The organism is Stackebrandtia soli, assembly GCF_965137155.1.
Classification (GTDB): Bacteria; Actinomycetota; Actinomycetes; order Mycobacteriales; family Micromonosporaceae; genus Stackebrandtia; species Stackebrandtia soli.
This window is the reverse complement of record NZ_CBCRZX010000007.1, coordinates 1-57,121: the sequence shown is the minus strand read 5'-3', so window position 1 is coordinate 57,121 and position 57,121 is coordinate 1. Positions and strand designations below refer to the sequence as shown.

Annotated in this window: 53 protein-coding genes and 1 tRNA gene (1 of these 54 cut by a window edge); 27 read left to right on the top strand and 27 right to left on the bottom strand. The window is 65.7% G+C overall.

Translation table 11 applies throughout. The annotated features are described in order from the left end of the window. Together ACM9NP_RS06560 and ACM9NP_RS06555 are read right to left on the bottom strand one after the other, a co-directional pair. Window positions 1–1,223, bottom strand: the 5' portion of a protein-coding gene (locus ACM9NP_RS06560; protein WP_415645696.1) for a sugar ABC transporter ATP-binding protein. Its footprint begins 280 nt before the window's first position; only the first 1,223 of its 1,503 coding nucleotides appear in the window; it begins with the start codon at window positions 1,221–1,223; the stop codon falls past the left edge of the window. Then, window positions 1,220–2,305, bottom strand: a complete 1,086-nt coding sequence (locus ACM9NP_RS06555) for a Gfo/Idh/MocA family protein (RefSeq protein WP_415645695.1) — start codon at window positions 2,303–2,305, stop codon at window positions 1,220–1,222. Before ACM9NP_RS06555 ends, ACM9NP_RS06560 begins: the two co-directional genes overlap by 4 nt. Before the next feature lie 180 nt (window positions 2,306–2,485). Here ACM9NP_RS06555 and ACM9NP_RS06550 point away from each other — a divergent pair, with 180 nt between their 5' ends. Beyond that, the gene (locus ACM9NP_RS06550; RefSeq protein ID WP_415645694.1) at window positions 2,486–3,676 is read left to right on the top strand and encodes an ROK family transcriptional regulator; all 1,191 of its coding nucleotides are present in this window, start codon (window positions 2,486–2,488) and stop codon (window positions 3,674–3,676) included. A 79-nt stretch (window positions 3,677–3,755) separates the two neighbouring features. Beyond that, window positions 3,756–5,522 (top strand): beta-N-acetylhexosaminidase, encoded by a 1,767-nt coding sequence (locus ACM9NP_RS06545; protein ID WP_415645693.1) that lies wholly within the window; start codon window positions 3,756–3,758, stop codon window positions 5,520–5,522. Window positions 5,523–5,685: 163 nt separating this feature from the next. Here ACM9NP_RS06545 and ACM9NP_RS06540 read toward each other — a convergent pair whose 3' ends face one another. After that, a complete protein-coding gene (locus ACM9NP_RS06540) occupies window positions 5,686–6,444 on the bottom strand; it encodes a class I SAM-dependent methyltransferase (RefSeq protein ID WP_415645692.1) in 759 nt (252 codons plus the stop codon). A 298-nt stretch (window positions 6,445–6,742) separates the two neighbouring features. On the opposite strand from ACM9NP_RS06540, the gene ACM9NP_RS06535 reads away from it, so the two are divergent. After that, on the top strand, window positions 6,743–7,342 hold the full coding sequence (locus tag ACM9NP_RS06535) for a C39 family peptidase (RefSeq protein WP_415645691.1): 600 nt from the start codon (window positions 6,743–6,745) through the stop codon (window positions 7,340–7,342). Between the two features lie 361 nt (window positions 7,343–7,703). On the opposite strand, the gene ACM9NP_RS06530 is transcribed toward ACM9NP_RS06535, so the two are convergent. Further along, window positions 7,704–8,165 (bottom strand): mycothiol transferase, encoded by a 462-nt coding sequence (locus ACM9NP_RS06530; RefSeq protein ID WP_415645690.1) that lies wholly within the window; start codon window positions 8,163–8,165, stop codon window positions 7,704–7,706. Window positions 8,166–8,530: 365 nt separating this feature from the next. Here ACM9NP_RS06530 and ACM9NP_RS06525 point away from each other — a divergent pair, with 365 nt between their 5' ends. Together ACM9NP_RS06525 and ACM9NP_RS06520 are read left to right on the top strand one after the other, a co-directional pair. Beyond that, complete coding sequence (locus tag ACM9NP_RS06525) at window positions 8,531–9,766, top strand: NAD(P)/FAD-dependent oxidoreductase (protein WP_415645689.1); 1,236 nt, start codon at window positions 8,531–8,533, stop codon at window positions 9,764–9,766. A 227-nt stretch (window positions 9,767–9,993) separates the two neighbouring features. Then, window positions 9,994–10,416: a hypothetical protein gene (locus ACM9NP_RS06520; RefSeq protein ID WP_415645688.1), complete on the top strand. Its 423-nt coding sequence runs from the start codon at window positions 9,994–9,996 to the stop codon at window positions 10,414–10,416. 108 nt (window positions 10,417–10,524) lie between these two features. Here ACM9NP_RS06520 and ACM9NP_RS06515 read toward each other — a convergent pair whose 3' ends face one another. Beyond that, window positions 10,525–11,175: a S1 family peptidase gene (locus tag ACM9NP_RS06515; RefSeq protein ID WP_415645687.1), complete on the bottom strand. Its 651-nt coding sequence runs from the start codon at window positions 11,173–11,175 to the stop codon at window positions 10,525–10,527. Between the two features lie 310 nt (window positions 11,176–11,485). On the opposite strand from ACM9NP_RS06515, the gene ACM9NP_RS06510 reads away from it, so the two are divergent. Further along, the gene (locus ACM9NP_RS06510) at window positions 11,486–11,761 is read left to right on the top strand and encodes a DUF2277 domain-containing protein (protein WP_415645686.1); all 276 of its coding nucleotides are present in this window, start codon (window positions 11,486–11,488) and stop codon (window positions 11,759–11,761) included. 4 nt (window positions 11,762–11,765) lie between these two features. Here ACM9NP_RS06510 and ACM9NP_RS06505 read toward each other — a convergent pair whose 3' ends face one another. Further along, window positions 11,766–12,551, bottom strand: coding sequence for a hypothetical protein (locus tag ACM9NP_RS06505; RefSeq protein ID WP_415645685.1), 786 nt, complete (start codon window positions 12,549–12,551; stop codon window positions 11,766–11,768). A 333-nt stretch (window positions 12,552–12,884) separates the two neighbouring features. Beyond that, window positions 12,885–13,766 (bottom strand): DUF4349 domain-containing protein, encoded by an 882-nt coding sequence (locus tag ACM9NP_RS06500; RefSeq protein WP_415645684.1) that lies wholly within the window; start codon window positions 13,764–13,766, stop codon window positions 12,885–12,887. 203 nt (window positions 13,767–13,969) lie between these two features. Between ACM9NP_RS06500 and ACM9NP_RS06495 the strand changes: the two genes are divergently transcribed. Both ACM9NP_RS06495 and ACM9NP_RS06490 read left to right on the top strand, forming a co-directional pair. Then, window positions 13,970–17,581 carry an nSTAND1 domain-containing NTPase gene (locus ACM9NP_RS06495; protein ID WP_415645683.1) on the top strand — a complete coding sequence of 1,204 codons (3,612 nt, stop codon included), beginning with the start codon at window positions 13,970–13,972 and terminating at the stop codon, window positions 17,579–17,581. Window positions 17,582–17,659: 78 nt separating this feature from the next. Further along, on the top strand, window positions 17,660–18,838 hold the full coding sequence (locus ACM9NP_RS06490; protein ID WP_415645682.1) for an MFS transporter: 1,179 nt from the start codon (window positions 17,660–17,662) through the stop codon (window positions 18,836–18,838). A gap of 569 nt (window positions 18,839–19,407) precedes the next feature. Here ACM9NP_RS06490 and ACM9NP_RS06485 read toward each other — a convergent pair. The 5 genes from ACM9NP_RS06485 to ACM9NP_RS06465 form a co-directional block, all read right to left on the bottom strand. Next, window positions 19,408–19,833, bottom strand: coding sequence for a YbaB/EbfC family nucleoid-associated protein (locus ACM9NP_RS06485; RefSeq protein ID WP_415645681.1), 426 nt, complete (start codon window positions 19,831–19,833; stop codon window positions 19,408–19,410). Between the two features lie 122 nt (window positions 19,834–19,955). Then, the gene (locus ACM9NP_RS06480) at window positions 19,956–21,329 is read right to left on the bottom strand and encodes an MFS transporter (RefSeq protein ID WP_415645680.1); all 1,374 of its coding nucleotides are present in this window, start codon (window positions 21,327–21,329) and stop codon (window positions 19,956–19,958) included. A 75-nt stretch (window positions 21,330–21,404) separates the two neighbouring features. After that, on the bottom strand, window positions 21,405–21,968 hold the full coding sequence (locus ACM9NP_RS06475) for an SMI1/KNR4 family protein (protein WP_415645679.1): 564 nt from the start codon (window positions 21,966–21,968) through the stop codon (window positions 21,405–21,407). After that, on the bottom strand, window positions 21,940–23,637 hold the full coding sequence (locus tag ACM9NP_RS06470) for a DNA/RNA non-specific endonuclease (protein ID WP_415645678.1): 1,698 nt from the start codon (window positions 23,635–23,637) through the stop codon (window positions 21,940–21,942). The genes ACM9NP_RS06475 and ACM9NP_RS06470 overlap by 29 nt, the downstream gene beginning before the upstream one ends. Before the next feature lie 201 nt (window positions 23,638–23,838). Then, complete coding sequence (locus ACM9NP_RS06465) at window positions 23,839–24,306, bottom strand: MarR family winged helix-turn-helix transcriptional regulator (RefSeq protein ID WP_415645677.1); 468 nt, start codon at window positions 24,304–24,306, stop codon at window positions 23,839–23,841. A gap of 94 nt (window positions 24,307–24,400) precedes the next feature. Here ACM9NP_RS06465 and ACM9NP_RS06460 point away from each other — a divergent pair, with 94 nt between their 5' ends. Beyond that, window positions 24,401–24,955: a YceI family protein gene (locus tag ACM9NP_RS06460; protein WP_415645676.1), complete on the top strand. Its 555-nt coding sequence runs from the start codon at window positions 24,401–24,403 to the stop codon at window positions 24,953–24,955. 197 nt (window positions 24,956–25,152) lie between these two features. On the opposite strand, the gene ACM9NP_RS06455 is transcribed toward ACM9NP_RS06460, so the two are convergent. From ACM9NP_RS06455 to ACM9NP_RS06440, 4 genes are all read right to left on the bottom strand, one after another. Then, window positions 25,153–25,317: a hypothetical protein gene (locus ACM9NP_RS06455; protein ID WP_415645675.1), complete on the bottom strand. Its 165-nt coding sequence runs from the start codon at window positions 25,315–25,317 to the stop codon at window positions 25,153–25,155. 503 nt (window positions 25,318–25,820) lie between these two features. Then, window positions 25,821–26,285 carry an SAM-dependent methyltransferase gene (locus tag ACM9NP_RS06450; RefSeq protein ID WP_415645674.1) on the bottom strand — a complete coding sequence of 155 codons (465 nt, stop codon included), beginning with the start codon at window positions 26,283–26,285 and terminating at the stop codon, window positions 25,821–25,823. Between the two features lie 40 nt (window positions 26,286–26,325). Next, window positions 26,326–26,697: a DoxX family protein gene (locus ACM9NP_RS06445; RefSeq protein WP_415645673.1), complete on the bottom strand. Its 372-nt coding sequence runs from the start codon at window positions 26,695–26,697 to the stop codon at window positions 26,326–26,328. A 167-nt stretch (window positions 26,698–26,864) separates the two neighbouring features. Beyond that, a complete protein-coding gene (locus tag ACM9NP_RS06440) occupies window positions 26,865–27,497 on the bottom strand; it encodes a TetR/AcrR family transcriptional regulator (protein WP_415645672.1) in 633 nt (210 codons plus the stop codon). 67 nt (window positions 27,498–27,564) lie between these two features. Between ACM9NP_RS06440 and ACM9NP_RS06435 the strand changes: the two genes are divergently transcribed. Then, window positions 27,565–27,855 carry a hypothetical protein gene (locus tag ACM9NP_RS06435; RefSeq protein ID WP_415645671.1) on the top strand — a complete coding sequence of 97 codons (291 nt, stop codon included), beginning with the start codon at window positions 27,565–27,567 and terminating at the stop codon, window positions 27,853–27,855. Between the two features lie 154 nt (window positions 27,856–28,009). After that, window positions 28,010–28,738 (top strand): hypothetical protein, encoded by a 729-nt coding sequence (locus ACM9NP_RS06430; RefSeq protein WP_415645670.1) that lies wholly within the window; start codon window positions 28,010–28,012, stop codon window positions 28,736–28,738. Window positions 28,739–28,908: 170 nt separating this feature from the next. Here ACM9NP_RS06430 and ACM9NP_RS06425 read toward each other — a convergent pair whose 3' ends face one another. Continuing rightward, window positions 28,909–29,664: an AAA family ATPase gene (locus tag ACM9NP_RS06425; protein ID WP_415645669.1), complete on the bottom strand. Its 756-nt coding sequence runs from the start codon at window positions 29,662–29,664 to the stop codon at window positions 28,909–28,911. A 225-nt stretch (window positions 29,665–29,889) separates the two neighbouring features. Here ACM9NP_RS06425 and ACM9NP_RS06420 point away from each other — a divergent pair, with 225 nt between their 5' ends. From ACM9NP_RS06420 to ACM9NP_RS06410, 3 genes are all read left to right on the top strand, one after another. Beyond that, the gene (locus ACM9NP_RS06420) at window positions 29,890–30,150 is read left to right on the top strand and encodes a hypothetical protein (protein WP_415645667.1); all 261 of its coding nucleotides are present in this window, start codon (window positions 29,890–29,892) and stop codon (window positions 30,148–30,150) included. 153 nt (window positions 30,151–30,303) lie between these two features. Next, window positions 30,304–32,514: an Hsp70 family protein gene (locus ACM9NP_RS06415; protein WP_415645666.1), complete on the top strand. Its 2,211-nt coding sequence runs from the start codon at window positions 30,304–30,306 to the stop codon at window positions 32,512–32,514. Window positions 32,515–32,636: 122 nt separating this feature from the next. After that, a complete protein-coding gene (locus tag ACM9NP_RS06410; RefSeq protein WP_415645665.1) occupies window positions 32,637–33,029 on the top strand; it encodes a hypothetical protein in 393 nt (130 codons plus the stop codon). A gap of 7 nt (window positions 33,030–33,036) precedes the next feature. Here ACM9NP_RS06410 and ACM9NP_RS06405 read toward each other — a convergent pair whose 3' ends face one another. Then, window positions 33,037–33,183 carry a hypothetical protein gene (locus tag ACM9NP_RS06405; RefSeq protein WP_415645664.1) on the bottom strand — a complete coding sequence of 49 codons (147 nt, stop codon included), beginning with the start codon at window positions 33,181–33,183 and terminating at the stop codon, window positions 33,037–33,039. 161 nt (window positions 33,184–33,344) lie between these two features. On the opposite strand from ACM9NP_RS06405, the gene ACM9NP_RS06400 reads away from it, so the two are divergent. After that, window positions 33,345–33,866, top strand: coding sequence for a hypothetical protein (locus ACM9NP_RS06400; RefSeq protein WP_415645663.1), 522 nt, complete (start codon window positions 33,345–33,347; stop codon window positions 33,864–33,866). A 137-nt stretch (window positions 33,867–34,003) separates the two neighbouring features. Here the strand turns inward: ACM9NP_RS06400 and ACM9NP_RS06395 are convergent, their stop codons facing one another. Next, window positions 34,004–34,660 (bottom strand): maleylpyruvate isomerase N-terminal domain-containing protein, encoded by a 657-nt coding sequence (locus ACM9NP_RS06395; RefSeq protein WP_415645662.1) that lies wholly within the window; start codon window positions 34,658–34,660, stop codon window positions 34,004–34,006. Window positions 34,661–34,875: 215 nt separating this feature from the next. Then, complete coding sequence (locus ACM9NP_RS06390; protein ID WP_415645661.1) at window positions 34,876–35,466, bottom strand: hypothetical protein; 591 nt, start codon at window positions 35,464–35,466, stop codon at window positions 34,876–34,878. 222 nt (window positions 35,467–35,688) lie between these two features. On the opposite strand from ACM9NP_RS06390, the gene ACM9NP_RS06385 reads away from it, so the two are divergent. The 4 genes from ACM9NP_RS06385 (at window position 35,689) to ACM9NP_RS06370 (ending at window position 38,250) form a co-directional block, all read left to right on the top strand. Continuing rightward, entirely contained in the window at window positions 35,689–36,186 is a 498-nt protein-coding gene (locus tag ACM9NP_RS06385; protein WP_415645660.1) for a DUF4265 domain-containing protein, read from the top strand. Window positions 36,187–36,269: 83 nt separating this feature from the next. Beyond that, window positions 36,270–36,656, top strand: a complete 387-nt coding sequence (locus ACM9NP_RS06380) for a VOC family protein (protein WP_415645659.1) — start codon at window positions 36,270–36,272, stop codon at window positions 36,654–36,656. A 524-nt stretch (window positions 36,657–37,180) separates the two neighbouring features. Continuing rightward, complete coding sequence (locus tag ACM9NP_RS06375) at window positions 37,181–37,825, top strand: DNA alkylation repair protein (RefSeq protein WP_415645785.1); 645 nt, start codon at window positions 37,181–37,183, stop codon at window positions 37,823–37,825. A gap of 302 nt (window positions 37,826–38,127) precedes the next feature. Beyond that, a complete protein-coding gene (locus ACM9NP_RS06370) occupies window positions 38,128–38,250 on the top strand; it encodes a hypothetical protein (RefSeq protein WP_415645658.1) in 123 nt (40 codons plus the stop codon). 366 nt (window positions 38,251–38,616) lie between these two features. Here ACM9NP_RS06370 and ACM9NP_RS06365 read toward each other — a convergent pair whose 3' ends face one another. The 5 genes from ACM9NP_RS06365 to ACM9NP_RS06345 form a co-directional block, all read right to left on the bottom strand. After that, the gene (locus ACM9NP_RS06365; protein WP_415645657.1) at window positions 38,617–38,997 is read right to left on the bottom strand and encodes a hypothetical protein; all 381 of its coding nucleotides are present in this window, start codon (window positions 38,995–38,997) and stop codon (window positions 38,617–38,619) included. A gap of 315 nt (window positions 38,998–39,312) precedes the next feature. Further along, window positions 39,313–40,920 carry a peptidoglycan-binding protein gene (locus ACM9NP_RS06360; RefSeq protein ID WP_415645656.1) on the bottom strand — a complete coding sequence of 536 codons (1,608 nt, stop codon included), beginning with the start codon at window positions 40,918–40,920 and terminating at the stop codon, window positions 39,313–39,315. A gap of 259 nt (window positions 40,921–41,179) precedes the next feature. Further along, window positions 41,180–42,109: a nuclease-related domain-containing protein gene (locus tag ACM9NP_RS06355; protein ID WP_415645655.1), complete on the bottom strand. Its 930-nt coding sequence runs from the start codon at window positions 42,107–42,109 to the stop codon at window positions 41,180–41,182. 648 nt (window positions 42,110–42,757) lie between these two features. Further along, window positions 42,758–44,014, bottom strand: coding sequence for a hypothetical protein (locus ACM9NP_RS06350; protein ID WP_415645654.1), 1,257 nt, complete (start codon window positions 44,012–44,014; stop codon window positions 42,758–42,760). A 570-nt stretch (window positions 44,015–44,584) separates the two neighbouring features. Continuing rightward, window positions 44,585–44,670 (bottom strand) — tRNA-Leu (locus tag ACM9NP_RS06345). Between the two features lie 244 nt (window positions 44,671–44,914). On the opposite strand from ACM9NP_RS06345, the gene trxA reads away from it, so the two are divergent. The 3 genes from trxA (at window position 44,915) to ACM9NP_RS06330 (ending at window position 47,153) form a co-directional block, all read left to right on the top strand. Then, complete coding sequence (trxA, locus tag ACM9NP_RS06340) at window positions 44,915–45,280, top strand: thioredoxin (protein WP_415645653.1); 366 nt, start codon at window positions 44,915–44,917, stop codon at window positions 45,278–45,280. 181 nt (window positions 45,281–45,461) lie between these two features. Next, window positions 45,462–45,944, top strand: coding sequence for a cation:proton antiporter regulatory subunit (locus ACM9NP_RS06335; RefSeq protein WP_415645652.1), 483 nt, complete (start codon window positions 45,462–45,464; stop codon window positions 45,942–45,944). Between the two features lie 24 nt (window positions 45,945–45,968). Beyond that, the gene (locus ACM9NP_RS06330; RefSeq protein ID WP_415645651.1) at window positions 45,969–47,153 is read left to right on the top strand and encodes a cation:proton antiporter; all 1,185 of its coding nucleotides are present in this window, start codon (window positions 45,969–45,971) and stop codon (window positions 47,151–47,153) included. A gap of 46 nt (window positions 47,154–47,199) precedes the next feature. Here the strand turns inward: ACM9NP_RS06330 and ACM9NP_RS06325 are convergent, their stop codons facing one another. Together ACM9NP_RS06325 and ACM9NP_RS06320 are read right to left on the bottom strand one after the other, a co-directional pair. Next, a complete protein-coding gene (locus ACM9NP_RS06325) occupies window positions 47,200–47,499 on the bottom strand; it encodes a ribbon-helix-helix protein, CopG family (RefSeq protein ID WP_415645650.1) in 300 nt (99 codons plus the stop codon). Then, window positions 47,496–47,774 (bottom strand): hypothetical protein, encoded by a 279-nt coding sequence (locus tag ACM9NP_RS06320; protein WP_415645649.1) that lies wholly within the window; start codon window positions 47,772–47,774, stop codon window positions 47,496–47,498. Before ACM9NP_RS06320 ends, ACM9NP_RS06325 begins: the two co-directional genes overlap by 4 nt. Before the next feature lie 816 nt (window positions 47,775–48,590). On the opposite strand from ACM9NP_RS06320, the gene ACM9NP_RS06315 reads away from it, so the two are divergent. The 5 genes from ACM9NP_RS06315 to ACM9NP_RS06295 all read left to right on the top strand — a co-directional run bounded on the left by ACM9NP_RS06315 (window position 48,591) and on the right by ACM9NP_RS06295 (window position 57,009). Next, the gene (locus tag ACM9NP_RS06315) at window positions 48,591–49,475 is read left to right on the top strand and encodes a hypothetical protein (RefSeq protein WP_415645648.1); all 885 of its coding nucleotides are present in this window, start codon (window positions 48,591–48,593) and stop codon (window positions 49,473–49,475) included. A 1,894-nt stretch (window positions 49,476–51,369) separates the two neighbouring features. Next, window positions 51,370–52,608 (top strand): ATP-binding protein, encoded by a 1,239-nt coding sequence (locus tag ACM9NP_RS06310; protein ID WP_415645784.1) that lies wholly within the window; start codon window positions 51,370–51,372, stop codon window positions 52,606–52,608. 8 nt (window positions 52,609–52,616) lie between these two features. Beyond that, entirely contained in the window at window positions 52,617–54,311 is a 1,695-nt protein-coding gene (locus ACM9NP_RS06305) for an AIPR family protein (RefSeq protein ID WP_415645647.1), read from the top strand. Between the two features lie 66 nt (window positions 54,312–54,377). After that, window positions 54,378–55,031 carry a hypothetical protein gene (locus tag ACM9NP_RS06300; protein ID WP_415645646.1) on the top strand — a complete coding sequence of 218 codons (654 nt, stop codon included), beginning with the start codon at window positions 54,378–54,380 and terminating at the stop codon, window positions 55,029–55,031. 502 nt (window positions 55,032–55,533) lie between these two features. Beyond that, a complete protein-coding gene (locus ACM9NP_RS06295; protein WP_415645645.1) occupies window positions 55,534–57,009 on the top strand; it encodes a hypothetical protein in 1,476 nt (491 codons plus the stop codon). Window positions 57,010–57,121: the final 112 nt, after the last annotated feature.

Below are 57,121 nucleotides of genomic sequence, written 5' to 3'. Positions count from 1 at the left end.
AGCCATTTCGCGAGGACGACCTTCTGCTGGTTGCCGCCGGACAGCAGCCGGACGGCCTGGTCGGGGCCACGCGAGACGAGATGCAGTTGCGCGAGAGTCTCGGTGATGCCGCCGAGGGCGTGGCGTGATCGGCGCGGAGTCACGGCGTCGAGGACGAGCCGGGCGTTCGCGGAGATCGATTGATGCAGGGCCAAACCCTCGGCCTTGCGGTCCTCGCTGACGAGCGCGACACCGGCGCGGATCGCCTTGCGAGGCGAGGTGGCGGAGACGGGTCGGTCGTCGATGGTGATCGTGCCCCGGCGGAACGGCGCGATCCCGAACAGCGCGTGCGCGATCTCGGTGCGACCGCTGCCTTGCAGGCCGGCCAGCCCGACGATCTCGCCCCGTCGGACGGTCAGGTCGATCCCGTCGAGTTGGTCGTTGCCGCCGCCACGGATCGCCAGCCGGACCGGCGCGTCCTCATCGACGGGCGTCGGCTCCCCGAACAGCGTGTCGAGGGTGCGTCCGACCATGCTGCGCACGAGCCCGTCGGCGTCGGTGTCCTCGATTCCGGCAGTGCTGACGAGCCTCCCGTCCTTGAGGACGGTGACCGTGTCGCACAGGTCGAAGATCTCCTTGAGCCGGTGCGACACGTAGAGAATCGTCAGACCGCGATCGCGGAGCCGCTCGATGAGCCGGTAGAGCAGCGCGACCTCGTGCTCGGCGAGCGCCGCCGTCGGTTCGTCCATGCTGACGATGCGCGCGTTGAGCGACACCGCCTTGGCGATCTCGACGACCTGTTGCTGCGCCACCGACAGGTCGCGTACGAAGGTGTTGGGATGTATGCCGGTGACACCCAGGTCGGCGAGGAGCTCGCCCGTGCGAGCTCGCATCGCGGCCCGGTCGACGAAGCCGTACCGGCGCGGTTCGCGTCCAAGGTGGATGTTCTCGGCGACGGTGCGGTCGGGCAGGAGGTTGAACTCCTGGAACACCGTCGCGATGCCCGCGCGCTGCGCGTCGAGGGGGTGCCGGAAGGTCGTGGCCGCGCCGTCGAGTTCGATCGTCCCCCCGTCGGACGTGTGGACGCCCGCCAGGATCTTCATCAAGGTCGACTTGCCCGCGCCGTTCTCACCGACGAGCGCGTGCACGCTGCCGGCCTCGATGTCGAGGTCGATGCCATGCAGGACTTGGTTTCCGACGAAGGTCTTGTCGATGCCGCGAAGCCGTAGCAGGGGAGTGGTCATGCCGGAACCTCCACCCAGGAGCGTCGGTGCGCGGAGTCGAGGACGGCCTCCGCGATCGTGGCGGCGCGCAGTCCGTCGCGGAACCGGGGCAGTCCGTCCGGCGCGCCAGAGGTGATCGCGGCGCGGGTGTCGGCGACGAAGGCGTCGAAGCAGTCCTGGTAGCCCTGCGGGTGCCCCGCCGGCAGCCGGGTCATTCGGGCCGCGTCGTCGCTGAGCGTCGCCGGATCGCGGACGAGCACACTGGACCGTTCCCGGTCGCCGAGCCACAGCGTCTCCGGTTGTTCCTGGTCGAAGGAGAGCGTCTCGCGGGTACCGGAGATCTCCAGGAGCAGCCGGTTCTTCCGGCCCGCCGACACCTGACTGATGACGGTGCTGCCGACGATTCCCCCAGCCGTCGCGAACTGCATCGTCACGACGTCCTCCGTGGTGACGTCGACGCCACCGCGCTCCGGGTTGATCGTCGCCAGCTGCGCCGACAGGGACGTGATGCGGTCGCCGGAGACGAACTCCATCAGGTCGCACCAGTGGGAACCGATGTCGGCGAAGGCCCTCGTTCGTCCTCCGAAGCGTGGGTCGACGCGCCAGTTGTCGTCATCGGGGCGCAGCAGCCAGTCCTGGAGGTAACTGCCATGGGCGAGGCTGAGTCGTCCGACGGAACCGGAGGCGACGCGGTGTCGCGCCTCGCGGACCATCGGATGGAAGCGGTAGACGAAGGGGACGGTCGCGACGAGGTCGGCGGCTTCGGCCCGTTCGGTCAGCGCTGTCGCCGTCGCGACATCGGTCGCGAGCGGTTTCTCGCATACGACGTGCTTTCCGGCGGCGAGTGCCTGCGCCGCCATCGGGGCGTGCAGGTGGTTCGGAGTGCAGATGTGGACGACGTTGACGTCGTCGCAGGCGAGCAGCGCGTCGAAGTCCGCGAAGGCGCGGTCGGCGGCGAACGGGCCGACGTGGGCGCTCGCCGAACTCGCGCTCGATCCGGCGACGCCGATGACGCGGCCGCCCGAGGACTGGATCGCGCGTGCGTGAACCCGCCCCATGAAGCCGGTGCCGACGACTCCCGCGCGATAGTCGTCAGTGGACACGGCAACCGTCCGTTCAGGACTTATGAGGGGGTGGGGGTGCTCAGGGGCTGCCATGTCGATGAGGCTAACGAGACTTATGCCGAGTGTCAAGCAAAAGTTGCCGGGATGAAAATTGTTAGTTGCAAGTCGTGAAATCTAAGCACCCTATGATTCACTAGACGCGTGACAAAACACCCGGTGATGACGCCCGTATCCTCCGCAACCGCGCCTGCCGCGGCGACCGGCGCGGGCACCCTCCTCCAGCTCCTTCGCGACGGAACACCCCGCACCCGATCCGAGCTCGCCACCGTCACCGGCCTCGCCCGCTCCACAGTCACCCAACGCGTCGACGCCTTGCTCCGCAGCGGATTCATCGCACCGACCGGTGAGGCCGCCTCCACCGGTGGCCGTCCTCCGACCACCTTCGCCTTCGACGCCGACGCGCGCGTCGTCCTCGGCGCCGACCTCGGAGCCACCCACGCTCGCGTCGCCGTCACCAACCTCGCGGGGACCGTCCTCGCCGAGAGCAGAGACGACCTCGACATCGCCCTCGGCCCCACGGCCGTCCTCGACTGGGTCATCGACCGGGGCCACGAACTCCTCGCCGAAGCCGGCCACGGGACCGCCGCGCTGCTCGGCGTCGGTGTCGGGCTGCCCGGCCCCGTCGAGCATTCAACCGGCCGAGCCGTCAACCCGCCGATCATGCCCGGTTGGGACGGCTTCGACGTGCCCGGCTACGTCACGAGCCGCTTCGCGGGCCCCGTCCTCGTCGACAACGACGTCAACATCATGGCCCTCGGCGAATACACCGGCCATTGGAACGCCGCCGACGACCTGCTGTTCGTCAAGGCCGCCACCGGAATCGGCTGCGGCCTCGTGCTGGGACGAAACGTCTACAGGGGAGCGCAGGGTGCCGCCGGCGACATGGGACACATCCGTGTTCGCGACGACGGCGCCCCCTGCCGCTGCGGCAACACCGGCTGTCTCGAAGCCGTCGCCAGCGGCGCCGCCATCGCCGCGTCACTATCCGAACAGGACATTCCCGCCGTCGGAGCCGCCGACGTCGTCGAACACGCCCGCGCCGGGAACCTCGTGGCGCTGCGCCTGATCCGCCAGGCCGGACGCGACATCGGCGAAGTCCTCGCCGCCGCCGTCAACCTGTTCAACCCGTCCGTCATCGTCATCGGAGGCGCCCTCGCCTCCGCCGGCGACCACCTCCTCGCGGGTGTCCGCGAAGTCGTGTATCAGCGCTCCCTTCCGTTGGCGACACAGCATCTGCGCATCGTCCAATCGCAGACCGGAGAACGTGCGGGCGTCGTCGGAGCCGGGGCGATGGTCGTCAACCACGCCCTGCAGGCCGACCGGGTCGACGCGATGCTCGCCGCCCAATGACGGTTCACGCGCCCACATCCTGAAACAACCCCGCCGGGAGTCTTGGCCAGACCGTGTCGCGGCACTAGGGTGACCTCGCATGACCCCCGATCTCATCCTCCTTCCGCACCCTCGGCAGTTGACCTACGGCGGGGACGGACCCGCCGCCGACACCCCCGTGTCCTGTGTGGTCGACGATGAACTTCCGGAACAGGGCTTCGAACTCGACCTCGGTGCCACCGTCACCCTTCGGCATCGCGACCCCGCCGGACTGCGCTACGGCCTCGCGCTCCTGGACCAGATCCGCGCACAGTCGACGGAACGCCTGCCCGGCCTCAACATCCGCGACTGGCCGGACTTCGGCATCCGGGGCTACATGCTCGACATCAGCCGAGGCCGCGTCCCCGCTCGCGCCACACTGGAGCGTCTCGTCGACGTCCTCGCGCTCGTTCGCGTCAACCAGCTCCAGCTCTACACCGAACACACCTTCGCCTACACCGACCACGAGAGGGTGTGGCGGGAGGCGTCACCTCTGACCGCCGCCGACATCGCCTGGCTCGACGCCGAATGCGCCGCGCGCGGCATCGAGTTGGTGGCCAACCAGAACAGCTTCGGCCACATGGAGCACTGGTTGAAGCACCCCGAATATCGTGACCGCGCCGAAAGCCCCGACGGCTTCGAACTGTTCGGCGCGCACCGGAACGCCTCCACATTGGCCGCCACCGAGGACAACGCGGAGTTCGCCCTAGGTCTCCTCGACGAACTGCTGGGCCACTTCACCAGCCGCACCGTCAACATCGGCTGCGACGAGCCGTGGGAGTTCGGCAAGGGCGCCAGCGCGGCGGCCGTCGCCGAACGCGGGCGCGGAGCCGTATACGTCGAACACCTCAATCGGCTGATCCGTCCCCTGCTCGCTAAGGGACTCGACGTTCAATTCTGGGGCGACATCATCGCCCACTACCCCGAACTCGTCCCGCAGTTGCCGGACGGCGCGACCGCCGTGGCGTGGACGTACGAGGCGCCGCGCGATCCCTCCGATCCGATGCCCTGGCCGGAGACGAACCTCGACGCGTTCCGCGCGGCGGGGCTGAATCCCGACGACCTCACCGCCGGATTCACCCGCACCGCGCAGGCGTTCATCGAGGCGGGTTACCCGTTCTGGGTCGCTCCCGGAACGTCCACCTGGTTGTCCCTTGTGGGGCGTATCGACAACGCGCGGGCGAACCTGCGCGACGCCGCCCAGGTCGGCGCGGCCAGCGGCGCGACGGGCTATCTCATCACCGACTGGGGCGACCACGGCCACCTGCAACCTCCGTCGGTGAGCGTCCCCGCGGTGGCCTACGGTGCCGCCGTCGCGTGGTGTCTCGACACGAACGCGGAGCTTCCGCTGGCGCGCGCCGTCGACGCCCACGTCTTCGGGGATTCGTCCGGGCGACTCGGCGCGACCCTCGAGAAGATCGGAACCGCCTGGGGCCGAACGGGACTGCACGCGTTCAACGCGAGCCCGTTGCAGCAGGCGCTGACCGGAGCCGGGCTCAGCGTCTTCGGCGACATCGACACCGATGGCGTCCGAGCGGTCGTCGCCGACCTCGACGACGCGCTGGTCGTTCTCGACGGGCTCGATCTGACCGCTCCCGACGGCGACGCCGTCATCGCCGAACTGCGCGCGGCGATCCGACTCGCCCGGCATGGAGCCCTTCGACTGCTCGTCCGCGCCGATGAGTCCGCAGCGGACTCCGCAGCCTTGCGAGCGGACCTGGCGGAGTCGATCGACCTGCACTCCGACGCGTGGGACGCGCGTTCCCGCAGCGGAGGCAAGGAGATCGGGATGAGCGCGCTCGCCGCGACGCTCGCCGAGTACGCGTGACGGGGAGCCGGGGTGCGTAGTCGTGGCGCGCCCCGGCTCGCTCCAGATCTGTGCGAGCCGCGAGCCAGGGTGGTCGAGATCCACCCGCGATCTCCCGCGTCGGCGAATCGACGGCCGGGCCGTGAACACAGTGTCGCCCCGGTCGTTCCGCCACGAGGTGGGTCTAGGCCATCGCCTCGAACGTCCACATGGAATCGTCGCGGTGCGGTGGTCGGGCCTCATAGCCGCCGAAGGCCGTCACATCCCGGAATCCGGCCTCCCGCAGGAGGCCCGCGAACTCGGCCAAACCGAAGCACTGCAAGGCGAACAGCTGCAACTCGGTCGTCACCAGGCTGCCGTTCTGCCACAGCTCGTAGCGCTGCCAGCGGGTGACCCGTTGCGTGACGGCGTTGTAGTCGACGTGCCACGTTTGCAAGGTCAGCAGATCCTCGCCACGCCACCAGTGCCGAATCGGACCCGTCTCCGTCGACACGTCCAACGGCGGCACGTCCACCAGCAATCGCCCGCCTGGGCGAAGACTGCGTCGCATGTGCCGCAACGCTTTCACCGTCGCGCCCCAACCCGACAGGAGCATGATCGAACCGGTCGGAATGACGATCGCGTCATACGCGGCCTCGGCGACATGCGTCTCCATGTCGCCCGAGGTGAGCTCCGGCGTCAGGTTCCGCTCGGCGCAGTTGCGTTGACACACCCGCAGCATGTGCGGCGAGGCGTCGAAACCACGCATGTCGAAACCGGCCTCCAGCAAGGGAATCAGGAATCGGCCCGTGCCGACGGCCGGCTCCAGTATCGGGCCCGTGACGTCGGCCAGGCGATCCCCGTAGAACTCGATGTCGCCGAAGGAGAACCCCACGGGCTTGTCCAGTTCGTAGACCGCCGTCGCCAGCTCGCCGTAACGCCAGCTCTCCGCCGATTCGCTCACGGACCGTCCTTCCTGCTCGAGTGCGCCACAGCAGATTACGTCGAACGGCTCGCGAGCGCGAGCCCCGAACGGACACTGATCGATGAAATCACTCCATCACTCCTTGTGTTTGGCGCGTGGGGAAGCCGAGTCGTGCGCCGCGTGTCGGGGCCGGTGAGTCGTCTCGGCTCATCCTTTCCGTTCTTGCTGTCGGGCCGTTCGGGTCCTTGCCGTGCCTACTGACCTGCGGTTGGATGGTTCCGGTCGCCTACGGTGATCGCCACGACACCCCGATAACTCAACCGTCAACGGAGCCGTCATGCCCTCCCGCCGCCTGCGTGAGTACGTCACCGCTGCCGTCTGCGTCGCCGCCACAGTCAGCGGATTCCTTGCCGTCGGCTCCGTGCGCGCGTCGAGCCAACCGGACCCCGGCACCGTCGAACACGTCCTCGACTACGACTATCAGGTGCAGGAAACCGGATACTGGTGTGCTGCGGCAGCCGCCCGGATCGCGCTCAGCGCGCGTGGAATCGAAGTACCCCAAGCCGAACTCGCGGAGTTCATGGGCGTCACCCCCGACATCGGACTGCCCTACATCGAGAACCTGGAACGGGCGCTCGACACGTACACCGGCGACGGCTACTACGAGGTGAAGTACGCGGCGAACCACCCGGACCTGCGAGAGCGTCTACTGTGGGATGTCCGCTACAACATCGACCGCGGTCACGCCGTCGTCATCAACGTCATCCGCATCGGCGGCGCCTACTTCCCGGGCGGTCACTACGCGACGATCGTCGGCTACCGCGACGGCGGGTCCGAATACCTCGTGGCCGACCCCGCCAACGCCGACCGCGCCCACGCGTGGATCCCGGCCGCCGAGATCTCCAACGGCATCAAGTTGTACCGCTTCGTCGCTTAGGGCGTCTCGTTGTCCCGGGCCCGCGAGGCGAGTGGCCGGGCGTCACTCGGCAGGACCGACGGTGTTCGACGCCATTGCAATGCTGGAGCAGGTTGCGGGGGTATCGACAACGTGGCCGATGGCGTTGGCGCCTCAGTCGAGCTGCCGGGTAACGAGACAACCCTTCTATGGCGAGTGTTCTTGTTCGTATCTCAACGGTTCCCCGGGCATTCGCGAGAGCGAAAGTGTTCGGCGAGTACCGGTGTCGGGTATCCCTCCGACGAGTTGAACCTGGATGGGACCAGCGCCGGCCGGGGTCGGCGGAAAACGCGTCCTCGCGTCGCGCTTGCCGCAGCGTCCGGCCGTCGGAGCGCCGCGTCGATCACCCCAGCTGGGCCGTCGTGTTCGCCCCATCGATCGATTCGCGGACGATATCGGCATGACCACTGTGGTGGGCCGTTTCGCGCAGAAGGCGGATCAGCACCCCACGCACCGTGATGTGCTGGACCTCGTCGGGAGCCCACGGCACCTCGGGCAATCGGACCCGCCGAGCGAGATCCGACTCTTCGGAGACCGCCGCGTCCGTAGCCGCCGTCGCCGACCGATAGGCCTCGATCAGCTCGGCCGCCGTAGTGTCCTTCGGCCTTTCATGCTGCTCCATGTCCCACATGCCGTCCGGAGTGGAACCGTCGCCGCACACCATGATGTGCGTCCACACGCGCTCGGCCGGAGTGAGGTGACGCAGGATGCCGCCGAGCGTCAGGGAACTCGCCGAGGCCGCTCGGCCGACCGTGTCGTCGTCGATGCCCCGCATCGTGATGAGGAAGTCGTCCGCTGTTCTCACAGGGCGGTCGACAACTCATCGCGTTCATCATTCATCGTCATCCGGCGGACGATAGCCGGAGGCTCGACCGCGCCGTTCGAGCATCCGGCGGGTCGGAAGTCCGGTGGTGTCGCCACCTTCTCGGTGTTGACGCACGTCGGTCGAGGGCGCTCGTCCCTTCCCGCGCCGAAAGCGTTGCGGGCAGGGATATCCAGGCGTACCTTTCGCCCTGGCGGGCCCCATCGCGGGGCCCGAGTTTCCCCGAAGAGCGCGACACGCCGAGTCGTGATTCCCCCAAGACGGCGTCGAGCGCCGATCGGTCGACCATCCTGGAGTGGCCTGTACCAGGGAGGCCACGTGAACACGCACGCCGAGGAGTCGTAGCCATGAGTGAGCAGTCCTTCGTCATCATCGGGGGTGGCTTCGCCGCCGCCAAAGCCGCCGAGACACTGCGCGCGGAAGATTTCACCGGGCGCGTCACCATCATCGGCGCCGAAACGCACACGCCCTACGAACGCCCGCCGCTGTCGAAGGGCTACCTGCTCGGCAAGGACCAGCTCGACGTCGTCTATCCGCACGACGACGCCTGGTATCGCGCGCACGACGTGGGGCTGCGGCTCGGCCACGCCGTCGAACGGCTCGACCCGTCTAGCCATCAACTGACGTTGTCCGGCGGCGACACCCTGAGCTTCGACAAGGCCCTGCTCGTCACGGGTTCGCGGCCCCGACATCTCGACCTGCCGGGCACCGATCTAGACGGTGTCCTCTACCTCCGCACGATCGACGACTCCGAACGGCTGCGTTCGGTTCTCGGCGACGGTGTCCAAGTCGTCGTCATCGGCGCCGGTTGGATCGGGCTCGAGGTCGCGGCGGCGGCCCGGTCGTACGGTGCGACCGTCACCATCGTCGAACCGCAGGAGGTGCCGCTGTCGAACGTGATGGGCAGCCGGATGGGCGACTACTTCGCGGCATTGCACCGGGAGAACGGCGTCGAGTTGCGGCTCGGTACCACCGTCGACCACCTCGATGGAGAGGACGGCCGCGTCACCGGCGTCGTCACCGGCGACGGCGCCACGATCCCGGCCTCGGTCGTCATCGTCGGCGTTGGCGTCGTGCCGAACGTCGAACTCGCGGAGCGGGCCGGGCTCAAGGTCGACAACGGCGTCGTCACCGACGAATGGCTGCGCACCAGCCATCCCGACATCTACGCGGCGGGGGACGTGGCGCGCAGCTTCCGGCCGTTCTACGGAAGCCATGTTCGCGTCGAGCACTGGGGAAACGCGCTGGAGACGGGGCCTGCGGCGGCTCGCAACATGCTCGGGCGTCAGGTTCCCTTCGAACAGATCCCGTACTTCTTTACCGACCAGTACGACCTGGGGATGGAGTACGTCGGGTGGTTCCCGCCAGGTGGGTTCCACAAGGTGGTCATTCGCGGCGCCGTCGAGGAGAAGAAGTTCCACGCCTTCTGGCTCGACCACGATCGCGTCGTCGCGGGAATGCACGTGAACCTGTGGGACGAGGGCATCGACCCGGTTCGCGACCTGATCCGCGGTCGAGCGATCGTGTCGCCCGTCAAACTCGCCGACCCGGGGATCCCGCTGGCGGAGGCGACCGCCGACTAGGGTCCGTCCTGTGAACCTTTGTGGATTATCGGAGCCAGATCATGGTGGCGGCGATGGTGAGGCCGGCTTGGTAGAGCGTGCGCGTTCGGCGTCCGCCCGACTGTCGAGTAGCGATGGTCATACCCCGGCTGAGCATCGAGTTGCCAAGCGGCGCAATGGCTGTGGCTGGTAACGGCCGTCCAAGAACTCGCTCGACCACTGCTTGTATCGCCCGCTAGGTTGTGCGCATGACGAACGGTGATACCGGTTTGCGGGCCTTTCGCGTGGGAACGATTCGTGCCCAATTGCGCGTGCTGCGGTTGTGGGATGACCTTGAAGGCATGATCGAGGGCCCGGCTCGGCTGCATCGGCGGTTCCGGCTCATGCAGTTCGACGCACGGCTGGCAGAAACTTCAGGGCTATATGTGCACAACCTGGATGAGATCCGAGCCGACGCCGCAGGGGAAATCGACACCTGGCTGCCCCGCGGGCGGGCTCAGGCCCGGCTGACCGCCAACTGGCGGCCCGAAGGGACGACCGAAAACGGCCAGACCAGCCTGTCCGTGGAGTGGTTTCAACAGCCCGCCGAGGATCCGTTCACCCGTCTGGCCGAGATCGTGGCCCCGCTGGATTGGGTCTCCCTGGCCAAGTTCGAGCCTGACGAGGCCTGAATCGTGTCCGGTGTGGATCAACGGACAACCCCTGGTCGATCCCTCGAACGTCAACCTACTGCGGGTGCTCGGGTTCGATATGGATGGTCGCGGGTCCCGTCGCGATGCTCAGGACGTGATGAGACTCAGTCCCGGCGCCTCCGAGAGGACGCGGCTCAGCGGATAGAAGTAGCTCGCGCCACCCGACGAACAGGAGCCTGATCCACCGATACCGATGCCCTGCGCCTGTGTTGCCGACATGTAGACCGCCCCCACGTCGCCGGGCTCCACGCACACGTTCGTCCGGGTGACGCCATTGATAGTCCCCTGTGGAAATGAGATCGTGACGTTCTTGGCCTGGATCACGCCGCAATGCCAACCGCTGGTGGAACCCGATCGGCACACGGAAGCACCCACCGGAGCCTCGGCACCGCCCTCGATCGGCGAGCCGTCGGCGAGTTCGCCCGCCGCGCTCCACCCGTCGTCCAAGTCCACCCACAGCCATGTCGGACTCGCGGCCACGGCCGCGACGACGCCGACGCGCACCGACGGATAGAGGTATGCCACGTCTCCCACCTCGCCGCAGCCCCGGAACGCGAGAAAGCCGTCGCCCAATGTGGCGTGTCGGACGGAGAAGCCGGTCACGCACTGACCGCCCGAATCGGTGTGGAATGCCATTCCGGCGCGGATCACCTGCTCGGCTTCGGCCGCCGCGCTCGTGGAGACTCCCCACAGGATCGACAGGCTCGCCAACAGGACCACCATCGCGCGGTGCACCATGACGTCTCTCCATTTCGGGCATTGAATGGGTTCGTCATATCGAAGGATATCGATTGTCGCGGTGGTCGGCTCGGGCAGTCATTCACTGAACGATCCCGTGAGCTCCTCGGACGGCGCGACGCGTCCCGAGACGCGTTCCGAGTGAGACGGTCGTCATGCGCGGGAGGAGACGCGAGACTCCCGACGTCCAGCCGCGTCGAGGATCACGAACGTGGAAGCGACGACGAACTCATTGACCCCATCGGCCCCGGTACACCCCGTGAGCATCGCGATTCTGGCGAACGTCGTACCTCGGACCTACCGTGGAGTCATGTGTCGAAACATCAAACGCCTGTACAACCTCGAACCGACCGCGAGCCCTGAGGAGATCCGTGGCGCAGCGGTGCAGTACGTCCGCAAGGTGTCCGGGTCGACGAAGCCGTCGGCCGTGAATCAGGACGCGTTCGACGCCGCCGTCGACGCGGTCGCCGACGCCACCGCGACCCTGTTGGAGTCGCTGCGCACCTCCGCGCCCGCTCGCACGCGTGAGCAGGAAGCCGAGCAGGCGCGCAAACGCGCCGAACGGCGCCTCGCCGCGCAATCCTGATCGCCTAGCGTCCCCGGTCCGCGCGCAGGCAGTCGGCGAGGATCGTGCGCAGCGCCGTCGCCGCCTCGCGCTGTTGCGGCGTCAACCATCGACCTTCGCCGAACAGGTGCAACGCGGCCGTGGCGGCGTGCCGGGGAATCGTGATCTGTTCCGCCTGGTCGGTACGGACCCGGCCGACGTGACGAGGGTGCGCCCGCCGGACCTCGGACCGACGCTTAACCGGAATGGTGTCCACCTTCCTGCGCGCCGACGGATTCGGGGCCGCGGTGAAGTACGCCCGCAGACTGTCCACGACCGTGCGCTCCCGGTTCCCCGTGAGCAGTGACGTCCATGATGTACATTCGCTGAGCTGCCCGGACCGCGCGCAGCACACGATGTCCCCGAACAGCACCGCGTTGACCACGTGCATCCGCACCGCGTCGATGTCTCGGCGCTCCGCGAGACTCGCCTGAGAGAGGGTCTTCGCGCACAACGCCGACAGGAAGCGGTCGAAGCCATGCGGCGCACCCACCGCGTTCGTCAGGATGTCGATCGTGGACTCGACGCCCTGAGCGAGCGGATCGAGGCCCGCCACGAGCGCGATGAAGCGAAGCGTCCACGCGTCCCCGTCGACGGGGACGGTTATGTCCGCCATCGCCTTCTCCGCGGCGGGAATCATCGGACAGCCCGCTATCGCGTCGACCGTCCACTGTCGGGGGCGCGATGAATCGGGTGAATTCGTCGGGAATGGACGATCGTCGACCGGTTCATCGAAGGCGCGAAGTTCGGTGGTGGATCCGATGCGGGACATAAGGTCAAGGATGCCTCAGTACAGCACGCTAATCATTGCCGCCCGTTGCGTAGCGGCGGTGAGGCGCTCGATGCCGAACCGTGATCGTCCGCCACGGTCACGCGACAGGGAAAGCTGAGAGTCCGCTGTAAACATTGGACACGGTTCACTGGAATCGTTGTGCCTCAGACGTTCTCGACGAACCGTACCGAAAGGACACCTTTCGGGCGACCTCATTTCCGGCAACCGCCAGGGCGCGGTGGCTCGATCACGAACGATCCGAGGTCACGAACGAGTGAGGGTGGCGCCGGACCGAGTCCGGACACCACCCTCACGATCGCTCGTCGCGAGCCGTCACCACTGCGGGTTCTTCGGCTCGACGGGCGGAGGCGCGACCGTCGCCACGACCGGACGACCGGCCCGTCGACGCCGCAGGTACCACCACAGGCCGAGCACTGGAACGCTCAACACGATCAGGAACGGCAACAGTATTCCGACGACGGTCAGCAGGGTCTTGCCGACCGTCAGGAACGCGGCCCAACCGGACGCCAAGCCCTCCCCGAAACCGTCGGGCCCGTCCGACACCGGCTCGGGCGCGGTCGTCGACGAGATCGTCACGGTGATCGTCGAGTACGACACTGCGTCCGCCATCGCGCGTTTCGCCGCCTGCAACGCCGCCAACTCCGACTCGCGAATGGTCAGTTGCTCCTCGATCGAAACGATCTCGTCGAGCGTCGTCGTGTCGTCCATGAGTTCCCGAACGCGATCGACGCTGACCTGCTTCGATTCGATGGCGGTGTCGATGTCCGCCGTGGCCTGGGTGACGTCCTCGGTCTCGATCGACCGGGACACCTCTTCGCCTAGTTCCGCGAGACGTTCCAGAGCGTCCGAGAAGGACTCCGCCGGGATCCGCAGCGTCACGGTCGCGTATGTGCCCCGTTCATCGCTCCGACGATTGTCGTTGGCGACGAATCCTTCCACGCCCTCGATCGCCGCGATCGCCTCGTCCGCCCTCGCGAACGGATCATCGGCGCGCAACGCCAACGATCCCGTGTAGATCACGGCATGCTCGGCGGTGAAACCGACCGGCTCGCCGCGTTCGTCCGTCGCACTGTCCCCGGGCTCGTTCTCGACCTGAGCCGGTGCCGACGCGTCGTTCGAGCCGCCGGCCGAGCACCCCCCGAGCAGGACCGCCGCGAAGCCCACCACCCACAATGTCGTCCGTCGTCGCGTCATCGTTGTCACCTCTTTCCGCGAGCGCCATCGGATGCGACATCGCACCCATGCCCACCATCACCTGCCCCGCTACCGAACCCATAGCGGAACCGCATCCTTTCCATCACGCCTGCCACCACCCACAACGCCTCCACCACCCCGACATCCCCTGTGTCCGTTAATATCCGAATACGGGTGTCACCACTGCGGAGGGAAATCGCACCGTGCATCAACCGAAACACGCGCCCTTCGATCTCATATCGCTCATGCTCGGTCTCTATCTCGGCGTACTGGGCAATCTCGTCACGGGTGACCCCGATGACTGGTGGACACCGTTCCAGTGGATTCCGGACGTCGCCGGATACCTCTTCTGGTCCAGCGTTCTAGTCATTGCGGGCATGTGGGGTTGGCGATGGTCGCGGACCCGTCGCATCCGGCATTGGCGTTCCGACCTCAGTCCGTACGCTGGTCTTCAGCCGTACGATGCAGATCGGACGCAGGTCTTCTTCGGTCGGGACGGGGAGATCGCCGAGATACTGAAAGGCCTCCGGCACCAGCGGGGATCACGGGCCGGCCAGGTGATCTCGATCGTCGGTCCGTCCGGGAGTGGGAAGTCCTCACTTCTGCGAGCGGGCGTACTGCCCCGGTTGGCACCTACGCAGTGGTCGATCGTTGCGCCATTTCGGCCCGGTGGCGACCCCTTTCGTAACCTCGCCTGGGGGTTGTCCTCCACGATGGATGGAACGGCGGTGGACCCGCATCGGCTCAATCAACAGGCACGGATTCTTCGTCAGGAAGGGAATCGCGCCCGAGCCGAGAGTGGCTACCGTCCCGAGAATTTCGCAGCGAGCCTGCGCGTGGCACGGGGCAACGCGTCCAGAATTCTGCTCCCGATCGACCAGTGCGAGGAGCTCATCACTCGCTCGACGGTGGAGGAGCGCGACTCCTTTCTCGCTCTTCTGAAGGCGGCCGTGTCGACCTTGCCCGAGGTGTCCGTCGTTCTCACCGTGCGCACGGAGTACCGTGACGCGTTCGGCGCAACCGCGTGGCCGGAGCTGCTCGAGCGCCCGTTTCCTGTGACTTCCCTGGGGCCTCGGCAGCTCCGAGAGGCGATCACCCGACCTGCCGAGGCCGCTGGCCTGACCTTCGACACCGGTTTGGTCGACGTCATTGTCGCGGATTCGACGATGCCGGGCGCGCTTCCACTACTAAGCCACCTGCTAGAAGCCGTCTCGGCCGGTCGTCGGCACATCACCAACGCCGACTATGACCGGGTTGGCCGGGTTGCCGGTGCCATCACAAAGGACGCAGATCGCAGCTACGACGAGCTCCGCGACGTTCATGGAACCGACACCGTGGACGCCGTGCTGCTCGACTTCCTTGCGTGGAGTGGTGACACCGCGGTCATTCGCGAAGTTGAACGGACATCATTGTCCGATGTGGCGGCGGAGATCGTCGCCGTTCTTCAGGACACGCGGCTGGTCTCCGTCCGCCGCGACGGTGTCACCTGCGCCCTCGCTCACGACGCATTGTTGACGCAGTGGAGTGCACTGGCTCGGCTGATAGCCGAACATCGAGACGATCTGATGGCCCGACAACGGATCGAGGATCGCGCCGCCGCGTGGACGGCTGAAGGCCGACCCTCCGACGATGTCCTGACGGGTCGATCGCTCGTGAAGGCGCTCGCGCTGTCCTCCTCCCTCTCCTCCGAGGTGGTGGAGTTCATCGCCGAATCGAGACGCGTGGCGGCGGACGAGGCGATGCGTGGTGCAGAACGGGCCGCCGACTTCGCCCGACAGCATCGGTTCAGCAGCCCCGGGCTCGCGGTCGCGCTGGCCCGAGCCGCCGTCGAACAAGCCCCAACTAGCCAGTTGGCGCAGTTGACGCTGTGGGGCTTGACCACCGAGCCGACAATCGACCGTTTCGCATTGGGGCACACTGGAAAGGTCACGTCGATCATCTGGCTTGACGACGAGCGGTTCCGAACCGCCAGCGTCGATGGCTCGATCTGCACCTGGGATTCGAACGGGAAGCTCATCGGCTTCACGACCATTCCGGGTGTGGAAAAGGGCGAGTCACTCCTATCCGCGGACGGCAGTCGAATCGCCACTGTGTACAGGGACCGCGTCGTTCTCAGGCACGTGGAATCTGGCGTTGACTATGCGACGGGGAGATGGTCGGCTCGAGTGAGTGACTTGGCGTGGGCACCTGATGGTGAGCGTATGGCGGATGTTGCGGGGCGGGGTGTACGGATCCTCGACGGGCCCCGCGAGGATTTCGGCATCCCATTGGACAAGCCCGCGAGTGGGGTGTGGTGGTCGCTCGATGCGCGACACCTCGCCTTGGTTTCTGGGGATGCCGTTGTGATCATGAGGGTCTCCGATGGTTGCGAACTTGCGAAGCTTCCTCTGGTCGGTCTGGTCTGGTGTGTGGCCTGGTCCAGTGACGATCGTTGCGCCCTGGTCGTCGCACCGATGAACTCATTTGGCACCCAAGAGATACTCGTCTGGGACTGGCGCCACGACGGGTCGCTCGATCGATGGTCGGTCCCGCGTACCCGCTCTCTAGTTTGGTCTCGTGATGGTCGTCAGTTGTACGGCGTGGTTTCTGACGACCAAGCGCAGGGGCGGCTTAGCGGAGTCACCAGCTGGGAGGTTGAGTCAGGGCTCGAATCTGGCTACTGGGAGGGCGATTACGGAATGGGGGACCTGTCACTCTCTCCAAACGGCGCGCGATTGGCTGTTGTCGACAGCGTCGTGGTGAATGTGTTGGATTGTGAGCGCCTCCGTCCGTTGATTCGAACCTTGAACGCACCGACCCGAATGTGTTTGTCTCCCGACCGGACACGTCTAGCGGTGAGCGCGTCGAGAGAAGGACGTCTCCGAGTTCACGGCCCAACGGTGGACGACGGTCGTTTGGAGAAGTATCCGAATCTGACGGGTCAACCCGTATGGTCGCCGAACGGCGCCTTTATGGCATCTGAACACTTCGACAGAGACGAGCGGCGGTCATGGATAGTCATTCATAACGCGACGACATTGAGGACACACGCGATCTTTAATGGGAATGCCGACACGATCGGTGGCATCGTCTGGTCTCCGGACAGTTCCGCGCTCGCCGTGACCATTCGGTCATCCGATTCGGAGCGGAAACGCGAGGTGGTCGTCTGTTCCGTCGCCAACGGAAAGACGAGAGTTGTGATGGATAAGCCAGCTTCGACCACAGGTCCGCTGGTCTGGTCACCAGACGGTTCGCACCTTGCTTCAGCAATTGCTGGCGGGGCCATGTGTCTGTGGACTTCGGCAGCCGGAGAACTCGTTCGAACCGTGGAACTCGGGATCCATACCGACCGGCACTCGCGGGCCGCGTCGATAGTCGGGTGGTCCCCGGATGGCGACAGGATTGCCGTCGTTATTGCTGGCACGGTCCTTCTTGTGGATGCGACGACGTGGGAGGCCACCGTACGTTTCACCGAACATAGTGGAGATGTTCAGCGGCTCTGCTGGTCGCCTGATTCGCGGCGCGTCGCCAGTATCGGCTACGACAAGATGATTCGACTCTGGCGAGCGACTGACGGTCGGCAGGAAGCCATCATCGACGTTGCTCGATCTGTTAGTTACGAGGATCTCGCGTGGTCGGCTGACGGGCAGTCCATCATGCTCACTACGGGCGACAACCGGCTGCGCACCTGGACCCTCCCTGACCTCGCGGATCCATCCTCGCTGATATCGGGCACGACCGTCGACTATGTCTTGACGGACGCCGACCATCAGCGGTTCGGGTTGGCCGTCTCGCCTGTCAACCCGACGCAGCTGTTCGGTGAGGTGGCAATGTAGGCCGCGGGTTTTCGGGAAGGCTCTTTACATTTTTGGGTGGGGCGGCTTTGATGGGGACTGGGATACCGGAGGTCCGCCGTGTTCAAGAAGCTCCTGCCACTCGCCGTCGCCACGTTCGCGGTGAGCACCGACAGTCTCGTCATCGCCGGGCTGCTCCCCGAGATCGCGAAGTCACTCGAAGTCTCGCTGTCGGCGGCGGGCCAGCTCGTCACCGCCTTCGCGCTCACCTACGCCATCGCGGCGCCAGTGCTCGGCGCCGCGACCTCGGCACTCGACCGCCGCACGGTCCTTCTCATCGCCATGGGCGTGTTCGTCGTCGGTAACGTGCTCGCCGCCGTCGGCGAGACCTACGCGGTCGTCCTCACGGCGCGGATCATCTGCGCGCTCGCGGCGGCACTCGTCTCGTCCATCGCGATGGCGACGGCGAGCGCGCTCGCGCCGCCGGAGAAACGTGGCCGGGCGTTGGCGCTCGTCACGGCCGGGATGACGCTCGCGACCACCGCCGGTGTTCCCTTGGGGACGCTGATCGGCGGGACGGATTGGCGCATCACGATGTGGTCGGTCGCGGCGCTCGCGGTCGTCGCCGGGGTCGGCATCCTCGTCGGTCTTCCCCGGGTGACGTTGCCGAGCGCGGTCCTGGCGGATCGCCTGCGGCCCTTGCGGGATCCGGGGGTGCTGGCGATTCTGGCGGTGACGCTGGTGATCCTCACCAGCGGATACGTGCTGTACACGTACATCGGGGCGGCGGTTCGCCCGGTGACGGGGGGAGAGACGGTCGGCTTGACCGTGGTCCTCGTTGCGTACGGCCTCGGGTCGATCGTCGGCAACGTCGTTTCGGGATTCCTCACTGATCGCTTCGCTCCGGTGCGGGTCCTGCTCGCCGGTCTCGTCGTCCTCGTGACGACGCTCGCGCTCACTCCACTGGTGACGATGAGCATGGCGTCCACTCTGGTGTGGGCCGTCGTGTGGGGGGCGTCCGGGTGGCTGACTGGCCTGCCACAACAGCACCGGCTCGTGACCCGCGCGCCGGAGGCCTCCGCTGTCCTGTTGGGACTGAACGTGTCGGTGCTGCAGCTCGGCATCGCCGTCGGTGGCGGAATCGGCGGGCTGATTCTGCAGTGGGGGAGCGTGGTCTGGCTCGGGATCGTCTCCGCCGCCATCGCGGCGGTCGCCTTGCTCGTCACGATTGCGACGACCCGAACGCGAACGCCGTCTACGAGCGAAGCCGTGGTGGCGGCGCCGGCGCCGGCTCCCTGAACACCTGTCATGCTTCGAATCGACGTCCCGCGATCCGGGCGACCGCGGTTGAGTACCGCCATTGATCCGGTATGGACCGTTTGTTGTCGACTCCGTGTCCAGCGCCCGACGAAGCGACGGTGTCGTCGCCGTGCGATACCGTGCGGCGCATGGGCGACACCGGCTATCGGCCGACGGACTCCGAGCACGATCGGCTCCTGGCTGCCTGCGACTCGATGGTGGCCCTTTGCCTGGGGTAACTGGCATGTCTCGGCGGAAACTGCTATGTGGATGATCCGCGTGAACGGGTCTCGGAGAGCGCCCACTGGTCGAGGTCGGCGCTCCGCTTGGACGGCTCCAATCGTGACGCCGCCCGTTGCCGGCCTCGGTTCTGGTGCGCGAGTTGGGAACCATGGCGTGGCGGGACGACCCGTGGAACGCCGAGTGGTGCGAGGAGCTCGAAGACATCGACGGCTGGAACCCGTTCACACCGGCTACAACGACGATCCCGCGGCGTATTGACCAAAGTAGATCGAGCTAAGTGCCTGACCTCCAATGGATCAGTCGCGACCGCGTGTGACACTCCCGCGTCAGCTCTCCCGGGGGCGCAATTGCTGTTCCAGTCCCGAGACGATGGCGCGTCCGGTTTCCGATTCCGTCCCGACCGTCTGTTCCATGACCAGTCGGGCGCCTTCGATGACCTTGTTCTGTGCCGCGCGCATCGTCGAGAGCACCTGCTGGGCGATGTCGTCGGCGGGCTTGTCCCGCACCGACTCCTTGAAACGGATCTCGGTGACGACCCCTTGACTGTTGACCGTCACGCGGATGTCGTTGTCGCCGTTGACCGACGAGACGGACAGGCGCTCCATCTTCTCGGCCATCTCCAGCGTGTCATCCCGAAGCTTGTCCGCTCGCCGCTTCCAGTCGTCGATCCACTCACGACCCGTCAACACCCCGCCCGTCATCGCGACCAACTCCCTCTCGTCTCGGTCCGGCGGAGACAGCACCGCCGTCACGCCGGTCCGTCACACCGGTTCGGCGCCAATGGTATCCCCGCGACGCATCCCACGGACCGATCGAGACGGCGTCGCGGGCCCGTCGTCGGGCATCCGACAACCGGTGGCGTCGTGATCCGTCTTCAGCCGGGTTGCGTGGCCAGAATCGTTGGGCTCGATGGCTTCGAGGCCCGGTTGGCGAGGACCGCGACAACCGCCAGCAGCGATACCGCGCCGGCGATCAGCGCCGCCCAGTGAAAACCTGTCGTGAAGTCGTCGCCCGCCGCCACAACGGAACCGAGGAGGGCCACACCGAGCGCCATTCCGGTCTGTCGGGTGGTGTTGATCGTCGCCGAGGCGATGCCGGAGCGTTCGCGCGGCACGGCCGTGACAGCCGCGGTCGTTGTCGGAGTCATCGAGAATCCCATGCCCGCTCCCATGAGGACGAACCAGCCGATTGCGACCCAGTATGAGGTGTCGGGTGTCAGCGATACGAGCCCGATCAAGCCGACCGCCGATGTCAGATAGCCGGTGAGCATGGGGGCGCGCGGTCCGGAGCGACCCATCCAACGTCCGGCGATCGGCGCGACGGCGGCGGTCGCGAGGGACATCGGAACGAACGCCAACCCCGTTTCGATCGCCGTCAAGTTCTGCGCCTGCTGCATGAACAAGGACAGGAAGGTGTAGATCGCGTACGGTCCGAAGCCGAGCGCGGCCGAGGCGAGGTTCATCGTCGCGAAGTTGCGGTCGGCGAACAGCCGTACCGGCAGCATCGGGCGCGACTGCCGCAGTTCGACGGCGACGAACGCCGCGAACAACGCGATACCGACCCCGACGCCGACGAGCGTGACCGCGTCGCTCCAGCCCGTGTCGCCGGAGCGGATCAGACCGTAGGTGAGGAGGCCCAAAGCGCCGACGGCCAGCGACTGACCGAGAGGGTCGAGCGAGGCGTGGGTCGGGTCGGCGCTCTCCGGGACGGTGAACAGGGCCGCGATCAGGGCGATCACACCAATGGGGACACTGACCCAGAAGATGGCCGGCCAGTCGTAGTACTCGATGAGGACGCCGCCGGCCACCGGTCCGATGACCATGGCGATCGCCGATAGCGATGCCCATACGCCGATCTTTCGGGCGCGCTCGACCGGGTCGGTGTACGTCTGCGCGAGGATCGACAGCGAGCCCGGTATCAGCATTGCGGCGGCGACGCCCTGCACGAACCGTCCCGTGATGAGCGTGGGCAGGTCCGACGCCAACGCGCACAACACCGAGCCCGCGAGAAAACCGGCGATGCCGATGACGAACAGCCGCTTGCGCCCGAAACGGTCACCGAGCGCGCCGCCCGTCAGGGTCAACGCGGACAGGCAGATCGTGAACGCGTTGACGACCCACTGCAAGCCGGACAGGTCCGTGTGGAGGTCCGTCTCCATGGCGGGGAGGGCGACGTTGACGATGCTGATGTTCAGCATCGCCATGAAGTTGGCCGCCGACACCGTGGCCAGGATCAGAGTCTTGTTCACTTCTGAATCTTGCAGCCGTCGGAGTCGGATGACGGTATGAGCCTGCTCACCGTTCGCGATCGCACGACGGCCCGTTCATTGGGCGCGTGGATTCGGAGCCAGGGCGGTGAAGCGTCGCGGTTCGGCGGTGAACCTCTCGTTGACGTCGCCGAGCATCGGCACGGTGACGGTGCCGCGCAGGAGCGCGACAAGGAACTCGCTGGCGCGCATGGGATACACGTCGGAGACCCGAAGCGAGCGGTCGCACACCACTATCGGCCATTCGTTCGGTTCTCCGACGGTGTGCCAGCAGAAGTACTCCTGGTCGTCCATGTCCGCCCAAGGAAGCAGGCCCGACTCCTGAGGCCAGAACCGATACGGGAAGGCCGGTTCGTGCTGTCGAGCGTAGGAGTCCAGGTCCGTGAACAGCCTCCGCAGCCATCGAATCCACAGCGCCCGATCACCCCACTGGTCAGGTTCGATCAGCCGAAGCCGATCCGCGAAACAACCGAAGCCGAAGGCGTCCGTCAGTGCCTTGTAGTCCGATGGCAGGCCGGTTCCGAGCTCGTGTTCGATGTCGTCCCAGTCTCGGGAGAGGGCCATCGCGTCCCATCCGGTAAGGACGGTGAGACTATCGACAGCCGGATTCCCAGTTCCCATTCAGCAGTCCTTGGTTGATCAAAGGTTGACGATCGACGACCCCGGTGGTCGCGTTGTAGATCGTGATGATGACGGCGCAGGGAATGAACGCGTTGACCGTGTAGTACGGGACGACTTGGTAGTAGACGGTTTCCCCGGCGTTGACCATTGGCCGCACCCTGTTCTCGTGTTGCGTGTACATCTCGGGGTAGTTCGCCTGCCGATACAGCGGCACCATGTTCCGCAGTTCCTTATTGGATCCGCTCAAGGAGTAGGCGATCAGGTGCCCGCGGTTCATGTTCGGGAGGAAGCCTGCCGGGGTTATCCGGCTTCCGCCGATCCCGCTCGGGATGCGGCCGTACGCGGGGTAGCAGGCATCGGCACCCGTCGCCCGCTGCTCGGTTTCACCGGAGGGCGTCTCCAGATTCCAGTAGTTCGGCTGCGCGGGTGCCCGGCCTGCCTCGCATTCGTCCTTGCGTTCCTCGGTCTCCTCGTCCACATTGGGACTGTTGGGTTTGACGCCGGTCTGATCGTAGATCTTGACGAGTCGTTCGGCTTCCTCCAGGACATCCTTGATGAGCTGCGCGATGTCGGCTTTGGCGACAGCCCGCGCGACGGTGGTGGACCGGGCGACGACCTCGTGGTAGCGGGTTTGCCCGGGTGGTGGGTTCGGCAGCGTGTAGGACGCGGTGCAGGTGACGTTCCCGGTGCCGTTCGGTTTCATCGTGAGGTTCTTCACACAGGTCTTGATCGGTCGGCCGTCGAGGCTCATGTCAATGGTCACCGAGGCGTGAACCGGTGCGTCGACCTTGACGTACCTGCTGGTCGTGCTGACCGTGTTCGACAGTGACAACTTCGCGGTGCACGTTGTTTGATTGCAGGGAGACAGGACGATGTCACCGTCGAGCGCGAACCGCACCTGCGAGTCCACGGCCGTGTCGAGTCCTTCGATGAGATCGGTGATCTGTTCGAACAACTCCTCGACGGCGTCCTGGTCGAGGGACTCGAAGTCGATGGTGTTGCCGGGTTCTTCGAGCCTCAGCAGGCTCGGCGACTCCGAGGTCGACAGGTAGAGGGTGCGGTCGTCGCCGAGATGCACGACGTCGGCGGTCACGCCGTCGACCATGCCGGATCCGCCGGGCGTCGCGCGACCCTCGAGGACCGAACGGTCGACGTCCATCGCGATCGTCGTCGGATCGAGAGCCTCAGCCAGGTTCACGCCGAACACATCGGGGTCGGTTCTGGTCCAGGTCCCGTCGAACTGGGTGGCCTCGTCCCTCGTGAATCCCTCGTCGGACCAGAAACTCGCGGGGGCCTTGACGAAGGTGTACTCGCCGGTCTGGAGCAGTTCGGCGTCGAATCCGGTTCCGGACACGGTCGCGTTCAAGGTGCCGAGGTTGGACACGGACGCGTCTACCGCGAGTTCGCGGCCACCGGTGTCAAGGTTCGCGGACAGGTGAGTCGCGGGGGCGGACACCAGGCCGAACACCGCGCTCGTCGTGCGGGTTCGGGCGCGCCAGTCACGGAGGTTCGACTCGCTCATCGTTGCTTCGGCCGCGGGAAGCATCGCCGGGACGACCGCGATGATCGTCCCGGTCGTGATCAGCACCGTTGTGATGACGACGGCCCGTGCGGGCCATCGGCGATTTCCTCGCGAATGGGGACTCTGTCCGGGGATTCCGTATGCCATCGGCCGACCTCCTCGAGCAATCGACCGTTCGGTCTGGACCGTGACCGGTGATCGTCGTGGAATCTACAGTCGTTGTCCCGCCAGCGAAAGAGATATGTCGGCAATCCGACTACGGCGAAGGTGTCCGTCGATTCCGGGATGGGTCGACAGCCGTTCATTCGCGAGGAGATCGACTTCGATCAATCGACGTGGGTTTCGCCGTCAGGCGTTGTCGGCCTCGTTGAGTCGGTCGTTCACCCGCTTCGCGACGGAGGTCAGCACCGTGACCTCCTCTTCGGTGAGGAGGTCGATGAAGTTCCACCGGACCGCCGCCACGTGCCCCGGCGCGGCGTCCTCGATCGCTCGGCGCCCCTCGTCGGTGAGCCGGATGATCGTGCCTCGCGCGTCCGTCGGGCAGTCCTCGCGGACGAGGAGACCTCGCTGTTCCATCCTTCTCAGGTGGTGAGCCAGGCGGCTGCGATCCCAGCCGACGCCGTTGCGCAGCTCACGGGCCCGGACCCGCTGATCGGGTGCTTCGGATAGTGGGACGAGGAGGGCGTAGTCCGCGCCGGACAGACCGGAGTCGCGCGCCAGGTCGCGGTCGAGCGTCGACTCGAGCCGCTGGTACATGGCGCGCCACGCCCGCCAGAGACGCTGTTCGGGCTCGCTGAGCCATCGGGGTTGTGACACATCCCCCAGTCTACCGCCTGAATGTTGATATGTCAGCATAATGTGCGCTACATTGTTGATACATCAGCAAATAACGTCCCTGGAGGAACGAACCATGACCGCACCCGTACTTTCCGAGCTGACCGGCACCTACACGCTCGACCCGACCCACACGCGCTTCGGATTCGTCGCGCGCCACGCGATGGTCACCAAGGTGCGCGGCTCCTTCACCGAGTTCGAGGGCACCGGCGTCGTCAACGGTGATGACCTGGCCGCGTCCACGGCGAACGTGACCCTGCAGGTCGCGAGCGTCAACACCAGCAACGAGCAGCGCGACGCCCACTTGCGCACCAATGACTTCTTCGACGCTCCGAAGTACCCGACGATCACCTTTGTCAGCACCGGGGTCGAGCGGGTCGACGAGACCTCGTTCAACCTGAACGGGAACCTCACCATCAAGGACGTCACCAAGCCGGTGACCGTCAATATGGAGTACACCGGTTTCGCGACCGACCCGTACGGCAACCAGCGTCTCGGTCTGGAAGGCACCGCGCGGATCAACCGGCGCGACTTCGGCGTGGACTTCCACGCCGCGTTGGAGACCGGTGGCGTTCTGGTATCCGACAAGATCGACCTGGAGTTCGACATCTCCGCGATCAAGACGGCCTGAGCAACCGTCCGCCGTCCCCGTTCCCTCGTCACGGTTCGTGGCGGGGGAACGGACGTTCTGCGCACACCCGATTCCGGTTCTCGGTCTCCGGGTTCGTCTCACATCCTGATCCGCCGATCCGCCCACCTCGTCGATCGGCGGTTTTCGGTTGCGTCCCAAGTGTTCAGTGCGGCTCCGTGCTCATTTCGAGGTCGCGGTCAGCGGATGCCCTTGACGACGCCCGCGACGAGTTGAGCGGAGAACTCGTCCAGGCCGTCGGCGTCCATCATGCCGCGCAGCGGTCCACTCGTCGCCAGGTCGGCGAAGCCGTGAACGGCCGACCAGCAGACCCATTCGGCGTTGCGACGTCGTGTCCGCGCCAATGCTCCAGTGTCGACCGTCTCATCGAGCGCGTAGTGGGAACTGGGACGGAGGCGGAAGCCGCTCCTCGTCCGCATCGGGCGGCGCGGCGGAGGCCGGATCGCCGCCGCGTCCCACGGCGTCCCGACGGTCCCGCATGGCAAGGGCCAGCCTGTTCCGTGCCTCGAAACCCACCAGACTCGGACCTCGGGAACTTCCGGGGATGGGTCGGACGGCCGTTTTCGGCGACCCGTCGGTACTCCCGTCTGTCTGCTCTGTCCGTGAAGTCGGTCGTTTCGTTGCCGCGACCGGTCTCCGTCAGTCCGAAGGAATCCACGCGAACGATGCCGACCTGACGGGCGCTGAATCCGTGGCTCGACTACGGCCAGAGCACTCCTCAGTGGATGGACTCGTGGTCGATTCCGTTACGGCATTGGGGGACGCGCTCCATCGGCGGAGCGCGTCCCGTTCTCAACGGTGAAGCGTTTGGTGACCGGTTTCCATCGTCGGACGTTCGCCGGTCGGACTAGAAGTAGTCGGCCATCAGCTGAGATGTCCACGAGGGCTGCGAGATCGGCCCGGTCTCGAACTCCACGTGGCAGGGTTTGACGTCGAGCACCGGGCTTCCCGCCAGGGCATCGAGGCCCTGCACTCTCAAGTGGAGGCCCGTCACATCGAGGAGCCGACATCGGGTGACGCCGATCCGGTTCGGCCGGAACGGTCCACGGTGGGCGAAGACGCCGACCGGTGGGAATCGGTTGTCGCCGCGAGCCGGCCTGGGCTCGCTTCGGATTCGGCTCGGATCGACCCGATCGAACAGGAACACGACTTCCACGTGCGAGAACTCGTGGAGGCCGGTCGTGGCGTCGGGCGCGAACTGTTCGGAATCGAGCACGATGGCAGCCTCGACGGACCCCCAATCGTCCTCGTGCCAGTCGTCTCGGCCTCCCGAGACCACTCCGATCGGACGTAGGGTCACGTCATCGGCCATCGTCGTCTTCCTTCCATGGTTGTTGCGGGTTCTCGCCGTCTCAACCGGCGTACCGTCCGAATTGTTCCCACGCGACGAAGGCGGACGCGGCGAGCAGGACGACGTTCAGAACGATCGCGCCGCCCTCCTTTCGTCGTGCGTGGACGATCGCCGCGAGCACCATGATGAGGGCGAGACCGGTGGCGGAGATCGGCGTCAGAACGGTGGCGACGCCGGTGACGCCGGGCAGTATCAGGCCGATCGCTCCGACAACTTCGATCGCCCCGATGAGGCGGACGGTAATGGGGGAGTAGTCCTCGACCCACGGCATGGACGGGGCGATGGTTGAGATGGGACGGGTGGCCTTCATGAGTCCGACCACCACGAAGGCGAGCGCCAGGAACGCCTGGGTGATCCAGAGTGCGAGGTTCATGTGTTGTCTCCGTTGGGGAGGCGAGGTCGCGGTGCGACCATTTCATTAGAGTTCATCACTAGTGTTTGACTCTAGATATACACCACGATGCGAGCGCCACCAAGTCGTGGACGGCGAANGGCCGGAACCGTCTGCGGTTCCGGCCGTTCGCCGTTGAGTGGGGAGCGTCAATCTCCGCACAGTTGCTCGGTCAGACTCTCAATCGTCCATTGCGCCCACCGGTCGTGCGACCAATGTCGGGTCGTCACCATGACCCGATACAACTCGGGGCTCAGCAGGCCGTACATGACGTCCGCCGCCGTCTCGACGGTCACACCCGGCCGCGCGTCCGGCTTATCGATCAACGACGTCGCGGCGTGTGTCATGACGATGTGTCGCGGGTCCTCGTCCTGGTTCCAGGCGTCGGCGAGTTCGGCGTCGGTCGCGGCGGCCGTCTCGATGACCTTGAGAATCGGCGCGACTCGGGCGATGACCTCGCCGCTTCCCGAAGTCAGGCGCTCCAGCAGTTCGGCGCCGGTGTCGGCACCGACGGCGGACACGAACCACAAGCGATCCACAGTGGGTACATCGGCGTCGTCGCCCGCGATCGTCACGTCCACGAGTTCCTTGACCAGCGTGCGCTTGTTGCCGAACACGAAGTAGATCGTCTGGACGGCCACCCCGGCCTCGGCCGCGACGTCCTGCAGCGTGGTCGTCCCGTAGCCGTGTCGCACGAACAGTTCTCCGGCTGCGGCGAGGATCTTCTGGCGGGTCTTACGAGCCTTCTCGGCGCGCTTCCCGACTCCCTTGGCGATGGTCATTCGTAGAGTGTATAACTAGAGTCAATCACTAGTGTTGAACTCTAATAGCCTCGGAAAAGGAGCTCGCATGTCCGTCATCACCTTCACTCGCGGTCGGGTCGCCCCGGAAAACGTCGCCGAACTGAGGTCGCGGCACGCCGCGCTCGTCCGTGCCGCCGTCAACGCCGACATGGGCCTGATCGACGCGCACTTCGGCAGGGTCGACGACTCCGTATGGGGCGCGGTCTGGCGGTGGGAGAGCCCCGCCAAACTCGCCGCCGCCCGTGGTGCGGCGTCGGTCCAAGAGCTCGCCGCGTCCGCTTTCTCGCTCGTCGAGGAACCGGCCCTCGATGAGATCACGATCGACGACGCGAACTGAACCAACCGACGGCCCCGGGTCCGCCCGGGGTCGTCCCCCAGGTCGGTGCGGGTTCGAGACGGTTCGACGTGCAAACGAGGTGAAGGGCGGTTCGCTCGTCCGATCGTCCGTGAGGCACCGATCGGCGTTGCGAAGTATCGATAACCTTGATTCCATGCCTGCGGCGAAACACATGCCCCGTACCCGATCCGTGCTCCTGATCGGCAGGTTCGGCCTGCTCTTCACCCTCTTCGGTCTACTCCTCGGCGTCTTCTCGCTGATCGACCTCATCAATGGCAAGAAGGCGCTCACCGAGTTCGTCGTCTTCGCGGGAATGTTCCTTCTCGGCGTCGTCCTCTTGGTGTCGACGGGCATGACCACCAAGACCGCCACCGCCAAGGACTGGGCCGCGTTGCCTCAGCACATTCGACGTGACCTCCCGTACGGCGCCCAGGAACGCGACGGCACGATCGGCTTTCCGTTGAAGCTGAGCCTGGTCGTCATACTCGACATCCTGGGGATCGGTTTCGTGGTCCTAGGGGTGTACGGGTTCATGACGGAGGAAGGCGCGGGAGGCGTGGTCGTCCTGCTCCTCATGACATGCCTGGCGGCGGTCCTCATCGCGTTCGCCTGGATCCTTCGGGGCGTTAGATGGTCCATCGACGCGACCGGCGTCAATCAGACCTCGAGGTCGGGGCGTCGGGTCGACTGGAGCTCGGTGGCCGACGTCCACACCGATCCTCGACAGCGCTTCGTCGGCCTATTCGGCCCCGCCGGGGGCAAACCCATCATGCGATTCAACATCGCGGTCATGGAGATCTCGGCCCTCGACCTCGCCGAGGTCCTGAAGAAGGGACCCGCGATCCTGGAACCGCCGGCCTCCTCGTCATCCACTTCGGATTAAGGCGCCCGGTCGGGCACGAAAGTCAAGCGGGGACGTCCGAGGTGCACCGGCGGACAGCTGGCGGTGTGTCGTCGAGGAGCCCTCGACGCGAGGCTTCCCGCTCGGGCGAGGTGTCGTGAGCGGCCGACGTCTACAGAGGATCGAGTCCGGCCGATGGATCGAACCTCGACTCAGCCGTGATTCTCGGCTTCGTCGGTGAGGTGACGCAGGTACGCCTCCGGCTTGTTGAGGTAGCGGCGCCAGTGGTCGACGAGATCCAAAGAGGCCCAGTCGGTGCGGCGGTAGCCGAAATCCCCGACCTCCACGATGTCGGCGCCCGGCGTGGACGCGAGGATCGGCGAGTGCGTCGCGCACACGATCTGCGAACCCGACCGTCCCAGTTCGTGCATCAGCGCGACGAGTTGCAGGCAGGACGTGAACGACAGCGCGGCCTCCGGCTCGTCCATGATGTAGAGACCGGGTTCGCGGAACATCTCCTCGAACAGGGCCAGAAACCCCTCACCATGGCTCATGGCCGACGTGTCCGCCTCCCAGTATCCGGGTTTGCCGTGCAGGTTCTCGATCAGCGACACCGCCGTCTCTGCGCGGAGGAAGAAGCCCTTCTTCTTGAGTCGGGGGCCGCGCCTCATTCGGTGCCCGGCGGGAGTGCAGTCCACCGCCAGGACCTTCCCGAAAGCCGTCTGGTCGTTGTCATTGGTGTACCTGCGGCCGACTTTGCCGCCTCGGGAGTCCACTCCGAAGGATTCGGCGACCGCCTCGACGATGGTGGATTTGCCGGAGCCGTTCTCCCCGACGATCATCGTCACCGGCGCGGTGAACTCCAACCCCTTGTCCGCGATCTGCCGAACGCACGGCACCGTGAAGGGCCAGCCGTCCATGCGATCGATCGATATCCACTGTGGGACGAAGATGCGTTGGACCAGCACGATCCGCCTCCTGGGCATCGGCACGAGAGTGTTTGTGAGGGAGCGCCGTCGTCTCGGCGCGCGCAGGACAGCGCGCTCCCCGGCGACACGCTACAAGCCGGGTCGGACACATTCTTCCAACCGCCCTTCGGGTGACACGGTTTTCGCGCCGGCACGACCAGGTGAAGGGCCGCCCGTTTTCGGCAAAGGGTGCCCATCCGGCCCCACCGGCGGTAGAACAGACGCATGGGGATACAGCCGTTTGATCGGGAAGTACTGGGCGTCGTCGTCGATCTGCACCGGGCGACCCCCGACTGTCCGATCACCGCGGCGGAAATCATCGCCGCGCTGGACGAGGACCACGCGAAGCTCGAGATCGAGGAGGCCCTCCGGCGCATCGACGACGTGGGAGGCCTGGTTGAGCTTCAACGCGCCGACGTGCACGTGGTGAACCGCGTGACGACCGCCGCCGGGAACCTTGTGGACGAATGGCGCACGGAGGCTTGACCCGGCGGCTCCGGGCTCCACCAAGCGGACGGCCCCGCGAGTCGGTGGTCGTTCCGGTTCATGTGGACGTGCCCCTCACCCGACGTCGGCCAATCCCCGGCGTGGGACCGTCCATCGTGACGACGGAATCGTTGATTTTGCTAATGTCCCAAGGTGTCTGCCTCCGCTGTACTCGGTGTCGACTTCGGTACGTCCCACACGGTCGCCGTACTCAGACGCGAGAACGGTGCGGCCACGCCCCTGTTGTTCGACGGCTCGCCCCTGCTCCCGTCGGCCGTCTATGCCGAACCGACCGGTGAGCTCGTATGCGGCCGTGACGCGTTGCATTCGGCGCGGCTCAACCCGGAACGCTTCGAGCCGAATCCGAAACGACGGGTGGACGACGGCACGGTGTTGTTGGGTGACACGGAGATCGAGGTGACCCGGCTGTTCGCGGCCGTCCTCGGGCGGGTCCGTGCCGAAGCCGAACGGGTGGCGGGGGCGTTGCCGTCGCGCACGGTCCTGACGCACCCGGCCGTGTGGGGCCCAGCGCGACGTCTCGTGCTGACGGACGCGTGCCGCCTGGCCGGATTCGGTGCGGTCACCCTCATGCCCGAGCCCGTGGCGGCCGCGCGGCACTTCACTGGTGAGCCGGGGATCGACGTGGTGCCGGGGAACGCCGTCGTGGTCTGCGACTTCGGCGGGGGCACCTTTGACGCGTCCGTCGTCGCCGCGACCCCCGCCGGCTTCGAGGTACTCACCGTCGACGGTTCTGACAGACTCGGCGGAGTCGACATCGACCACGGCATCGTCGACCACATCGGACGTCGGTTCGACGGCGACGACCGGTGGGACGCGTTGATGGGCGGGGATGACACCTCCAGTCGACGGCACCGTCGAACCTTCCTCGACGACGTGCGCGCCGCGAAGGAGCGGCTGTCCCGGCACAACCGCGTGGATCTGCTGGTCCCCATCGTCGATGTGGACGCTCACCTGACGCGGGACGAACTGGAGGCGATCACCGAACCGTTGCTGCGCCAGGCGAGTCGGTTGACCGACGCGGTCCTGCGGTCGGCCGAGGTGCCGCGCGAACGGATCGCGGGGGTGTACCTGGTCGGCGGCGCCTCGCGGATGCCGCTGGTCGCGACGACCCTGCATCGGGATACGGGGATCGCTCCGACCGTCATCGACCAGCCCGAACTCGTCGTCGCCGCAGGTGCCACGATCGACATGGCAGCCGTGCCGGTGACTCCGCCAGCGCCCATGCGCGCCACGGTCACCCCGCCGTTCGCCGTGCCGCCGCCGCGCACCGAACTCCTCCCCACGACGTCACCCGACCAGATCACGCCGTCGCACCCACTGCCTGCCCCGCCTCTTTCCTTCGCGCCGAACCGCCCGTTGGGCGAAGCGTCGGCGCCCGGAAACGGAACGGCGACGACGCGACGGTTCCGCGTCACCCTGATCGTGCTCCTGTGGACGCAGTTCGCCCTGCTGTTCGCGGAATCCGTCTGCGCGCCAATCGCGATGGTGATGATCGAGCCGCCGATGTACATATGGATCGCCATGGGCCCCCTGGCGCCGATGCTGGTCGCGCTCGCGTGGTTCACCGGATCGAACGCCCTCCGCGTGACGCGAAACGTGAACTGGTCGGCTCCGCCCGTGCGCCTCTCGCAGTGGCTGACGCTCGTCCACGCGTCCGCGTCGGTGCTGCTGATCGTCCTCTCAGGAGGGCCGTACATCATTGGGATCCGGGCCGCCATCAGCGCGATCGTCATCATCGCGGTGGTGATCATCGGTCTGGTCCAACTGGGACTACCGTCGCGGCCCGTGACGGCGTCTCGAATCGCACGATCCGTGCGGGTGACCACGATGGTCCAACTCGGGCAGCTGGCGGTGGTCGCCGTCATCTCGCTGATGTGGTGGAGCGACGTACTGGCGTACAACGACTTCCAGTCCTCGCCGACCAGTGAGGACGCATTGATCGCGCTGCTCGGCGCGGTAGTGGTACTGCCGGTGGTGGCGGCGGTTCTCGTCATCGGTGCGTTCGGCACGTTCAGCGGACGACCGATCAGCACGGCCACGGCGAATCTGTTGCGCGGTTGCCAGGTGGCGTTGCTGGCGGTCGCCTTCCTATACGTGATCCCGTGGTTCTCCAACGAGGGCCACCGGCTCATGCCCGTCGACATCGGAGAATACGAGCTGAGGACGGAATGGATGTACGGCGGCGAGTTCGACGCCCTCAACGAGTTCGCACTGTGGATGGTCGTGACCGCTGCCGCCCCCGCGATCCTCATCATCGTCCAGCTGGCGGCCAAGCCGCTCGAGGTCGTGTCCGGGATGAGTGATCGGCGGCGGGCGGCTGACACGAGGGTGCGCGTCGGCTGACCGAGGACGACTCGACGTCGGGGAGAACGGTCGCCCCGTTGTGGCGAAGCCGTGGGGCACTCGTGGTTCGGATTGATGAGGTGGACGACGTCACGTCCCCTCCACGATTCCCAGGAGTCCACATGAGAAGAACTCTGGTCGCGATGGCGACCGTTGCCGCGGCGGTGGTCGCGAGCATGGCGGTGGCGACGCCCGCCCACGCGGCCGGTCTCGCCGTCGAGACCCAAGGCGCCCAGGCAACCTCGTGCACGGGTTGCGCGTCCGAGTCCGGCGGAACCACCTCGGTGGCGGTGTACGACGTGGCGGCCGACGGCCACCGAGCGGTCGCCGTCTACTCCATCAGCGGCTATGGAAGCTGGGAATGTCACAACACCAACGGAAACGGCAGCCTGGTGTACTGCGACATGCCCCGCAAGTCGACTGGTTGTCAGACGGAGTCGATGCGCGTCGAGGTCCGGGAGGGCTCGACGGTGATTCGCAAGTCCGCGACCGAGACGATCGTGACCTGCTGGTGAGCTGAGTTCAGCCGTTGGGCGACAACAGCACCACCGTCGTCCAGCGGCCACGTTGGATGCCGAGCGGATGATCTCGGCGGGCGATGATCGGCAGCCCCGTGGCGAGCGATCCCAGTCGCTTTGCTCGGGTGCCGACCTTCTGCGCCGCCGTCACGGCACGGGCTCCACGGACATACTTCGCGGCCGTCGTCTCGCCCTCGTTCGGCGCGGTCCCGACCCGGCCTTCTCGATCCCGTGGGCGGAGACGTCGATCGACCGCCGCCGCGCTGGGCCCGAGCCGGGCCCGGGATTGACACGTCCGGGGACCATGAGGGGGTGAAGCCCGAACAGACATCACTTCTGGCACAGGTAATCCCGGTCGTCGCTTTGGCTCTGATCATCGAGGGAAGGGCGATCGCGCGGTCATTGCAGTGGCGTCGCGAAACCGGGCTCAATCTGCCTTCACTCGGGACCCTCGCATCCGCCTTCGGTCTTCTGACCTGGGTTCAGGCGTTCTTGGTGAAGATCGAGGCGGACATGCTCTTCTATGACGCGGATCGCAGGCCCTTCGAATGGCCGTTCGTCGATGATCTGCTCGCCCTCGTCGTCTACTTCGCCCTGCTGGCCGTCTTCGCGTCTCCACTCATCCACATAGGATGGATTGTGTTCGAGGGTGACGCGGTCGCGGTCGAGTTCCTATCGCGCACTCGCAACCGATACGTGGTCGCCTTTGCGTCCGTCCTCGTCATCGCCTCGGCCTCCTCACTCGGAGAACTCGCCGTGTACGGCGATTCGAGTATGACGATCGCCCATTCGGTCTCGTGCGTGCCGCAATTGTGCTCGTGGTTCCCGGCATAGATCCCGAGGAACGAGAACCCTTGCGGCAGTGCGTGGTGGGGGCTCTCGGCGAGCCGTCAGCGGCGTTCGAGGTGGGAGTGCTCGTCCAGGGGCCGGGCCGTTCGTCACTCCGGCGGACCATGGTCCGCCAGGGGATCTCAGCCGAGGACGAACGGCAGCCGGGCGGCGAGTTCTCCGAGTGTCGTGCGTTCGACGTCGGCCGGAACGCGCCGTCCGGTGCCGATCAGGAGAACGTCCTCATCAGACAATTCGGCGGGGAATCTGGCCCCCGCGATCGTCTCCAACATCGCGCGCGACCGGGCGAGGCACTCGCCGGGCGGCCGCGACGCGTGCGGGAGGTGCGCCGCCAGGTCGAGGTGGTGCAGTGTCCACTCCAGAACATATGCGCCGAGGTAGTCGTCCACGGTCAGCACCACGTCGCGGGTGCCGACCCGGAGATGGGGGTCGGCGAGCTCGGCCGCGCGTCCGGCGGCGGAACCGACATCGTCCAGATGGAACTTGAGCAGCCAGGATTCCCGATACGCGGCGGCCAGCCTGACGGTCAACGCGTCCAGCGGATCGTCACCGGTCGGCGGAGTCTCGGCGAGCTCCCAATAGGTCACCGCGTCGCGCGTCGGCTCCTCCTCGGTGGGCGTCGCGAGCGTGATCAGGACGTCTTGGGCGTCGATGATCAAGTGACACACCAGGTCCCGAACAAGCCAACCGGTGCAACCGGACGGCCGCGCGAGGTCGTCGTCTGAAAGCTCGGCGACCGCGTTGCGCAACGCCGTCCAGGAGCGGGAGAAGAGTTCCACGGCCGCACGGTAACAACCGGTACCGCGCCCCGCAATCACTTTGCCGCAGTCGATCCGAGAGGAACTCGGCGGCCGGTCGCGCGGCTCGGCGCGACTGGACCGCCGTGCTGTCGTCCACCGTGGCCCCGGGCCTGACGGCCGTAGCCCTGGACTCGGCGTCGACGATTTCGCGAGGTCCGAGTACGGTGCGCGGTTGGTCGGGCCGTCGGAGGTCCTCACTCGTATTCGTACAGACCGCATACGTGTTCGTGTATGGCGGCGTGGATCTCGAGTAGCGACACTGTCTTGTCGAAGTGGTCGATGAGGGTGTCCGTCCCATCGCAGCGGTGCCAGAGACCGGCGTACTTTCCCTTGCCGGGTTGGATGGCCCAGCCGTCCAACCCGGGAGTGGCCGTCGCGGCGTCGACGAGCGTCGCGGTGCGTCCATCCATGTAGATCAGTGTGGGGTGTTCGTGGTGGTCGAGCCGTGTATGGCCCACGTATTGTGGCGCGTCGTAGGCCTCGACGTACTGGGCGATCCAGTCCAGGAAGGGAAACGTCTCGCTCGTCGAGTCCTTGCGGTAGTAGTGGACGACGAGATCGTAGTTGCTTCCATTGTCGACCAAAGCGGACTTCCAGCTGACGGGCGAATAGTACGTGTCGCCCGCGTACAGCATGTACTCCCACTGTTTCGTGCTGAACAAGGGATGCGTCGGCAGTGGCCCGTCGTAGGGCTCGCCGAACATTCGACGCAGGACCGAGATCACCAGGTCGGGCGTGCTCTTACGGAGGGACACGGCGAGCATGAGCTGCCTGTAGCTACCCATTATGGATGGTCCTTTATGGTGCGATCATGTGATTCGAGTTGTCGATGAGTCCGCGATACCGGGTCGGGGCTCGGTGACGCGTACAGACTAGATCGTTGACGGCTCCCGGGCCTCGGCCTTTTGTGACCTTCGAGCGAAGCGACCACCACTCGGGCGCGTCTCACGTGATTCAGTCCCGTTGGCGTGGGCGCTTCAGGTACGCCGGTCTGACATCCTGGGCGGATGACTGAAGCACACCGCGGGCCGGGCTCCGACGATGATCGTCTGAGGGTGGTGTTCGATCTCGAACCAGAGGACGGTTGGCCTCCAGCTCGAAGCGAACAGTTGTGGGCCGTTCGAGTGGGGGAGGACCGCGCCCGGTTGGACAACATCCCGTTCTTCGCACGCGGCTACGCGCTGGGCGACGTCGTGGTGATCGCTCCCGAGGAGGACGGCACGCAATGGGTGAGGAAGGTCGTGGAGTACTCGGACAACTGCACGATCCGGATCCTCCCGGAGGAGAACGACGGCCAGGCCGAGGCCCGGCAGGCGGTCCTGGAGACGTTCGCGCCCTTCGGCGTCGAGGCGGAGATCATCGAACAATTCGGACTCGTCGCGCTGAACGTGCCATCGAGCGTTGACATCGAGGCGGTCAAGCGCCTGATCCTCAAAGGTGCCGAAGAGGGACGATGGGCCTATGAAGAGGGCTGCGTAACCTCACAATGGCGCGCGGCGGGGTGATCGGTGGGAGTCGAAACGAGCCACTCGATACCTTGGTCAATGTGCGGCTCTTGGCAACTCGTGACTCTACCGGGAGGTCCTGAATGGCCAGTAAGTTCACCGAGCTCGCGATCGACTGCGCCGATCCCGACGGTCTCGCCCGGTTCTGGTGCGAGGTGCTCGACTACGAGGTGCAAGACGAAGAGGACGGAGTCGTCACAATCGGCTCCCCCACGGTCCCCGAGGGCAGGAACCGTCGTGGTCCCGTGCCGCCGACGTTGACCTTCGCACGCGTACCCGAGGGCAAGACCGTCAAGAACAGACTCCACATTGACGTCAACCCGACCGACCGTGAGCAGGACGAGGAGGTCCGTCGCCTGCTCGACCTGGGTGCCCGACCGGCAGACGTCGGCCAAGGCGAGGAGAGCTGGGTCGTGCTGACCGACCCGGAGGGCAACGAGTTCTGCGTCCTCTCCGGCCGCCACCCCTGACCGAACCCGAAGCTCGTGTCTGCGGTCCACGCGAGCTGGGACGCGTTGCCACGACCTCGCCCGAGGCATGGACCACAGCCGCCTCCGTCATGACGGAGGCGGCTGTCATCTCCGGCCGCCCGGATCGGTCTTGACCGCATCGTTCGGAGTCATGCCAGGCGTGGTGCCGGCTGACCGATGCGCAGCCGACACTCGACGCGGTCGAAGCGCGGAGACCAATCGCGTACGAGTGCTGAGGCGTCGGTGATTCGGGTCGGCGAACACCGCACGATGGCGAGCAGCCGGGAGGCCGAGGCCTACGTGGCGGCGTGAACACGACCACACGTGACCACCGTCGCCCCGGCGGCACATCCGCTGACCCGGGCGCGATCTCCGCCTCATCGGTCCCCGTCCCAGCCGCGCCGACCAGGTCATCGATGGGATCACGGCGAACCCCGACGTACGCTGAACCCGACATCGACCAGGGAGTGGAGAAAGACGTGACGACGACCGACCCGACGTCCCAGGAGACCGTCGACGCCGTGATGGCGGAGCTGACCGCCCTGGAGGAGCCCAAGATCCGCGCGGTCAACGAACGCCACGGCGACGACCACGGCGTCAACCTCACCAAGTTGCGCGCCGTCGCGAAGCGTCTCAAGACCCAGCACGATCTCGCCGGCCGCCTGTGGAAGACCGGCGACAGCGCGGCCCGGCTCGTCGCGATCCTGATCAGCCGTCCCAAGGCGTACACCGCCGACGAACTGGACTCGATGATCCGCGACGCCCGAGTCCCCAAGGTCCATGACTGGCTCGTCAACTACGTCGTCAAGAAGAGCCCGCACGTCGAAGAACTCCGCACCACCTGGTTCGCCGACCCGGACCCCGTCGTAGGAAGCGCCGGGTGGGCCCTGACGAGCGCCCGCGTGGGAAAGAAGCCGGACGGCCTCGACCTCGACGGTCTCCTCGACGCCATCGAGGCCCGCATGAAGGACGCGCCGGACCGCCTCCAATGGGCGATGAACGAGTGCCTCGCCACGATCGGCATCCACCACCCCGAGCTTCGCGCCCGCGCGCTCGCGATCGGCGAACGCCTCGAAGTCCTCAAGGACTATCCGACGCCCCCCAACTGCACGTCGCCGTACGCCCCGATCTGGATAACGGAGATGGTCCGTCGCCAGTCCGCCACATGACCCCTCGTCCCACACCCGACCTCTTCTCTTAGACCCATACCGAGTCCGACGTGGGTGAGTCCGCATGGTCCTCACGCTTCGCTGCGTGAGCGTGCCTGTGGACGGTGCATGCCGCGCCGACTTCGCCTTCCGTGCCGTGAGACCGGCTCGCTCCGGTTTGGACGAGGAGACGGTGGCAACCTTCGTGGTCCCGCTCGTCGGAGCCCTACTCATTCCACATTGAATATATGGAGTCGCGATTTGAAGTTGCGTCGACCTCGCTGGTCTTGGCTTTTCTGGTCAGTGTGCGGATCTTGGCGACCATGCCGCCTCGACCCGAGTACATCAACGTCGCGTACGTGCTGTCGATGCTGATCCTGGGCATGGACAGCCTCGATTTCGAGCTCGTGCGGCAGTCGGTTCTGGGAGTGCTCGGGTTCGGATAGCGAGCAGGTTCAGTCGGAACCCCAAGCTGGGCAACAGGTTCGTGGTCATGCCCGCCTCACTGGGAAATCGGCATCGCCGGACACATGGTCACCGGTTTGCCTGTACCTCTGGGACCGCGTTTATCGGTTCCGGACCTCGGATGCGCCCGGTCATGATCCGCATCCTGCGTACGTCACCGCGATTGCGGGAGAGACGGCGGAGCCCTCGGCAGTGAAGTCGTCTCGACGTCGATGTTCTGCAATCAATCGAGGTGTGGGTCTTGTCCGAGGCATTCGAGCGTCAACCAGGCCCCGACCGCTTGCGGTCGACGCCTGGTTGACAGTTCGGCCGATATGGAGTCCGATCGAACTCGCGGCCGGATGTGTTCACTCGTTGAACCAGCCGGTGGCCTGGAGGGTGCCGGACTTGTTTCCGCCCCACCAGTAGATCATCCGGTAGGTGTGCCAGTTGCCGATGTTGAAGCCCTGCTTGTCGCAGCCGTCGTCGCCACCGTCGTTGATGGTCATGACTGTCGAGATGCTGCCGTCGACCCCGGAACGAAGCTGGAGCTGCCCGGTGACGCCATAGCCGTCGGCCTTGTTGTCGCAGATCTGGAACACGTCACCGTCATCGATGAACGTGAACTGTCCGTGGGAGTCGACGAGGGTCTTGTTGGTGGCCGCGGCGGCGGGGGCCGCAGTCAAACCCACAAGAGCCAGCGCCATCGCCCCCGCGACGGCGAGACGGGTAATCCATGTCTTGCGCATGATTCTCCCCTTTGGTGTTTCTAGTTCCCTTGCAGCCCAATCTATCCGAGTCGATCGTGTCCATCCAGGTCGATCAGTGAGCGTTGGCTCACACCTACGGGCAAGAGTGGAGGCGGGCGGGTTCGACTGGGGCCGTGGAGAAGGCACAACACGAGCGCCGCACCGACCCGGGTGCAGGGTTCGTCAACGAGGACGGACGGGTCTACCTCACCCACGATCGCACCGCCGCGCATGGCATTCCACCAAACGGTCCTGGACGCCGGAGTGCCTGCCAAAGAGTCCATTTCGAAATGTTCGATGGCGGGCGTCGCCTGGTCAGGAGGTGCCCAGGCGGTCGGCGAGTTGGGCCAGGTACAGCGATTTGGGTTCGAGTCCGGGCTTGTTCGTGCCCTCGACGTAGCCGGCCTGGTGGGTGTTGTACCAGTTGACGCTGCTGACGGCGCCGGTGGTACCGATGGCGAAGTTCTGGGAGGTCGGTGGGCGCTGTATACACAGGCGCTTGCCGCTGTCGACGGTGCAGTTCCAGGCCACACTGTTGACCGAGGACCAACCGTGGCCACTGCCGAGATCGCCGCGGTTGTGCAGTGACAGCACCCATGCCTTGTCGCTCTGGCTGGACAGTTCCTTGATGTTGTCGTACAGCAGACCTTGGCTCCAGCGCTGGTGTCCACCGGATTCGGAGTAGCCGTTTTCGTTGTAGCCGTCCAGCCAGACGATTCCCGAGGAGGTACTGGAGCCGGTGGCCACGAACGCATGCCTGGCATGGGTGGCCCATAGGCCGCGGAACAGGACCTGCTGTGCCATGCTCGCGGCGCTGAAGTTGTACCGCCGTTCGCCGATGAGCTGCGAGCGGGGATGACTGGCCCGCACGTCCTGAACGGTGACCCTGGTGCTGCGCTGCACGACGACACCGGAGACCGAGAAATGCATCAGGCTCGAGTTGCGAACCCAGGCGTCCTCGGCGCGGGTCACACTGATGCAGCTCTTCTGGTGATTCTCATCCTCGGCGGCCGGCGAGCCCATGTCGATGCGCAGGTTCTCGACACCGACGTTGCGTACCAGCCCGGCCTGGTCCCATTTGTACACATAGGATTGAGAGTAGGACTTGTTGAGGGCATTGAATACCGGGGCGCAGATGACAATGTCATTGCCCTCGATCTGCTTGATGTACCGGTTGTAGACCAGTGGTTGTGAACCCACCTTCCACTTCGGCTGGTCCTTGACCCCGCCGCCATTGATCGCGTCGAGCCACTGTTGGGTGCAGGGATGATAGATGATGATGTTGTCGCCGACCCTCAGCTTGGCCGTTGAGGCGAGGGTGAGACGGCGCGAACCCGCCTCGACGTGACTGGACGTGACATTGGTCTTTGTATCGGGCACTTGAGAGTCCCAGCTGCCCGAGGTGCCGCCGACCGAAAGGACGGCGTTCACGCTCGAATCACCGGTCCCGGTGATCACCGTGTTTACATTGGTGTCGCCGCCCTTGCCGGACCCGCGCAGCACCACGCCGCTGCGCTTGAGCTTGATGGTGCCGGCGACTTTGTAGTGACCCGGTTTCAGCAGCAGCGCGCCACGGAAATTGCCGTCCTTGGGCAGCTCACCCACCTCGTCAAGCGCCTGCTGGATGTGCGCGGTATTGTCGCCGCTGACCGGGCCGATCGTCTTGACCACTGGGACGTCCGGGAGCGGCGCCTCGCCATTGCGGTAACCGGCCCAGCTGAAGTCGGCGATCTTCTTACCCTTCGAATCGGCGGCATATATTAGCCGCCCATCCGCGCCGGGATACACGAGTTTGGACTTCCAGGTGGCAGCCGGTGTGACGTCCTCGGCCAGCGCATTCCCGGCGACGGCGGCGGCGATGCCCGCCACGGCGACACCTCCGCCGATTTTCAGCAAGCCACGTCGTGACAGTGATCCAGCCATGATCGATCTCGTACCCTTCTCTCGGTCAGAAGCTCACGATGTACCAGACCTGCATGGAACCTGCACGAGTTGCGGCCTCAAGGCTGTGCCGGAGACGTCGAATACATAGCGCGCCAACTGGCGAAATACGGTGCATGACTGCTGCTGGAAAGGCGAGGTTGTCGCGAAAGCGCAACTCTTCCAAGAAACGATCGAGTTCAGACTGGAGCTTCGGTGCGCTATCGAGCAAACGGATACGTGCTTGCAGAAGAAAGGCGGTTCAGGGTTTCCGCCAGGTTCCGGACCAGCGCGCGTGCGAGTAGATCTCATCGACGTCGACCGGGGACAGCACTCGGCGGTGCCATCGCAACCGCAGCCGTACCGCCCACGATGGCAGGACCACCACGCCCATGGGCCGCCGGCGCCACCAGCCGTGAAGCCGGGAGTGGCCGTGCACCACGATCATCGGGGAGACACTCACCGTCCGGTCCAGCGTTCGCCGGAGCACCTCGGCAACCCGGGTGGCCTCGCGCCTGGCCGCCTCGGGGTATTCCTTCCGGCGGCCACGGACGTACAGGGCGTCATCGGCGGCGGTGACCCAGGCCAACCGGAGGTGCTTGGTGTTGACCGTCCAGATCCCGCCGGGGCCGATCAGGAGATGGTCGACATCTCCACCGCCGGGCAGGTCCACATTGTGCAGAATTCGCCAGCCATGTCGTTCCAATTTATTCAATCGTCGGCCCACAATCCGTTCACCCGCCGCGCCCACCCGCCAGGAGGTGTCCGGAGTGCGGATCCGCAGCGTACGCGCGAGCACACGGAGGAAACGGTTCTCCAGCTGGTGCTTGCGGGCTATGGCCATGAGGGCCTCGCCGGGCCGGTTGCCCGCCAAGTCGGTGCCCGACGGAGTGGCGGTAAGTGTCTTTCGGGGCGTCGCCGGCTTCTCCGGAAACCTGCGTGGCGTCTGCGTTGCCGCGGACTTGGACCGCTGCCGGGGAACCGTCGCGTCGGCGGGGCGAATGCCGTTGTCGGCCATCCACCGTGTCGCCGCTGCCGCGACGATTGTGCGCTCTGCAGCCGTGTCGGCGTGAGCCTGCCTGGACTTCAGGTCGAACCAGCCCAGCGTCTGACCCTGCGGATCATCCACATAGAGCCGATGGTGGCCGTATCTGCGCCACTGTTTGACACTGAAGCCGGTGCTTGCCACCATGAACCACTCCGTCAACCGAAGAACCCAAAGCGGTAATGCTACCGATACTGTTCCGGCTTCCGTTGCGCGCCAAGCAACCTGCAATGATCACTTAGGGACGGACCCCGTCGCCGAGCCCGTTTGTTTGGTCAGGACGGTATCGAGCTCGTGGGCGTTGGAGGTGACCCACAGGATTCGGACACGCAAACGATATGTGCTTGAAGCCGTGAATGAACCCGGAGAAGTACGGCCAGCACGCTAGGCCGGTATCTACAGTGGGCTGATCGCATTACGCACACTCGATCATGTCCCTACTCCCCATTTCGCCTGCGTATCGATTATTCCATGTACCTGAATAGGGCTAGACATGTCTACTATGTCTTGTCTATCGGCAGGGAGCCCATGGGGTGTACGTCACTGCTGGTAGTCAGCGGCGCTCACGGTTCGACGCCCCAACCTGGTCAATTCAAGGAGTGCGCGTAGCGCTCGCCTCTTTCGTCAGAGCAATACGGAAGCGTCGGAACCAGCTTCCCAGCTGAGGGTCCCCTGATCTGTAACTTTGAGGCCCACCTCGGACAAGTCACGATCTTGCCGAGATATACCCCCTACTCGTATAGGGTGGGGGGTGTCACCATGTTCACCCGGAACCAACAGCTACGGCCCCTCGCGCTATGCGGCGTATGCGAAAGCCTCGGCGATCAGGTGATTCGCGCCGACCGGCGAAAGGCCTGTCACCTCAGCGTGGGCACACAATGCCGCCAGGTCCGCAGGTGAGCGGTCGGCGAAGAAGGTACAGGCCCCGAACCATGCCATCTTGAACGCGTTGCCACCATCGCCTCTGGCGGTACCGGGTTCGGGGATGACGCCGGTGTCCAGATAGGCCAGCACCCGGTCACCGTGATGTGCGTACGCGGCGAGCAGCCGGTCGAAGGCATGAGGTTCGAGCGTGTCGCCTTGGGCCAGAATGGTTCGGGCGCCGTGGATCCAGGCACCGAGCCCCATCGACACATGGCCGAGGTCTCGGGTGCGTTCGGCGTTCACCCCGTCGGGGAAGCGGGCCGGGTCGATCGGGGACAGATCGCTGGTTATCTGTGTGACGCCCCAGGTCCCGCCCCAGTGGTTCTGGGTAAGGCCCACCGAGGGCTTGCCGTTGGCGTCCAGTAGCGGCCGGACCCGGGTGCCGTCGTATCGGGAGTGGTAGATCGACTGCGCGATGCGCGTGTTGAAGTATGCCTTCGCGTCATTCCACAGATCGGTGTCCTGGACATAGGACGCGATCGCCAGCCGGGAGTCGGCGAAACTGGCGTGCCAGTTGCCGCCGTTGGACCAATCCAGGAGCGGATAGCACTCCTGGACCAGGAATCGTGTGAAGTCGGTGTCCTGGTAGTCGATCATGGCGGCGGCCTGAGCGAGGTTGGTACACGACCAACCGGCCACGAGGCGGTATTGCTGGGCTGCGTCCGCCTGCCACGAGGTCACGTTGCCTATGTCGTTGAGCCGTGTGACGACTTTGTCCCGACGGGCGGTATCGCCGTCGGCGGCCCAGAGCATCGCCTGGACCTTGAGGTATCCCGATTCGTCTCTGAACACATCACGTTCGGTGCTGCTGATTTCGGCACCGTAGGAGGCATACGACCGGTTCACGTTGCCAGCCCACGAACCGGCGAGCCGGGTGTACTCGTGAGATGTAGACGACCAGGCGTCGATCTCGGCCGGGGTGAACACCGGGTGGCCGAAGCTGAGTTCGGCTGCGGTGCCGGTCTCGGGTGAGACTGTCGATGCGTCGGCGAAGGGTGTGCTCGCCAAGAGCAGAGCGGCGATGGCACCGAGGACACCGCCGGCGGCCACGAGCCTTCGTTTCCTCCCGGCGGTGCGGGCCGTCGACGGGGACTGGCCGGTTTGGGTGCCTGGCCGGTGACTGTTCATGGGTGACGTCTTTCGGCTGGGGTGTGAAACGGGATCTCCAACCTACAGGGAATCACCTGTTCGGTTGAGCCCCATGCATACCGACCGATGCCCGGTAACGGCTGACTCAGCGCGCCCGTTTCCGCGCAGAGGGCGGTGGCGCACCGGTGCCGCTGCCGCGCAGCGTGGCTTTCGGTGGCATCTGTTGTTGCACGACAGACGCCACCCAAGGCTCAGCGCATCGCGAGTCGGTGGCAGTAGCGGGTTGTCATCCGATCTGGTTGAGGAAAGTGGACACTCGTTCGGCCGGCAGGACCGCCGCTTCCCGGTCATGGGAGGGAGATGACGAGTCGGCGAACAGGTGTTCCTTGCTGGGGTAGAGGAACAGGCTCGACCGCCTTCGCGCCACCTGACGCGATACGAAATGGTGCCGCTCGCGTTCTCGCGACGCTCTACATAGGTCTTTGTTGACCCCGCCCGTCCCATGCCCGGACAGGGTTGGACCGGTTTGATGCTCCCCAGATGCGCCCCGGAAAAGACTTCGGCCCTGACCCAGCGATGTTCTCGCTGGTCAGGGCCTCGTAATTCTCGTGCGCGAGGGGGGACTTGAACCCCCACGTCCGTTAATAGGACACTAGCACCTCAAGCTAGCGCGTCTGCCATTCCGCCACTCGCGCGTGCACGATATGTAGTTAGCCCCACGAGTAGCTACTGCCACCCCTTGGGTTTTCGGCGTGACCTGCACGCGCTGGATTACCATACATGAGCCGTTCTCGGGGGCGCCAGCGTGTATCGGGGGAAAGTGATGTGCCTGGTCAGCGCCGGTAGGGCGCGCCACCCACGACTACGAGTGGAATATCTGCGACCCTGGGGCGGTTGTGACAGCAAGACCAACTGACATGTAGTGGAGGGCAACGGCACATGGCAACCATCGACTTGACCCGCGAGAGCTTTGAGAAGACCATCGGCGAGGACGGGATCGTCCTGGTCGACTACTGGGCGAGCTGGTGTGCTCCGTGCCGTCGCTTCGCACCGGTCTTCGAGGCCGCGAGCGAAAAGCACGAGGACGTCGTCTTCGGCAAGGTCGACACCGAGGCCGAGCCCGAGATCGCTCAGGCAGCCAACATCACGTCCATCCCGACGCTCATGGCGTTCCGGGACGGAGTGCTCGTCTTCGCCCAGCCGGGAGCGCTGCCCGGCTCCGCGCTCGACGAGGTCATCGAGAAGGTTCGAGGACTCGACATGGACGAGGTCCGCGAGACGATCGCCAAAGAAAACGCCGAATAGGCATATATACCAATGAAACACGCATCCGCCGTCGTGACCGTCCCTGGTTACGACGGCGGAAGTGTTTGCGCACCCCATCATGCCCGGGCGTCATCGCATCCAGCCGGATGACAAGATGTCACGGTTGTGGGTGGGGCGTTTCTGAAGGACAACGGCCCGCTATCTGACTTTAAGGATTGACATGGACGTCGAACGCACCGCCCTTCCAGGCATTGGGCTGCGCTACGAGTTCGAGACTGTTCGCGGCCGTCGGATGGGTGTGGTGACACACAAGTCGGGTCGGCGTGAACTCGTGGTGTACGACCCGGACGACTTCGATTCAGCGACCGAATGCGTCGTGCTCACCGGGGAGGAGGCGAACGTTCTCGCCGAACTCCTCGGCGGCGCCCGCATCGTCGAGCGCCTCGCCGAACTCGAACGCCAGGTCGACGGTCTCGTCTCCAAGCAGGTGCGCATACACGACGACTCGCCGTACGAGGGTCGCTCGCTCGCCGACACTCAGGCGCGCACCCGCACGGGCGCGTCCATCGTGGCGGTCGTCCGGCACGGCGAGGTCATCGCCAGCCCGCGGCCGAGCTTCCGTTTCGACACCGGCGACATCGTCGTCGTGATCGGGACCGCCGACGGGACTGATGCCGTCCGAGACCTTCTCACCAACGGGTAAGGGCGGTACGTGTCACATACAGCCTTGGTCTTGTTCGAGCTTGGAGGGGTCCTTCTCGCCCTCGGCATCCTCTCCGCGCTCGCCGCCCGTTTCTCCATCTCTCCCATTCCTCTGTATCTCCTGGCCGGGCTCGGCTTCGGCATCGGAGGAGTCGCCCCCCTGGAAGCGGCCGAGGGATTCATCGAGGTCGGCGCCGAGATCGGTGTCGTACTGCTCCTGTTCACCCTCGGGCTCGAATACACGGCGCAGGAACTGCTCGGGACGCTCAAGAAGGGCGCCCCGATCGGTTTGCTCGACCTCGTCATCAACGCCGCCCCTGGTGTCATCGTCGGACTGATGCTCGACTGGGGCATCATCGCCGCGATCGTCCTCGGCGGTGTGACGCTCGTGACGTCCTCCGGCGTCACCGCGAAGGTCCTCAACGACCTCGGGTGGCTCGGTAACAGGGAAACCCCGACGGTTCTGTCCATTCTGGTGATGGAAGACCTGACGATGGCGTTCTACCTGCCCATCGTGACGACGCTGCTCGCCGGGCTCGCCTTGGCGCAGGCCAGTATCGGCCTCGCGGTCGCCGCGGTGGCGGTAACGGTCGCGCTCGTCGTCGCGTCGAAGTTCGGCGGCATCATCGAGCGGTTCCTCGCCAGCCCCAGCAATGAGATCCTCGTTCTCAAGGTGCTCGGTCTCATTTTGCTCATCGCCGGCCTGGCTGAGGGCGTCCACGTCTCGGCGGCCGTCGGAGCGTTCCTCGTCGGCATCACCTTGTCGGGCGAACTCGCACACAGCGCACGGGAAGTCCTCGACCCCTTGAAGGACGTGTTCGCGGCGGTGTTCTTCGTGTCGTTCGGTCTGAAGACGGACCCGACGGCGCTGCCTCCGGTGCTCGCGATCGCGGGCGGGCTCGCTGTCGTCGGCATCATCACGAAGCTGATCACGGGCCTCGTCGCGGCGAAACGCAACGGCATCGGCCGGATCGGTGCCTGGCGCGCCGGGGTCCTGCTGATTCCCCGTGGCGAGTTCAGCATCGTCATCGCGGGGCTCGCGGTCGGCACCCCGTTCGTGACGTCGGAGCTCGGGCCGCTGGTGGCGGCTTACGTGCTCATCCTCGTCATCGTCGGGCCGCTCGCGGCACGCATGGTCGAACCGCTCGCGAAGCATCGGAAGAAGTCGATGCTTCGACGGCAGGAACAGAGCCAGTTGACGAACGCGTGACAACCGGTCCCGTGGCTCGCTCAGGCGGGCCACGGGTCGTCTTCTTTTAGGCGGCCCGTGGGCGACCGGGCTTGACGATCGTGTTTATCGCCCGGTGCAGATCCGACAAGCGCACGGTGACGGTGTGGTCCTCGGTCGTCGTGGTCCTCGCCTGGGTGATCGCGTCTCGGATGATGGCGCTCGGCTTGACACCTCGTCGGTCCGCCTCGGCGGCGATCCAATCGGCCAGCTCCGAGTCCACCCGGACCGAATACACCGACGTCGCCGGGCGCTTCCGGGTATCGACCGTGGCGGTGCCCCAGTCGCGGGATTCGAGGGCCCGTCGGGCCTGGTCTCGGGTTGTCATTTCGGGCCTCCCATGAGAGAGCTCAGCATCGCGGCTTCGTCCGGGTCGAGTACGCGGGCCGAAACCACGAGATAGTCGTCGTCGCCGTCCTCGATGAGCGTGACGGTGATCCACGTGCCACGCCGATCGGCCGCCGCGATCCGCAGCACCGCTCCAAGATGCTGCCGCACTCGACGACGGGCGTACAGCACATCCGTCACGGACTGCCAATCGACGCCCGCCTGTCCCAGCGCGTCGTACGCGGCGTCATCGAAACGGTACGACTCTTCGACCATAGCTCACCTGTAGACGTTTGTAAACTTTTCGGGGTGGGGTGCCGTCGGTTGCGACGGCGTCGCGATAGGGCGACGGGGGCTTGCGATTCGGGCGCGTTTCTCTGCGGCGTTCGCCGGGTCGTTTCGGTTCGGTTCTCGCGGCGCGGCGTCGGCGCCGACGGGTTCCCGCCCCCGCCGACGAAACTTCCACGACCAACGATCCAGGACGTACCGTCTCGGATCGGGACTCCGGGAGTCGACACTGAATGCTCTGAAGTGGACGGGTTCCGTCTACCTCGCGGTCGCCTCATGGACCGTTCTGAATCGACACCCACCTCAACAACGATAGGTGTCGATGCTTTTGGGTCGGCGCTCGATGTCGACTCAGTTCGCGAACTCGCGTCCCGTCGAATGTCGAGCTCCGATGGGCGACGGCTCTGCCCGGTTCGCACCCGCATCTGTTCCAACGCTCGAATCCGTCGGAGAGATTTCTGTCGCGAGTGGCCATCCAGGCAACACGGGACCTCCGTCTCAACGCAACCGACGTCTCGGACTACACCTCGGCCCCAACGTGTGTCACGTGTGTTGGGCCACAGTGGTGTAGGGTCTCAGTGCGGGTGTCTCGATGCTCCTGAATCGACTCTCCCCGATCTCGCCTCGGTGTGCGAGTGCCATCGGCACGATTCCCATCGAGGATTCACTGTCGTCGAACACTGTCGTAAGGTGACCCCCATTGCGGTATGCACATGCGTCGAATACGATGTGTGGGCTCATTGTGGCAACGGGAAAGCACGCCGACTGTCGTTCACTCTTCCTCACGCGAAAAGGTCATGACACGTGTCCCAGTTTAAGAACTCTCCGGTGGTCATCAAGGTCCTGCGGGCTCTCGGTACGGGAGAAAGCCTGACCGCCAAGGAAGTCCGAGCCCGGACTGGAAGCGAAGTCAAACAGTCTCATCGGGACAAACTCACCGATGCCGGCTTCGTCACCGTCGACGTGGCCGGTCGGACGTACACGTACACGCTGACATCCGACGGCATGGCATACGTCAAGGACGAACTCGGCGGACCCACGGAACCTCCGGCACCCGGAGCACTGTCCGACAAGGAGCGCGTCGCGCTGTTCGCCCTCCTGTCATCGGAACCGCAGGTCTCGAACGCGGACATCAAGCGTCTCATCGGGACGACCATCGGCCCCGCCGTCCGTTCGGCCCTTGAGGAGAAGGGCCTCGCCGTCATCCTTGAACGGCCGATCCGTTTCGAACTCACCGAGAAGGGCTGGCGCGTCGCGGAGGAGGAACTCTCCCGCCCCGCCGACGCGGGCGACCCCCCGCTGCTGAAGCTGCTCCACCACACCAGTGCCCGGTGGCTGTCCGTCCTGCGTGGTCACAAGCTCGGCCTCGTCGACATGTACGTCGATGCTCCGATCTCCACGGTCGTCGAGACCGAGCCCGTCGTCATCCCGAAGACCGTCGGCGCGCGGGTCATCGACTCCTATGCGGACCTCACGGCGGAGCCCGGCGGTTGGGCCAGCCTCGCGGACCTCCGCGCGCACCTCGCGGACGTCCCCCGTGACGAACTGGACGAGGTGCTCACCGCGCTGTTCCGCGATGACCGGATCAAGCTCATCGCCGAGGTCAACCAGAAGACGTTGACGGACGCCGACCGCGCGGCCGCTCTGCACATCGTCGGCGACGACAAGCATCTCTACTCGGTGGGATAGGCATGGACGCACGGGAGCGGAAAGTGTTGACGGCGCTGCGTTTCGATGCGGTGCCAACCGAGAAGACACTATGGAGAGGGTTTCTGCCGCACGTCAACGGCCTGAATCAGGCCGCCTATGACCGGGTTCGGCACGAGCTGACGGCGCTCCAATCGGACTCCGTGGTCGACTCGCCAGCGGGGCTCGTCGTCCACGGTGAATTCGGTTCCGGCAAGAGCCACCTCATCTGGTGGGCGCGCCGCCTCATCGCCGGATTCGGCGGCTATTACTTCAATATCCATCCCGACGGCCGCAGCGAGACGCTGTGGAGACGTGTCGTGTCCTCAATAGTCAGCGACCTGCATGAGCCGGTCGAGCTCCATCAGTTCCCCATCCCTCCGACCACCCAGTTGACGCTGGTCGTCCAACGGCTCGCACGCCGGGTAGAGCTTCCCGAGACGGCCCAAGCGATCTTGTCCGGACGGGAAGCGGCGTCGGACGACGTCATCCGGGCACAACTGCGCGAATTCGCCGATCGCCTGCGCGATGTCCATCCCAGCCGCGACCTGCGCAACGTCGGCTTGGCGCTCGCCCTGGCCGCCGTCCGTCAGGACGACGCCCAAGCCGCGGCCTGGGCGTTCTTCCACGACAACGAGGACGAACTCGACACCCGGGGCGACTGGGGACTACGACCGATTCGCCCTGGTGCGCCGGACGAGATCGTTCGTCATCTGTCCACTCTGTTGGCGATGACGGGCCCGTCCCTGTTCGTCGTCGACCAGATCGATGACCTGGTCGCGGGATCTGCGGCGTCGACCCGCGTCGCCTCAAGTGACACAGCTGGTGCCGACCTCGCCACCGGTCTCATGACCATCCGAGAGAAGCTCACCCGCAGCATCACCCTCATCTCCTGCCTCGATCACACCTGGCGAGTCATCAAAGAAGGGGCGACCCGGTCCGCGATCGACCGCTTCCACGAGGCGATGAGCCTGAAACCGATCCCGAGCCCCGATGTCGGTCGGCGTCTCATCGCGACCTTCCTCGCACGGCAGTTCGACGAGCTCGATTTCGTCGCGCCCTACCCGACCTGGCCCGTCCCTCCCGACGCGTTCGAGTCGGTCAAGGGGTTCCGTCCCCGTCGGCTCATCCAACTGGTCGAGGCGTACGTGCGCAGGTGCTTGGAAGCCGACGAGCTCGTACCGATCGAGCAGCTCTCCGAACCCGTCGGGAAGTCGACGGAGCCGGAGGCGTCCGACCCCGTCGTCACGCGGACCCATGACCGTTTCGCCGACCACCGGCGATCGGTCATCTTGGACGAACTGAAGCAGACCTCGGCGGAGAAGGACGTCGCGGCGGTCCTGACCGCCGCCGTTCGCGCCCTCGCGATCGAACGCGGTGTGGAATGGGAGGTCCGGGACAACTGCCGGGGCGCCGGCAGCCCGTCGATCCACTGTGAGGTGAAGACTCCCGATGGGGCGAAGCTGTACCTGCGCGGCATCAACACGAAGCACGCCGCGACCGTAGGTTCCAGGCTCGACAAGGCCCGGGCCGTCGCCTACGACGGCCAAACCGACTCCCACCTCATCATTGTCAGAACCAACCCGTGGGGTCAGACACCACGGGTGCGCGAGGCATCGATAGACGTCGAGAACGCCGGCGGAATCATCGTGGACCTGAATGACAACGACCTGCGTACGCTCCGGGCCGTTCATCTCACGACCGTCGGCGATGCACCCGGTGTGCGCGAATGGTTGCGGCAGCACCGCCCCGTCGGATCGACCGCGCTCGCGACGGCTGTCGATCGGTTCGCCGAGCCACCGGACGACGCGCTCCCGGCGATGCCGGTGCCGGGCCCGTCGCCGGCGNGGGGGAGAACGGCGGCCCCGACGCCACCCAGCGTGACCCGCATCCGGTGATGCCCGAGGTCGGGCCGAATACGATCCCGCTCGGCACGGACAACGATGGTCGCGCGGTCACGGTGGAACTCGAATCGCTGCGCAAGCACGTCGCGGTGTTCGCCGGATCCGGATCCGGCAAGACCGTCCTGTTGCGACGCATTATCGAGGAGTGCGCGCTTCGCGGCGTCAGCACGATCGTGCTCGACCCGAACAACGACCTCGCCCGGCTCGGCGACGCGTGGCCCGTCGAACCGGACGGTTGGTGGCCGGGAGACGACGCGCGCTCGCGGGAATACCTGGCCGGTTCCGAGGTCGTGGTGTGGACGCCCGGCGTCTCGAAGGGTAGACCGCTGACGCTGGAACCGTTTCCGGACTTCGCGGCCGTTCGGGACGATCGCGACGAGTTGCGGCTCGCGGTCGACACGGCGGTGGCGTCCCTGGCGCCACGGGCCCGGATCGACGGTGAAAGCCATGTGAAAGACGGTCGCCGTGCCGTACTACGCGAGACACTCATGTACTTCGCGCGGCACGGCGGCGGCGATCTCGATCGACTCATCGAGCTCCTCGCCGACCCGCCCGACGACGTCCTCGACCTGCCGTCGGCGGGCAAACATGCCAGCTATGTCGCGTCCGCGCTCTCATACGCCCGCTCGAACGATCCGTTGTTCGACGGCGAGGGCACCGTTTTCGACCCGAACCGTCTGCTGACCCCGACCGACGGCTTCCGCGCGCGAGTGTCCGTCATCAACCTGGCGGGCGTTCCGGACGAGAACCGGCCCGCGTTCATCAATCGCCTCCAGATGGCGTTGTTCTCCTGGATCAAACGTAACCCGGCCCGGGACAAGCCGCTCAGTGGACTGTTCGTGATGGACGAGGCGCAGACCTTCATTCCGTCAGGGAAGACGACGCCGTGCACCGAAAGCACCCGGAACCTGGCGTCACAGGCGCGGAAGTACGGCCTCGGCCTGGTGTACGCGACGCAGGCGCCGCGCGGGATCGACAACCGCATCACCGGAAACGCGGCGACGCACGTCTACGGCCGTGTCACCGTTCCCGCGCAGATGGCCGCGGTGCAGGACATGGCCCGCGCCCGGGGAGGGGAACCACCGAAGGTCGCGGTCTTGACGGCGGGGCAGTTCTACTCGTCGCTGGAAGGTCAACCGATGACGCGGATGACCGTGCCGATGTGCCTCAGTCACCATGGCGCACCGCTGGAAGACACCGAGATCGTGGAACGAGCCCGCACGCGTCAGTAGGGAACAAGATGGACAAAGTGATCCGCCAGTTGATGACCGAGTTCTGCGATGATCGCGATCTCGCCGCCTGGAGGCCAGACGAACAGTTCGAGGCGTTTACGGCCCACTGTGTACTCAGCGAGTACACGTTCGACTCGTTCAACGCCGCCGACTTCCGGATCGGCGGGAGCGCTGACGGAGGCATCGACTCGTACGCGGTCGCCATCGGCGAAAAGCTCTTCCGAGACCCCGCACAGCTGGAGGACTGCTTCGAGTTGTCCGGTGATCTGTCGCCGACCGTGATCATCGTCCAGGCGAAGACATCGGCCAAAATGGACCGCAAGATCATCTCGGATCTTCGGGTGCGCGTCGAGAACATCCTGCGGACGGACATCGCGCTCGACAACGCCGCCGACGTCGAACCGCTCCGCGAGTGCCTGCGTGTCATGCGCAAACGCATGGACCGTCTCAGCGATCGTGGGGTCCGGCTCGTCGTCGTGTACGCCAACACATCGACGCAGGCGAACTCGGAGATGCTGTCCGAGGCGAACCGCGCGAAAGAGGCGCTCACCGGCACCGGGGTCGTGCACGAAGTCGAGTTCCAGTGCCTGGGACGCGACGCGTTGACGCAGCTGTACGAGCGGGCGCAGTCGTCGGCCACGGCGAAGCTGACGTTTCTGAGTCACTACGAGTTGCCAGCCGCGCCCGGTGTCACTCGGGCGCGGCAGGGCGTCGTCTCGGCGGCTGATCTGGTTGCGGCCCTTGCCGACGAGAACGGCTCGCCGAACTCCACGCTGTTCAGCGAGAACATTCGCGAGTATCAGCCGACCGCGCCCGTCAACGAGGAAATTCGCGCGACGTTGCGTGATGAGGCGAAGCGTCGGCGCTTCGCGGTCCTCAACAACGGTGTGACGATCGTGGCGCGTTCCCTGCGCGCCTGGAACGATTCTCGCGTCGTGATGCGGGACTTCCAAGTGGTCAACGGCTGTCAGACGTGCCACGTGCTGGCCGAGGAACGGGATCATCTCGACGACGTCGCCGTAAAGGTGCAGCTCATCGAGTGCGATGACGACGACGTCGTCAATGACATCGTGACGGCGACGAATCGTCAAACCGAGATACCCCGGGTCTACTTCATCAACCGGAACAAGCTGATCCGTCGCCTCGAGGTGCACTACCGCAGCCAGCTGTCGGACGACCGGCAGCTCTACTTCGGTCGGCGACCGGGCAAGCGATCCAGCTTGCGCGTCGGCGTCATCAGTCTGAATCAGCAGCTGCGCGCTCATATCGCGATGTTCGGCAAACTTCCGCCGTCGAGTGATCACCGAGACCTCGGCAGTGACTTCGACAAGCTGTTCGGTCAGGCCTCCGAAGAGGACTTCTATCTCGCGGCCTCGGCGTTGTACCGCTGGGAATGGCTGGTGAGCACTCGCCGAGTCAACCGGAACTTTCGTCCCCTCGCCTATCAGGCGATCGCCATATTGTCCATCATGTATGGAGCTCGGACGTCGCGCGGGTCCGAATCGGAGAAGGCGGCCCGACGCGCGCGAATCGAGAAGGCGATCTGGTCGGACGGTGAATGGGAGCGGATCGGATACGACATTCAGCCGGTGTTGGCAGCGGCCCTGGAAGCGTCGTCGCTGTCCGATCCGAAGGCCGCCGGCGCGTCCTTGACCTTCGGTCAGCGCGTTGTGGAGATCGCTCGACAGCTCCCGCGTCGCTGAATCGCGTCACCAGAAGCGATGGGGGAGAACGGCTTCCCGCGTTGGTGATGATGGAAGATGGTCGATATGAGAGCACAGGATTCCCCGTTTCGGCCCGCCTGGTGGGGTACGGACCTCGCCGCCGCCGGTGTTGACGCGCGGCCACGCGTCGGCACCTACGGTGAATACGAGTTCGAAGGACTGCCGCCCGTCCCGTTCGAGCTGAGTGGTGATCTGGCGTGGCTCGCCGGTCAGCCCGCCCACGAGAAATGGGCCATCCACGGCAACGCCCTAGAGCAGCTGCCCGCGTTGCTGGAGGCCTGTGCTCGTGACGGCCTTCGGTTGCCCACGGCCTTCATCCGCTTCATGGAGTCCTCGGCGCTCCAGGATCGTGTCCGCTCGAGCACAGCCTGCTTCATCTTTCTCGACGCCGCTCCGGTGCCGTCGGCGGTCGGTGGCCGTCTGCTGAGATTCCTCTCGGATCAGCAGGGCTGCCTCTACTGGTATCTGCACATAGTGGAGGATGGTGAGGATCACTCCGTCGTCTGCTCGACCGATCTCTACGGTACGGAGGAGTATTCCGAGGTGGACGATCCCGAGGAGATTCGCTTCTGTGGTGAGTCCTTCGAGTCGTTCCTGTGCCGCTATTGGTTGGAGAACGAGATCTGGTTCGCGGCTGTGGACGGCACTCCCTTGCCCGACGTCGGCCCGGATTACATTGCGCGCTACAACCTGGGATAGTCCTCAATCTTCTCTGGTCGGCGCCGTACTGACAGACCGCCACCGTCCTGACTGGGTGGCGACAGACTCACGGCTCGGTGGGGCGATGTAGGACAGACGCCTTTCTGTGGTGACGGTGGTCGAGCCCCACCAAGCCGTAGAAACCGGCCACTCGCCCACTGAAACGACGTCGACGGGCTCGGTGTCTTGCGGTTGACAGGTGGTCGTCGTCTGTGGCTTGGTGGGGCCCTCCTGTTCGGTGGTTCGTGTCCCGGCCTCCGCGCGTCGCCCGACCAAGCCGAAACTCTCCGGCCACCCGGTAAACGTCGCAAGACCGCCCGGAGAGCACCGCCGAACACCCAATGAGGAATCAGCCATCGAGTGGTTTTCGAGCGTTCGGTGTGCTTGGAACGCGCTGCGGCCTAGCGGGTGGCGGGTTGTGGCCCGGGGTGGTTACGATGGCCGGGATGAATAATCTCTTCTCGTATGGATCGGGGGAATCGTTCTCGCAAGGTGAGTGCTGATGGCACATCACCCTGTGAACGAGGTTCCAGCCCGTCTGTTGATGTGGCAGCGCATACGCGAGTACGCGGTGCCACCGTCCATGATCAAAACCGCGTCCGAACGACGTGCCATTGGGGACTGGGCGGGTGCCTGCGCCGCCGCCCGAATCGACGTTGATCTCGATCTTCGCGCCGTCCGCGACGACTACGGCGCCGATGTCGCGACCCGCCTGCGTGCGGATCTGCGTCGGCTGGCGCCGGATCTGCTCCGCTGGCATATGCCGCGGATCGCCCCCGACGGGCGGCTCCGACCCGGCCTCACGATCTCCCTGGCCAGGTACCGGTACCTGAATGGCGCACCTCCACAGAACACCGCACAGCCACACCTGGTGGTGCGGACACCGCCGGCCTGGGCGGACGCTGGTCAGCGGATGTCTCTGGCCCTGTGGGAGGGGTCCGGAAGTGGAGCCCTCGGCAACCACCCACACCCGCATCCCGACCGGCGATTCCGGCTCGACCTGCATCGGCATCTTTGGGATTCCGAGCGCAGCCGCGAGTTGACGCGGCGTTGCGGTGCGAGCGGGCCATCCTTCGCGGAACCAGCTGTCCTACCGCATCCACCCACCGTCCAAGATGAACGGTGGGCAGTGGCGAGGTGGGCCGCGGAAGCCGAGTTGCTGTTGCGGGCAGAGAACTGTCCTCTCGGAGCCTTCACAGTGCGGGTCGGTGCGGCCGACCTCAACGTGTTCGAACTCTTTGCCCCCGACGACAGCCACGCGCCGACGCTTCGGCTGCTACGTGATCCCCTGCCACCGCAGGAAGCGGCCGCGCTTCCGCTGCTGCCTGAAGCGGCGGCCCGGGTCCTTCCCGACCTGGCGCTGCTGCGGGCTGGTCTGGTTACGATCGAGCGGATGCATCCGCTCGTCGCCGAGGCACTGTCGACAATCGACACACCGATCTCGGAGGCGGTTCCGGCTCCCGAACCTGGTGACCCTCATCAGGTGGGGTGCCGAGGTGAGGTTCACCGGATTGAGCTGCGAGGCGGGGTGCTGACCGCGATCGATCATAACCCGGCCCAACTACGCCGGGAGGAGCTGTTGGCGGCGCTTGGCGGTCCCCCTCTTCCCTGCCTGCGAGCGATCGACGCGTTGCACCGCAACCCCGAGGTGCTGCCCGCAGTTCGAGAGCGACTCGGCCACGGCGACTTCACCGGGGCTTTGACCGTGGTCGAGGGGCTGCTCGGTCCTGGCGCGATCCTCCGCGACGGGCCGCTCCGGGATGAGCTGGAATCAGCTGCGGCGCGACGCGTCGACCACGGGCTCTTCCGGTCGGGGCTGGCCGCGACACGCCATAACTCCAGTATGGACGGAGGCGAGAACGACTGGCGTGCACCACAAGCGAAGGCACCCCACCGTCCGCGGCTCGACCGTCGTACTCCTCCCGCCGTGAGACTCAAGCGAAACACACGGGCCCGGTCCCGCACCGGACTGGCCTGAAGTCATACCCGCCGAGCGCTTCGCGTTCCGCGTTGATCCGATGCGGGCGAGTCCCGTCCTTTACTGCACCCGAGGTGATGCTCATGAACCCCAGTACCGTCCTGTCCCAGCC

Bases quoted from the DNA above. Each gene is read 5' to 3' on its own strand.
- ACM9NP_RS06470 (WP_415645678.1), bottom strand. From the start codon at position 23,637: ATGGCATACGGAATCCCCGGACAGAGTCCCCATTCGCGAGGAAATCGC.
- ACM9NP_RS06295 (WP_415645645.1), top strand. From the start codon at position 55,534: ATGGCACATCACCCTGTGAACGAGGTTCCAGCCCGTCTGTTGATGTGG.
- ACM9NP_RS06475 (WP_415645679.1), bottom strand. From the start codon at position 21,968: ATGGGAACTGGGAATCCGGCTGTCGATAGTCTCACCGTCCTTACCGGA.
- ACM9NP_RS06460 (WP_415645676.1), top strand. From the start codon at position 24,401: ATGACCGCACCCGTACTTTCCGAGCTGACCGGCACCTACACGCTCGAC.
- ACM9NP_RS06535 (WP_415645691.1), top strand. From the start codon at position 6,743: ATGCCCTCCCGCCGCCTGCGTGAGTACGTCACCGCTGCCGTCTGCGTC.
- ACM9NP_RS06520 (WP_415645688.1), top strand. From the start codon at position 9,994: ATGACGAACGGTGATACCGGTTTGCGGGCCTTTCGCGTGGGAACGATT.
- ACM9NP_RS06500 (WP_415645684.1), bottom strand. From the start codon at position 13,766: ATGACGCGACGACGGACGACATTGTGGGTGGTGGGCTTCGCGGCGGTC.
- ACM9NP_RS06310 (WP_415645784.1), top strand. From the start codon at position 51,370: ATGCCCGAGGTCGGGCCGAATACGATCCCGCTCGGCACGGACAACGAT.
- trxA (WP_415645653.1), top strand. From the start codon at position 44,915: ATGGCAACCATCGACTTGACCCGCGAGAGCTTTGAGAAGACCATCGGC.
- ACM9NP_RS06515 (WP_415645687.1), bottom strand. From the start codon at position 11,175: ATGGTGCACCGCGCGATGGTGGTCCTGTTGGCGAGCCTGTCGATCCTG.
- ACM9NP_RS06355 (WP_415645655.1), bottom strand. From the start codon at position 42,109: ATGGTGGCAAGCACCGGCTTCAGTGTCAAACAGTGGCGCAGATACGGC.
- ACM9NP_RS06550 (WP_415645694.1), top strand. From the start codon at position 2,486: ATGACGCCCGTATCCTCCGCAACCGCGCCTGCCGCGGCGACCGGCGCG.
- ACM9NP_RS06410 (WP_415645665.1), top strand. From the start codon at position 32,637: ATGAGAAGAACTCTGGTCGCGATGGCGACCGTTGCCGCGGCGGTGGTC.
- ACM9NP_RS06445 (WP_415645673.1), bottom strand. From the start codon at position 26,697: ATGAACCTCGCACTCTGGATCACCCAGGCGTTCCTGGCGCTCGCCTTC.
- ACM9NP_RS06385 (WP_415645660.1), top strand. From the start codon at position 35,689: ATGACTGAAGCACACCGCGGGCCGGGCTCCGACGATGATCGTCTGAGG.
- ACM9NP_RS06320 (WP_415645649.1), bottom strand. From the start codon at position 47,774: ATGGTCGAAGAGTCGTACCGTTTCGATGACGCCGCGTACGACGCGCTG.
- ACM9NP_RS06375 (WP_415645785.1), top strand. From the start codon at position 37,181: ATGGCGGAGCTGACCGCCCTGGAGGAGCCCAAGATCCGCGCGGTCAAC.
- ACM9NP_RS06435 (WP_415645671.1), top strand. From the start codon at position 27,565: ATGTCCGTCATCACCTTCACTCGCGGTCGGGTCGCCCCGGAAAACGTC.
- ACM9NP_RS06380 (WP_415645659.1), top strand. From the start codon at position 36,270: ATGGCCAGTAAGTTCACCGAGCTCGCGATCGACTGCGCCGATCCCGAC.
- ACM9NP_RS06335 (WP_415645652.1), top strand. From the start codon at position 45,462: ATGGACGTCGAACGCACCGCCCTTCCAGGCATTGGGCTGCGCTACGAG.
- ACM9NP_RS06525 (WP_415645689.1), top strand. From the start codon at position 8,531: ATGAGTGAGCAGTCCTTCGTCATCATCGGGGGTGGCTTCGCCGCCGCC.
- ACM9NP_RS06390 (WP_415645661.1), bottom strand. From the start codon at position 35,466: ATGGGTAGCTACAGGCAGCTCATGCTCGCCGTGTCCCTCCGTAAGAGC.
- ACM9NP_RS06300 (WP_415645646.1), top strand. From the start codon at position 54,378: ATGAGAGCACAGGATTCCCCGTTTCGGCCCGCCTGGTGGGGTACGGAC.
- ACM9NP_RS06305 (WP_415645647.1), top strand. From the start codon at position 52,617: ATGGACAAAGTGATCCGCCAGTTGATGACCGAGTTCTGCGATGATCGC.
- ACM9NP_RS06370 (WP_415645658.1), top strand. From the start codon at position 38,128: ATGCCGCCTCGACCCGAGTACATCAACGTCGCGTACGTGCTGTCGATG.
- ACM9NP_RS06510 (WP_415645686.1), top strand. From the start codon at position 11,486: ATGTGTCGAAACATCAAACGCCTGTACAACCTCGAACCGACCGCGAGC.
- ACM9NP_RS06440 (WP_415645672.1), bottom strand. From the start codon at position 27,497: ATGACCATCGCCAAGGGAGTCGGGAAGCGCGCCGAGAAGGCTCGTAAG.
- ACM9NP_RS06545 (WP_415645693.1), top strand. From the start codon at position 3,756: ATGACCCCCGATCTCATCCTCCTTCCGCACCCTCGGCAGTTGACCTAC.
- ACM9NP_RS06350 (WP_415645654.1), bottom strand. From the start codon at position 44,014: ATGAACAGTCACCGGCCAGGCACCCAAACCGGCCAGTCCCCGTCGACG.
- ACM9NP_RS06420 (WP_415645667.1), top strand. From the start codon at position 29,890: ATGGGGATACAGCCGTTTGATCGGGAAGTACTGGGCGTCGTCGTCGAT.
- ACM9NP_RS06450 (WP_415645674.1), bottom strand. From the start codon at position 26,285: ATGGCCGATGACGTGACCCTACGTCCGATCGGAGTGGTCTCGGGAGGC.
- ACM9NP_RS06325 (WP_415645650.1), bottom strand. From the start codon at position 47,499: ATGACAACCCGAGACCAGGCCCGACGGGCCCTCGAATCCCGCGACTGG.
- ACM9NP_RS06365 (WP_415645657.1), bottom strand. From the start codon at position 38,997: ATGCGCAAGACATGGATTACCCGTCTCGCCGTCGCGGGGGCGATGGCG.
- ACM9NP_RS06505 (WP_415645685.1), bottom strand. From the start codon at position 12,551: ATGTCCCGCATCGGATCCACCACCGAACTTCGCGCCTTCGATGAACCG.
- ACM9NP_RS06360 (WP_415645656.1), bottom strand. From the start codon at position 40,920: ATGGCTGGATCACTGTCACGACGTGGCTTGCTGAAAATCGGCGGAGGT.
- ACM9NP_RS06430 (WP_415645670.1), top strand. From the start codon at position 28,010: ATGCCTGCGGCGAAACACATGCCCCGTACCCGATCCGTGCTCCTGATC.